Source organism: Micromonospora sp. NPDC023869 (genome assembly GCF_055559695.1).
In genome coordinates this window covers 115,344-173,014 of sequence record NZ_JBVHKD010000008.1, presented here as the reverse complement: position 1 = coordinate 173,014, position 57,671 = coordinate 115,344, and the positions used below count along the sequence as shown (strand labels likewise).

The following is a 57,671-nucleotide window of genomic DNA, read 5'->3' as shown; positions in this document are numbered from 1 at the left end:
TCGACACCCACGGGTAGCCCCGTACGACCGACCGGACTGTGGTGAGCTGAGCGCATGGACGGTATCCGCCTCGGGCTGGTGCTCCATCCCACCCGGGACACCTCACCCGTGGTGGACACCATCGCGGCCTGGGCCGTTCGGCACGACGCCACCCTGGCGGTACGCGTCGAGGACCGGCACCGGGTCCCCGAGTCGGTCCGGCCGATGCCGGCGGCGGAGCTCGTCGCCCGCTCCGACGTGCTGATCAGCATCGGCGGGGACGGCACCATGCTGGGCGCGCTCCGGATGGCCGTGGACGACCCCACGCCGGTGCTCGGCGTACACCTGGGCAAGGTCGGGTTCCTGGTCGAGGTGGAGCCGCCGGAGGTGCCAGCGGCGCTGGACCGGCTGCTGACCCGGGACTACACCGTGGCGGGGCACAGCTGCCTGGCCTGCGACGTGTGCGGCGACGACGTGGTCGCGTTCAACGACATCGCGCTGATCCGCGCGCCGGGCCAGGGTTTCGTCACCGCCACCCTGGCCGTCGACGGACGCCGCTACGGCTACTACCGCTGCGACGCGGTGGTGGTCAGCACGCCGGCCGGGTCGACGGCCTACAGCTACGCGGCGGGCGGGCCGTTGATCTCCCCGGCCACGCGGGCGGTGGTGGTGACCCCGAGCGCGCCGATGTCCGGCATCTCCCGGGCCGTGGTGCTCTCCCCCGACGAGAACGTCCGGCTGGAGCTGCGGCCCGGGTCCGGGCCGGTGGCGGTGGAGGTCGACGGGCTGCTGATCCGCGAGGGGTCGACCTCCGGCGCGGTCGACATCCGCTACCGGCACGACGCGGGCCTGGTGGTACGCCTCGACCCGGGCCGCTTCCAGGAGCGCAGCCAGCTCAAGCTGAGCCTGCTGGACCTGCCACTGCTGCCCGAGCAACTGCGCGAACTGCTCCCCGAGGAACTGCGTCACCGCCTCGACCGCCGGATACCACCGCCGGAGTGAACTCGACGTCTCTGCATTCGGAGAATGTCTCCCCTTTCCCTACACGCGACAGTTGTTCGCACTTCCGGAAATGAACGATCGGCTAGAGAAACGTGAAAGAGGGAATCGCACGACCTTAATTCCGCTAAGCAGTTAGGGGACGTACGTGGCCCCTGACCTGATGTGGGTCTCCACCGGCCACGGACAGGACAGGGGAGATCGTCATGCCACCCGAGATAACGCCGACGCCCCGGGACCGGACCAGAGTGAACCGACGCCGTACCGCAGTCTTCCTCGCCGCCGACGCCCTCGCCTGGGTCGGCGGCTTCACCGTGGCCGGCTGGGCCCGACACGAACAGGTGCTCACCGCCGACCAGGCCGTCGACGTGATGCTGCTCGGTGCCGCCACCGCCGTGCTGCACGTCGGCATCAGCGCGCTGCGGCGGATCTACTCCGGCCGGCAGCCGCTGGGCACCATCGAGGAGGTTCGTGGGCTCGCCGGTACGACCGCCACCACGGCCGCCCTGGTGCTGCTCGCCCTGCTCGCCTTCGGCGACCGCCCGGTTCCGGCCAGCACCCCGGTGGTCGGCGGCGCACTGGCCCTGCTGTTCATGCTCTGCTCCCGCCTGCTGCACCGGCACCGCCGGGACCGGGCCATGCGTCCGGACGCCCGGTCGGCCACTCCGGTGCTCCTCTTCGGTCTCGGCGAGGCCGGTCAGGGGCTGGTCCGGGCCATGCTCGGCGACCCGAAGGGGCGCTACCTGCCGGTCGGCGCGCTGGACGACGACCCGGAGCGGCGTGACCTGCGCATCGCCGGGGTCCCGGTGCTGGGCGGCCGGAAGCAGCTCGCCGAGGCGGTCCGCCGCACCGGCGCGACCACACTGATCTTCTCGGTGGCGAACGCCGACGCGACCCTGATCCGGGAGATCCGGGAGATCACCCTCCGGACCGGCGCCGCCTTCAAGATCATTCCGCCGGTCCGGGAGTTGGTGGACCACCGGATCCGGGTCAGCGACGTCCGCGACGTGCAGATCAGCGACCTGCTCGGCCGCCGCCAGGTGGTCGGCGACCTGACGCTCGACGACAACGGCCTCGCCGGTCGGCGGGTTCTGGTCACCGGCGCCGGGGGCTCGATCGGGTCGGAACTGTGCCGGCAGATCATGCGCGCCAACCCGGGCGAGCTGATGATGCTCGACCGGGACGAGTCTGCGCTGCACAGCCTCCAGATGTCCCTCACCGGGCGGGCGTTGCTCGACGGCCCCGAACTCATCCTCGCCGACCTGCGCGACGACGAAGGGATCCGGCGCATCATGCGGGACCGCCGCCCCGAGATCGTCTTCCACGCCGCCGCACTGAAGCACCTGACCCTGCTGGAACGGCACCCCGGTGAGGCGATCAAGACCAACGTCTGGGGCACGCTCACCGTCCTGGACGCCTGCCGGGACGTCGCCCGCTTCGTCAACATCTCCACCGACAAGGCGGCCAACCCGATCAGCGTGCTCGGCTACTCCAAGCGCCTCACCGAGATGCTCACCGCCCACGCCGCGGCCACCCACCCGGGCACCTTCCTCAGTGTCCGGTTCGGCAACGTGCTCAGCAGCCGAGGCTCCGTGGTGACCGCCTTCCAGCGGCAGATCGAGGCGGGACAGCCGCTGACCGTCACGCACCCCGACGTGACGCGGTACCTGATGACCGTGCAGGAGGCGGTGCACCTGGTCCTCCAGGCGGCCAGCATCGGACGCGACGGCGAGGCGCTGGTGCTCGACATGGGCGAGCCCGTCCGCATCGACGACCTGGCCCGCCGCATGGTCGCCCAGTCGGCCAGCCCGGTGCAGGTCGTCTACACCGGACTGCGTCCCGGCGAGAAACTGCACGAGGACCTGCTCGGCCACGGCGAGGCCGACCACCGGCCGCTGCATCCGCTGATCTCACACGTGAGCGTGCCGGCCCTGGACCCACTTGAGGTCAGCGCACTCGACCCGTTCGGCGACCCGGGCCTGATCGTCGACCAACTCGCCGCGCTCTGCGGCGTCCTGCCGGGTACGCCCCGGGAACGCCAGCCGGGCATCCCACTGGCCCGCTGACACACCACACCGTCGTGCCGTCACCCGCACCGGGTGACGGCACGCGGCATACCCGCTGGGCCCTCAGGCGCCGGACAGCACCTCGGTGACCAGCTCCTGCGCCTCCTGCTGGACCCGGGCCAGGTGCTCGGGCCCCTGGAACGACTCGGCGTAGATCTTGTAGACGTCCTCGGTGCCCGAGGGGCGGGCGGCGAACCAGCCCGAGGCGGTCGTCACCTTGAGCCCGCCGATCGGCGCGCCGTTGCCGGGCGCGGCGGTGAGCGTGGCGGTGATCGGCTCACCCGCCAACTCGGTGGCGCGGACCTGCTCCGGGGAGAGCTTGCCGAGCACGGCCTTCTGCTCCCGGGTGGCCGGCGCGTCGATCCGGGCGTACGCGGGCGCACCGAACCGGTCGGCCAACTCGGCCCAGTGCTCGCTGGGCGTCCGGCCGGTGGTCGCGATGATCTCGGCGGCGAGCAGGCAGAGCAGGAGACCGTCTTTGTCGGTGGTCCACGTCCCGCCGTCGCGGCGCAGGAACGAGGCGCCCGCGCTCTCCTCGCCGCCGAAGCCCACCGCGCCGTCGAGCAGCCCGGGCACGAACCACTTGAAGCCGACCGGCACCTCCAGCAGCGGACGCCCGAGGTCGGCGGCGACCCGGTCGATCATCGAGGAGGAGACCAGCGTCTTGCCGACGGCGGCGTCCGGACCCCACTGCTCCCGGGTACGGAACAGGTGGGCGATCGCCACCGCCAGGTAGTGGTTCGGGTTCATCAGTCCGGCGTCCGGCGTGACGATGCCGTGCCGGTCGGCGTCCGCGTCGTTGCCGGTGGCCACCTGGTAGTCGGCGCGCATCGCGATCAGCGAGGCCATCGCGTTCGGCGACGAGCAGTCCATCCGGATCTTGCCGTCGCCGTCCAGGGTCATGAACCGCCACGTCGGGTCCACGGTCGGGTTGACCACGGTCAACTCCAACCGGTGCCGCTGGGCGATCTCGCCCCAGTAGTCGACACTGGCCCCGCCGAGCGGATCGGCGCCGATCCGCACCCCGGCGTCGCGGATCGCGTCCAGGTCGATCACCGCCGGCAGGTCGTCCACGTACGCGCCGAGGAAGTCGTACGTGCCGGTGGTGTCGACGGCGCGGGCCCGCGCGTACGGGATGCGCCGCACCTCCTTGAGCCCGGCGGCGAGGATCGCGTTCGCGCGGTCCTGGATCCACCGGGTGACGTCGGAGTCCGCCGGACCGCCGTGGGTCGGGTTGTACTTGAACCCGCCGTCGTCCGGCGGGTTGTGCGACGGGGTGATCACGATGCCGTCGGCGAGCCCGCTGGTGCGACCCCGGTTGTGGGTGAGGATGGCGTGCGAGACCGCCGGGGTCGGGGTGTAGCCGTCCCGGCTGTCCAGCAGCACGGTGACCTCGTTGGCGGCGAGCACCTCCAGGGCGTCCACGGCCGCCGGGGTGGACAACGCATGGGTGTCCCGGCCCAGGAACAGCGGCCCGTCGACGCCCTGCTCCCGCCGGTAGTCACAGAGCGCCTGGGTGACCGCCAGGATGTGATCGGAGTTGAACGCGTTACGCAGGCTCGACCCGCGATGTCCCGAGGTGCCGAAGGAGACCTGCTGCGCCGGGTCGGCCGGGTCGGGATGCTCGGCGTAGTAGGCCGTCACCAGCCGCGGTACGTCGACCAGATCGGCGGGCTGTGCTGGCTTGCCCGCGCGCGGGTGACCGCTCATGGCTCCACCTTCTGTCCTTTGCCGATGACCACGATCCCGTTGTCCGAGACGGTGTAGCGCTGCCGGTCCCGTTCCAGGTCCACGCCGATCTCCGCGCCCTCGGGCACGTAGACGTTCTTGTCGAGGATGGCCCGGCGCACCACCGCGTGCCGGCCGACCTCGACGCCCTCCATCAGCACCGCGCCGTCCACGTGTGCCCAGGAGTGCACCTTGACCTTCGGCGAGACGATCGAGTTCTCCACCAGCGAGCCGGAGATCACCGCGCCGGGCGACACCATCGAGGCGACCGCGCGACCGACCCGCTCACCCCACTGGTGCACGAACTTGGCCGGCGGGTACGGCGGCTGGTCGGTGTAGATCGGCCAGTCGAAGTTGTAGAGGTTGAACACCGGGTGGACGTTGATCAGGTCCATGTGTGCGTCGTAGAAGGAGTCGAGCGTCCCCACGTCGCGCCAGTAGCCCCGGTCCCGGTCGGTGCTGCCCGGCACCTCGTTGTCGCGGAAGTCGTAGACGTTGGCCTCGCCGCGCTCCACCAGCATCGGGATGATGCTGCCGCCCATGTCGTGCTTGCTGGTCTTGTCCTCGGCGTCGCGCTCCACCGCCTCGATCAGCGTCTTGGTGGTGAAGACGTAGTTGCCCATCGAGGCGTAGATCTCGTCGGGCGCGTCCGGCAGCCCGGCCGCGTCGGTGGGCTTCTCCCGGAAGGCCCGGATCCGCCGACCGTCCTCACCCACCTCGATCACACCGAACTGATCGGCGGTGTGCAGCGGCTGCCGGATGCCGGCCACCGTCACCCCGGCACCGGAGGCGATGTGGTCCTCCACCATCTGCCGAGGGTCCATCCGGTAGATGTGGTCGGCACCGAAGACGATCACGTAGTCGGGCTGCTCGTCGTAGATCAGGTTGAAGCTCTGATAGATCGCGTCGGCGGAGCCGGCGAACCACCAGGGGCCCCGACGCTGCTGCGCGGGCACCGGCGTCACGTAGTTGCCGAGCAGCGTCGACATCCGCCAGGTCTTGGTGATGTGCCGGTCGAGGGAATGGGACTTGTACTGGGTCAGCACGACGATCTTCAGATAGCCGGCGTTGGCCAGGTTGGAGAGGACGAAGTCGACCATGCGGTACATCCCGCCGAACGGGACGGCCGGCTTGGCCCGGTCCGTGGTCAGCGGCATCAGGCGCTTGCCCTCTCCGCCGGCCAGGACGATCGCGAGCACCTTGGCAGCCATGACCAGACGCTATCCATCCCCGTGCCGCTTCACCACTCGTACGGGCACACTTCTGCACTAGGGTGCCGGGCATGACCGACTCCGCCCCCCTTCGCGTCGACCTGCTCACCCGGGAGTACCCGCCCGAGGTGTACGGCGGCGCCGGGGTCCACGTCGAGTACCTGGCCCGTGAGCTGCGCCGGATCACCGAGGTCCGGGTTCACTGCTTCGGCGCGCCGCGTACCGAGCCGGGAGTCCGGGCGTACGCGGACCCGCCGGCCCTGGCCGGGACGAACGCCGCGCTGCGGACCATGGGCGTGGACCTGGAGATGGCCGCCGGGTGTGCCGGCGCGGACGTGGTGCACAGCCACACCTGGTACGCCAACCTGGCCGGACACACCGCGAAGCTGCTGTACGGCGTGCCGCACGTGGTGACCGCGCACAGCCTGGAGCCGCTGCGACCGTGGAAGGCCGACCAGCTCGGTGGCGGCTACGCGCTCTCCTCCTGGTGCGAGCGCACCGCCTACGAGTCCGCCGACGCCGTGGTGGCGGTCAGCGCCGGCATGCGCCGGGACGTGCTGGCCGCGTACCCGTCGGTGGACCCGGAGCGGGTCAAGGTGATCTACAACGGGATCGACACCGCGCAGTACGCCCCCGACCCGGGCACCGACGTGCTGACCCGACTCGGCATCGACCCCGCCCTGCCCAGCGTGGTCTACGTCGGGCGGATCACCCACCAGAAGGGCCTGCCGCACCTGCTGCGGGCCGCCCGCGAACTGCCGCCGGAGACGCAGCTCGTGCTGCTGGCCGGCGCACCGGACACACCGGAGATCGCCGCCGAGGTGGAGGGCCTGGTCGCCGAGCTGCGGTCCGGCCGCTCCGGGGTGGTCTGGGTGGCCGAGATGCTGCCCAAGTCCGAGGTGATCCAGGTGCTCACCCACGCCACCATCTTCGTCTGCCCGTCCGTGTACGAGCCGATGGGCATCGTCAACCTGGAGGCGATGGCCTGTGAGACCGCCGTCGTCGCCACCGCCACCGGCGGCATCCCCGAGGTGGTCGCCGACGGCGAGACCGGCCTGCTGGTCCCGATCGAGCAGGCCACCGACGGCTCGGGCCGCCCGCTGGATCCGGCCCGCTTCGAGGCCGACCTGGCGGACCGACTGAACACGCTGCTCGCCGACCCGGAACGTGCGGCGACCCTCGGGCGGGCCGGGCGGCGGCGCGCGGTGGAGCACTTCTCGTGGGACGCGATCGCCCGCCAGACGCTCGACCTGTACCGCTCGCTGTCGGTGTAAGGCTTTTGGTGTAAGGAAGGGCACCTTATTAACGCCTCGTGCATAGCAGGGGTCCCCTGCTAACACCGCTCACCCCGCACCCCAACACAGCGCACCCCGCACCCCAACACAGCTCACCCCGCACCGTCCAACACAACTCACCCCGCACCGTCGCCACCGGCGTGCAGGGTGGTGGCGAGGCGGGTGAGCGGGGCGGGAGCGGTGGGGGCGCGGGCCACCACGGCGACCAGAGCGCGGGCGGACGGGCGGTCGCGTACCTCCCCGGGAGCGGTCCGCTCGGCGTCCAACAACGCCCGCCCCGCCTGGAGCATGTCGCCGCAGCGGGCGTGCGCGCGGGCCACGTCGAGCAGGTACGCCGCCCGGTGCTCGGTCGGCAGCCACCGCCACCCGCTGCCCGCCGTCAGCCGAACGTGTCGAGCCGCCGCCACCCCGACGTCCCCGAGGTCGGCCGCGATCACCACCCGCGCCGCCTCCACCGCCGCCGTACCGTAGCCGTCCGGCAGCTCGGGCACGATCGCCGCAGCCTGGTCGATCAGCTCGCGTGCGTTACGGCCGTCGCCCCGACCACCGGCGGCCAGACCCGCCTGGACCAGCAACGTCGTGCGCAGTGCCGCCGCGTCGCCGGTCTGCTGCGCGATCCGTTGCGCGGCCACGACCGTCGCATCCATCGCGGACCGCCGCCGCCCGACCGCCCGCAGCGCCTGACTCAGCGGTACGGTCGCGACGGCGACCAGCAGCGCGTCCCCGGCCCCCAGGGCGACGGCCATCCCCCGGTCCGCCGCCAACCACGCCGACTCCCGCTGGTCCACCTTGATCAAAGCCAGAGCAACCAGCCCGTACGCGCCGACCAGCAACTCGTCGCCGACCGGATCGGGACGGTCGACCCGCACCTGCCGGACCGCGTCGAGCAGGTCCGGTAGCAGCCTGAGCAGGGCTGGGTACCGGGCATGCCGGTAGCTCTGCTCGGCATGGTCCAGTCGGGCCCGCACCTGCTCCACGTCGACCGGACGAGACGACGCCGGAACGTGGTACCTGGCCAGGGCGGCCCGAACCCGTTCCACCCCGGCGACTGCGGGGGCGGACCGCCCGGCCCGGCCCGGCAGCAGGGCCGCCAGGTCGATCCGGAGCGCGTCGGCCACCTCCCGCAGGTTCGACACCCGCTCCACCCGGCGCTCCCCACGCTCGACCTTGTCCACCCAGCTCTTGGACTTGCCGATCCGGTCGGCGAACTGCTGCTGCGTCATGTTCCGCCGGACCCGCCACTGCGCGATCCGCCGCCCCACCGGCACCTCACTCACCGCCCCCACCCCACCCGCCGCCAACCTCCAGCGCCGATCATGGACCCGCCCCCACCTCCGGCGCCGATCATGGAGTCGTGGCGCTGACGAAAGCCGCGTATGGCAACGAATCTCCTGCCACAACTCCTTGATCGGCGGCGGAAGGGCTGGGGCATCATGCCTCCTTGGGGGGGCGGCGGGAGGTGTGCGGCGGAAGTCGGGAAGTCGAGGCGGAGCGAGCGCGTCGAGAAGGTGCACGGCAGGGCGGGGCGGCACCGGGGGGACCGCCCCGCCCTGGTCAAAGGCACTCCGTTGCTGACGAGAGGCCCAGCACAACTTAGCGCGCTCTGTATACACAGTCAACACTGCATACACAGGATGTAGCCTCGGCGTGGCATGCTCGACGCGCTGACGAGAGGCGTTGCCATGCCCAGACAACCCGTGTACGAGCAGGTCATTGCCGACGTGATCGCATCGGTGCGATCCGGCGCACTGCGGCCCGGCCAGAAGCTGCCCTCCATCGCTCAACTGTGCGAGCAGTACCAGGCGAGTCCCACGCCGATCAGGTTCGCGCTCCGCATCCTCGACGAGCGGGGCTGGATCGAGGTCCACCAGGGCAAGGGATCGTTCGTTTCGCCGGAACCGCCGGCCTGATCTCCGACGCGCGCCGACCGGCGCGCCCCGCGCGCGGGCAGATCGAGCCAGTGCGAGTGCGGCAGGCGCGGCGGGGCAAGTGGGGCACGGTACGGCGGTCGAACGAGCGCGAGCCGATCTCGCACAGTAGGTTGAGGCGGTGAGCGGACGGTTCCCGATCGAAGACGTCTCCCCCGTCGTCTCCTGCGGTCGCTACCCGGCCCGAGCGGTCGTCGGCGAGGTGGTGCCGGTGTCGGCATGCGCCTACCGCGAGGGGCACGACGCGCTCGGCTGCAACGTGGTCTGGCTGGGCCCGGACGGGCTGGCGCGACCGTTCACCCGGATGAGACCGGGCGAGCCGGGCCTGGACCGGTGGCACGCAACGATCGTGCCGGACGCCGTCGGTGACTGGATCTTCACCGTCGAGGCATTCAGCGACCCGTACCTGACCTGGCACAACGCGGTGACCAAGAAGATCGCCGCGGGCCAGGGGCCGGCTGAGCTGGCCAACGATCTGGCCGAGGGCGTACGCGTGCTGCGGGCCGCCGCCGACCTGGTCCCGGCCGCCGAGCGGGCGGGCCTGGACGAGGCGGTACGCGCGCTGGGCGACACGGCGCTGCCGCTGCCACAGCGGGTGGCTCCGGCGCTGGCCCTGGCCGACCTGCTCTGGGCGCACCCGGTGCGCGAGCTGGTCACCACCGGCGAGGAGTACCGCATCTGGGTGGACCGCGAGCGGGCCCTCTTCTCCGCCTGGTACGAATTCTTCCCCCGCTCCGAGGGCGCGATCCCGGCCACCGTCGACGCGCCGGCCCGCTCCGGCACCTTCGCCACCGCCACGCAGCGGCTGCCGGGGGTCGCCGCGATGGGCTTCGACGTGCTCTATCTGCCGCCGATCCACCCGATCGGCCGGGTCAACCGCAAGGGCCCCAACAACACGCTGGTCGCCGGGCCGGACGACGTGGGTTCGCCGTGGGCCATCGGCGCCGCCGAGGGCGGGCACGACACCATCCACCCCGATCTGGGTACGCCGGAGGACTTCCGCGACTTCGTCGCCGCCGCCGCCGAACACGGCCTGGAGGTGGCGATGGACCTGGCGTTGCAGTGCGCCCCCGACCACCCCTGGGTCACCGAGCACCCGGAGTGGTTCACCACCCGGGCCGACGGCAGCATCGCGTACGCGGAGAACCCGCCGAAGAAGTACCAGGACATCTATCCGGTCAACTTCGACAACGACCCGGAGGGCATCCGCGCCGAGGTACTGCGGGTGGTGCTGCACTGGGTCGGCGAGGGCGTCAAGATCTTCCGGGTGGACAACCCGCATACCAAGCCGGTCGACTTCTGGTACTGGCTGATCGGCGAGGTCAAGCAGGTCGACCCGGACGTGCTGTTCCTCGCCGAGGCGTTCACCCGACCGGCGATGATGCACGGGCTGGCGAAGGTCGGCTTCACCCAGTCGTACACGTACTTCACCTGGCGGACCTCGGCGGCGCAGATGCGCGAGTACTGCGAGGAGCTGGTGGCGGCGGCCGACTACATGCGGCCGAACTTCTGGCCGAACACGCCGGACATCCTGCACGCCTCGTTGCAGCACGGCGGACCGCCGATGTTCAAGATCCGGGCGGTACTGGCCGCGCTGCTCTCCCCCTCCTGGGGCATGTACGCCGGGTTCGAGCTGTTCGAGCACGTCGCGCGCCCCGGCGCGGAGGAGTACATCGACAACGAGAAGTACGAGCTGCGCCCCCGGGACTGGGCCGGCGCGCTGGCGCAGGGGCGGTCGCTGGCGCCGTTCATCGCCACCCTGAACCGGGTCCGCCGGGAGAACCCGGCCCTGCACCGGCTGCGGAACCTGGTCTTCCACGACATCGACAACCCGGCGCTGCTCTGCTGGTCCAAGCACGACCCGACGACCGGCAACACGGTGCTGGTGGTCTGCTCGTTCGACTCGCACACGGTGCAGTGGGGCAACACCACGCTGGACATGCCGGCGCTGGGCCTGGACTGGCACGACCGGTTCACCGTGCACGACGCGCTGACCGGCGCCACCTACGACTGGGGACAGCGCAACGCGGTCCGCCTCGACCCGTACCTGCAACCCGCGCACGTGCTGGTGCTACGCCGCCCCGACGCACCCGCACCCGAGACCGCCACCACCGTCCCCACCACTGCCGCCCGTCCCCGCAGCGGCACCGACTCCGCCACGAAGGACGACGCCCGATGGACCAGCTGATCTCCGGGGAGACCCACGACCCGCACGCCGTGCTCGGGGCCCACCCGGCGAACGGGCGTACGGTGGTCCGCACGATGCGCCGGGGCGCGGCCGATCCGTGTCTGCTGGTCGGGGACCGGCGGTACCCGATGACCCGGGTGCACGACGTCGGCGTCTTCGAGGCGACCGTCCCCGGTGAGGTCCTCGACTACCGCATCGAGTTGGACGGGCAGCCGCACGACGACCCGTACCGCCACCCGCCGACCCTGGGCGAGCTGGACCTGCACCTGATCGGCGAGGGTCGGCACGAGCGGCTCTGGGAGGCGCTCGGTGCCCGGGTACGCGACGACGGCGTGGCGTTCACCGTCTGGGCCCCCAACGCCCGGGGCGTCCGGGTGATCGGCGACTTCACCGGCTGGGCGCCGGACGACGGCTGGCCGATGCGGTCGCTGGGCTCCACCGGCGTGTGGGAGATCTTCGTGCCCGGCGTGGCGTCCGGCGCCCGGTACAAGTACCGCGTGCTCGGCGCGGACGGGTACTGGCGGGACAAGGCCGACCCGCTCGCCGCGTACGCGGAGGTGCCGCCGGCCACCGCGTCGGTGGTGCACCGCTCGACCTACGAGTGGACGGACGCGGACTGGCTGGCCCGGCGGGCGAGGCAGCAGCCGCACCAGGAGCCGATGAGCGTGTACGAGGTGCACCTCGGCTCGTGGCGGCCCGGCCTCGGCTACCGGGAACTGGCCGAGCAGTTGACCGCGTACGTGGTGGAGTTGGGCTTCACCCACGTGGAGTTCCTGCCGGTGATGGAGCACCCGTTCGGCGGCTCCTGGGGCTACCAGGTGACCGGCTACTTCGCCCCGACGTCCCGGTTCGGCGACCCGGACGACTTCCGCTACCTCGTGGACCGGCTGCACGCCGCCGGTGTCGGGGTGATCCTGGACTGGGTGCCCGCGCACTTCCCCAAGGACGAGTGGGCGCTGGCCCGCTTCGACGGTACCCCGCTCTACGAGCACCCGGACCCGCGTCGCGGCGAGCACCCGGACTGGGGCACGTACGTCTTCGACTTCGGCCGCCGCGAGGTGCGCAACTTCCTGGTCGCCAACGCGCTCTACTGGCTTGAGGAGTTCCACGTCGACGGGCTGCGGGTCGACGCGGTCGCCTCGATGCTCTACCTCGACTACTCCCGGGCCGACGGGCAGTGGGTGCCCAACCAGTACGGCGGCCGGGAGAACCTAGAGGCCATCGCGTTCATGCAGGAGACCAACGCGACGGTCTACAAGCACCACCCCGGGGTGGTGATGATCGCCGAGGAGTCCACCGCCTGGCCGGGGGTGACCCGCCCGACCAGCGACGGCGGGCTGGGTTTCGGCTTCAAGTGGAACATGGGCTGGATGCACGACACCCTGCTCTACACCTCGAAGGACCCGATCTACCGGCAGCACCACCACCATCAGCTCACCTTCTCCCTGGCGTACGCCTGGAGCGAGAACTACGTGCTGCCGATCAGCCACGACGAGGTGGTGCACGGCAAGGGCTCCCTGCTCGCCAAGATGCCCGGCGACCAGTGGCAGCGCCTGGCCAACGTGCGCGCGCTGCTGGCGTACATGTGGGCGCACCCGGGCAAGCAACTGCTCTTCATGGGCTGCGAGCTGGCCGACGAGCGGGAGTGGAGCGAGGAGCGCGGCCTCGACTGGTACCTCCTGCACGACCCGGCCCGGGCCGGCGTGCAACGCCTCGTCGGCGACCTCAACCGGGTCTACCGGGACACCCCCGCCCTGTGGGCGCAGGACACCTCCCCCGCCGGTTTCCGCTGGCTCGCCGGTGACGACGTCGCCAACAACACCGTCTCGTTCGTCCGGATCGCTCCCGACGGGGCGACCCTGGTCTGCGTCGCCAACTTCTCCGCCCGGCCCGTGGACGACTACCGGGTCGGTCTGCCGGCGGCGGGCGCCTGGGCCGAGGTGCTCAACACCGACGCCCACCACTACGGCGGTTCCGGCGTCGGCAACCTCGGCACCGTCCACGCCCAGGACATCCCCTGGCACGGGCTGCCCGCCTCGGTGGCCCTGCGCGTCCCCCCGCTCGGCGCCCTCTGGCTCCGCCCGGCCTGACCCCTGGACCGCGCCGCCGTGACGGTCGCGGCTGTGGCCGTCACGGCTGTGACCGTCACGGGGCATGGCCGTTTGGGGGCATGGCCGCTGTCACGGCCGTGGCCGCCGTTGTGAGGCGTGGCCGTCACGGGCGTGGCCGTCACGGCCTGCATGCCCTTCGGCCCTGGATACCTCCTCGGCTCCTGTCGAGCTGAACCGTTCGCGCTATCGCGTCGCCAGGCACGACACGCCGCAGCCTGGTGGCCACCTTCCGCGATCCGTTCCCGCTCTCAGCTCGAAAGGGCCCGAACCTTGTACAGGACCGGCCCTGACCCTGCTGCACAGAGTCAGACCCCGACCCTGCTGCACACAGCCGGGCCTCGACCCTGCCAGGTGCAGCCATGCCCCGCGCGGGGCAGGCCGTCGGGCGGACGGCGGGCAGCGGGCAGCGGGCAGCGGGCGGCGGGCAGCGGGCAGCGGGCGGCGGGCAGCGGGCGGCGGGCGTCGCGGACGGTGCGGGACCCGCACCGCCTCACGTCTGCGTGACAGCTCGCTCACCAGGTCGGTAACAATCCGCCGGGCTCGCACGTGGATCACCGAGCGGTGAACCCTCGGCACCCGCGCGCCCGTACCTCCGAGGTAGCTGACGACGAGGGGAAGAGAATTGATGGCGAGCAGCAGGCGTACCACCCGGAGCAGTCGGCGCGGGACCTCACCGCGACAGCGGAAGATCGCGGGGATCGTGGCGATCGGGGTGACCCTCGGCGTGGCCTTCGCGACGGCGACCGGGACCAGTTCGGCGAGCGAGAACTGCGATGGTCTCGACACGGCCGTGGGCAACAACCTCGCCTTCATCGCCGACCAACTGGTGTTCCCGGACCCGCTGTCGGAGGCCCGGATCGCCAACCGGCAGGCCGTCATCGACCAGCTCGAACAGCGGCGCGCGGCGGCCGGCTGCACCGGCGAGGTCGAGGTGCCGGACGCGGACCCGAACGCGGCGCTCAACGGCGGCGCGGCGGAGAACTGCGACGGCCTGGACACCGCCGTCCGCAACAACCTGACCTTCATCGCCGGTCAGCGGCAGAACCCGGACGCGCTGTCGGAGGCCCGCATCGCCAATCGGGAGGCGGTCATCGACCTGCTCGAAGACCGTCGGCACCTGGCCGGCTGCACGGGCGAGGTGACGCTCACGCCCGGCGGCTGACGCTCGGCGGGTGAGGTACCCGACCACACTCCACTGCGGCCCCTTTGCTCTGCATCAACCTACGCAACGCTTTTGCCGGAACCAATGCGTGGGTTGAAGCAGAGCAAAGGCGGCTCGGCAGACTCAGGCAGGGCCGCCCGGCGCGCCCGGGAGAAGCAGCGCAGCAGCCTCAGACCAGGCCGGCGCCGCGCAGCAGGGTCCAGAGGCCCGCGCCGTCGGGGGCGGAGAGCCACTTCTGCCCGATCGGCCCCTCGGCAGGGCTGTCGTGCGGGACGGGGAGGCTACCGGCCAGCACCGCCTGGGTGGGCGAGAGCCGCCGGATCGCCACGCCCGCCACGTTGTCCGGGTGGGCGGCGGCGAACTCGCGGTAGATCTCCGGGTCGTGCTGTCCGTCGTCGCCGACGAGCAGCCAGCGGACGTCGGGGAACTCCTTGGCCAGCCGGGCCAGGGTGGCGCGCTTGTGCTCCCGGCCGCTGCGGAACCAGCGGTCGTGGGTGGGTCCCCAGTCGGTCAGCAGCAGCGGCCCGGCCGGATAGAGGTGCCGGGACAGGAAGCGGGTGAGCGTCGGGGCGACGTTCCACGCGCCGGTGGACAGATAGAACACCGGGGCGCCGGGGTGCGCGGTGACCAGGCGCTCGTAGAGCACGGCCATGCCGGGTACCGCCATCCGGGCGTGCTCGTCGAGCACGAAGGTGTTCCAGGCGGCGAGCAGCGGCCGGGGCAGCGCGGTGACCATGACCGTGTCGTCGATGTCGGAGAGGACGCCGAAGCGGACCTCCGGGTCGAGGATGCGGACCGGGGCCTCGACCGGCTCGGCGTCCGGGACGCTGAGCCGCACCGAACCCCAGCCGGGCGGCAGGTCCGTCTCGACCACGACGTCGACGAAGCCGCTGCGGTCGGCCTGTGTCTCGTGGGTCACCCCACCGGTCTCGATCGTCACCGTGACGTGCTTGGCGGGCAGCGTGGTGAAGCTGCGCCAGCCCCGGACCTTCTCCAGCCGGCCCCGCTGACGGGTGTCCGGTCGCCCGAGCAGCACCCGGCACATCACCCGCGCCCAACCGGGCGCGCCGTAACCGGTGTACGCGATGATGTTGATCCGCCAGCCCGTCCGGCGTAGCCGACGCTCGACCACGGCGTGCACCGCGTCCTCGATCCGTGCGGCCCGGTGCAGGGTCGGTATGGCCAGTTGGCCGGCGGGAGTGGGTGGCACGGGTGCAACCCTGCCACACGTCGGCGACCGCGGCCACGCGAGAGCCGCCCCGGCACCCCGTCGGCGGCCCCGGACAACCCGCACCGCCACCCGGTGGGCCACCGCGCGGACGAGGGCCGTGCCGCCGGGCGCGCGAGCCCGCCCGAACTGCGGCAAAGCGGCCCATAGCGGCGTCCGGCCGTGCGAAACTCCGGTCGGGACGACGACGGAGGCGATGGTCGTGCCACGTGCAGGGTCGCAATCAGGGCGACTGCGCGGACGGGGGTGGCTCCGGCTCGACCGTCCGGCGCTCGTCGCGCTGCTCCTCGGGCTGGCCGGGGTCGGCTACCGCCTGTACCTCGTGCTGCACACCGTGCCGGTGTCCAACAGCGACGAGGCGACGTTCGGACTGGCCGCGCTGCACATCGCCGAGGGCCGGGAGCACCCGGTCTTCCTGTACGGCCAGCGCTACATGGGCATGTTGCAGTCGTACCTGGCCGCTCCCCTGCTCGCGGTCGGCGGACCGAGCTGGCCGCTGCTGCGGCTGCCGGTGCTCGCGCTCTACGCGGTGTTCCTCTGGCTGATCCACCGGCTGACGCGGCGGATCGGTTCGCCGTGGTTCGCCACCCTGGTCGTCGGGCTGCTGGCACTCGGCTCCGAGCGGGTGATCCGAGACCAGGTGACGACCGTCGGCGGGCGACCGGAGGTCAAGGTCGCGGTGCTGGCGATGCTGCTGCTGGTCGCCGGGCTGGCCCAGGGCACGGTCCGCCACCGCCGGCTGGCCGTCGGCCTCTTCGGGCTGCTCGCCGGGGTGGCCGTCTGGTCGGACTGGCTGATCGTGCCGTATCTGGCGGTGGCCGGGCTGGCGCTGGTGTGGGCGGTGCGTCGGGAGTTGCTCGGTGGGGCCGGGCTGCTGCTGCTCGTCGGGTTCGCCGTCGGGATCGCCCCGATGATCCGCGACAACCTGGTCGCCCCGCCCGGACAGGACTCCCTGTCGGTGCTGCGCACCATCAGCGGCGGCACCGGTGCGCCGCCACCGTGGACGCAGCGGCTGGACGGTGGCCTGTTGGAGGGGGTGTCGCTGGCGGGTGGGCTCTGCCCGCTCTCCGGCTGCGCCCGGTGGCAGGAGTGGTTCGGGCTGCTCTACCCGGTGCTGCTGGTCGTCGCGGCGGTGCTCGCCGGGCGCGCGTACCGCCGGGGGGCCGGGCGCGCCGACCGGGTCGGACCGGTGCTGCACCTCGCGCTGCTCGGCGGCGCGGCGTTGACGCTGCTGGCGTACGTGCGCAGTTCGCTCGCCGCGAGCGACCCGCTGGGCAACGCGCGGTACCTGTCGGTGCTGCAACTGTCGCTGCCGGCGGTGCTGTGGCCGCTCTGGTCGGCGGCGGTGGCCGGAGTTCGGGGCACCGTCGGCGCGCTGGGACGGCTGGCCGGCGCGTTCGCCGCCGCCGTCCTGGCCGCCCTGGCGGCGACGTCGCTGGTGGTCACGGTCCTGTTCGCCACCGCCGGCGCGGACCCCGGCCGCCGGGAGGAACGGTACGCGCGGCAACTCGCCGCCACGCTCCACGCGGCCGGTCTGCACGAGGTGTACGGCGAGTACTGGACCTGCAACCGGCTGATCTTCAACACCGCCGAGAAGGTGGTCTGCGGGGTACTCGACGGCGACCTGCACCCGGGCCAGAACCGCTATCCGGCGTACTGGTGGCGGCTGGCCCGCGCCGCCCGGCCGGGGTACGTGTTGGCGGCCGGGGCACCGGCGGACCGGCGGCTGCGGGAACTGCTCGGCGACCGTGCGGACGGCAGCCTGCTCGCCGAGATCGGCGGCTTCCGGGTCTACCACCCGCCGGAGCCGCTGCGCCCCTGGCGTTAGAGTCACCCATGCTCATCCTGCTGCCGCCCTCCGAGGGCAAGGCCGACGCCGGCACCGGCCGCAAGCTGGACCTGGACCGGCTCTCGCTGCCGGCGCTCAACCCCGCCCGCCGGGAGGTGCTGGACGCGCTGGTGGCGCTCTCGGCCGGGCCACCGGAGGCGGCACTGGACGCGCTCGGGCTCAGCGCCGGCCAGCACGTCGAGCTGCGGCGTAACGCCCGGCTGACGGCGGCGGCCACCGCCCCCGCCGAGAGGATCTACACCGGCGTGCTCTACGAGGCCCTCGACCTGGCCACGCTTCCGCCCAGCGCCCTGCGGGCGGCGCACCGGCAGGTGCTGGTCAGTTCCGGCCTCTGGGGGGCGGTCCGGCTCACCGACCGGATCCCGCCGTACCGCTGCGCGATCGGTGCCCGCCTGCCCGGTCTCGGTGCGCTGTCGGCGTACTGGCGGCGGGTGCTGGGGCCGGTGTTGACCGAGGCGGCCGGCACTGCCGTGGTGCTCGACCTGCGGTCCGGCGCGTACGCCGCAACCTGGACGCCGCGCGGCGCGTCGGCCGAGCGCGTCGTGACGGTACGCGTGCTGCACGAACGTGAGGTGGACGGGCAGCCGGTGCGGTCGGTGGTCAGTCATTTCAACAAGGCCACCAAGGGTCGCCTGGTGCGGGACCTGCTCCTCGCCGGGGCCCGGCCACGCAGCGCGAACGCGCTGGTCACGGCGCTGCGGGACCTCAAGTACACGGTGTGCGAGCAGGCCGGAACGCCGGGCCGTCCACGTCAGATCGACGTTGTGGTTTCCGAACTGTAACCAGGCGCAAGATTTCCTCAAGGCTGAGCCGGATCGGTACCACCCGCGGGTGTCACAGGTCACCGTAAGGAGGACCCGACACCACAAGGAGGCACTCCGGTGGTTGCCGCACCCATTCTGCTCGACCGGCATCGCCAGGCGACGACCCTGCCGCCGTTGGACTGGACCACGCTGGCCGACGCGTTCGAAACAGCCTGCCTGCTGCGCTGCATGCCGCCTCCGGCGGCTCCCGGCAACCGGTACGCGGGCCAGCAACCCGCCATCCCAGCGACGATCGAGTTCAACCGGGAGGAGGCGGCGCGGCGTACCCGACAGCTACTCGACCGCCTGCACATCCCGGTCCGGCACGAGACGGCGGTGGGCGGGCTGCGCCGCCGCTACGAACTGCACCAGATCCATGTCGCCCGCGAGCACCGGATGGCGTACGCGGCGATGGTGGAGAACGGGTGGCGGCGTGGCCGCCGGGAGCTGCTCGGGGGGCCGGTGCCCGGCGCCTCGACGGCCCGACGGCTGTGGCGTACCCGGTTGGCCGCCGCCGCCTGGCGGTCCGCGCTGCTGGCCGGTGGTCGACACGTACGCCGGCACATCCTCGGCGTCCGGATCACCGACCGGGAGTTGGCCGCTGTGCTGGTGCGCGGCGCGGCCCTGCTGGACGTGCCGGCGCTGCTGCGCCCGGGCACCGGCTGCTTCCTGGTCAGTGTCGCGCACGGCCGGGATCGCGAGCAGATCCTGCGCCACGCCGGAGAGGAGGCGGCACACCGCCCAGTCGCCTGATCCGTGGCCATCCGGACGGCTGGATCGGCTCGCCGGCCGCCGGTCAGGGCCACCCGGACGGCCCCGGCAGACCCGCCGGGGCCGTTCGGAGAGCGCTTCCGCCGCCTCTGGGCTTGCGCCACAGGGGTTCGGCGGCGCACAGTGCTGCCCGTGAGCCGTACCCGGTACACCGCCCGAGCCCGGCGACGCGGCGCCCGCGCGACGCTGGCGCTGACCGTGTTGCTGGCCCTGCCCGGTCTCAGCGCCTGCCGGGAATCTCCGGACAAGACAGTGCATATCCGGATCGCCACCGGCAGCCCGACCGCCGTGTACCACGCCTTCGGCGAGTCCCTGGCCGCCATCCTCAACCGGGAACTGCCCGACGTCCGCGCCGAGGTGATGGTCACCGCCGCCTCGGCGGAGAACGTCCGGCTCCTCGGCGCCCGCGAGGCCGAACTCGGTTTCACCCAGGCCGACGTGCTGCCCGCCGATCCCGGCCCGCACCCACAGGTGGTGGCGGTCGCCCGGGTCTACGACGACCTGCTGCACCTGGTCACCACCGCGAACAGCCCGGTGCAGACCCTCACCGACCTGCGGGGGCGGCGGGTGTCGGTCGGCGCGCCCGGCTCCGGCACCGAGATCACGGTGCAGCGACTGCTCACCGCCGCCGACCTCGACGACGGCCAGGTACGCCAGGAACGGCTCGGCCTCGACGACTCGGTGGCCGCACTGCGGGAGGGGCGGATCGACGCGTTCTTCTTCTCCGGCGGGCTCCCGGTGCGGGCCGTGGCCCAGTTCGCCCAGGACACCCCGACCCGCATCGTCGACCTGGGCGAGTGGACCGCCCCGCTGCGGGTGGGCAACCCGGAGGTGTACGTGCCGCGGGACATCCCCCGCTCGGTGTACGGCATCGACGCGGTCACCACCGTGGCCAACCCCAACTATCTGCTGGTCCGCGCCGACCTGCCGGAACCGCTGGTGCGCGAGGTGACCCGGCTGCTGATGGAACGGCGCTCCGAACTGGCCAGCGCGCACCCGGCGGCCGGTCGGATGAGCCCCCGCTCGGCGATCGCCACCTCACCGCTGCCGCTGCACCCGGGCGCCGCCGACTACTACCGCGCCAGCAAGCCCTGACCCTCGCCGGCCACCGAGGCGGGCGGCACCGGCTCGGTGGGGGCCGGACCGGGCGGCGCGTCCGGTGCGGCGAGGTCGGCCGGCTCGGTGGCCGCCGGGAACCACAGGGCGGCCACCAGGCCCCGGGGTGAGTTCGGGTGCATGGTCAACCGGCCGTCGGAGGCGTCGACGAGCACCGCGGCGATGGTCAGGCCCAGCCCGGCACCGTCGACGTTCTGCACCTCCGGTGCCCGCCAGAACCGTTCGGTGGCCTGGCCGAGCTGGTCGGGGGTCATGCCCGGGCCGGTGTCGCGTACCTCCAGGGCGATCCCGCCCTCGCGGGTCGCGACGGACACGGTCACCTCGCCGCCCACCCCGCTGAACTTCACCGCGTTGTCGATCAGCGCGTCCAGCGCCTGGTCGATGGCGGTCGGCACGGTCCGGGCGTACGTCGGCGCCGGGTCGGCCGCCAGGCGCAGGGCGACCTTGCGGTGCCGGGCCAACGGCTCCCAGGCGGCGACCCGGGACGCGGCCACCGCCACCGCGTCGACGGTCACCCGCTGGTTCTCCCGCCGCTCGGCGCGAGCCAGGGTGAGCAGCGCGTCGAGCAGCAGCGCCAGCCGATCGGTCTCCTCCAGGGCCAGCCGGTGCTCGGCGCGGCCGTCCTCGTCGGTCAGGCTCGGTCCCAGCTCCTCGACCCGCAACCGCAACGCGGTCAACGGGTTGCGGAGCTGGTGGCTGGCGTGCGCGACGAACGCGCGTTGCCGGTCCATCACGTCGGAGACGGCGTCGGCCATGTGGTTGAAGCTCGCCGCCAGGCGGCGCAGCTCCGGCGGGCCCACCTGATGCTGCACCCGGGCACCCCGGTCCCCCTCGGCGATCTCGTGGGTGACCGCGTCCAGCTCGGTGACCGGGCGCAGCACCCAACCGGCCAGCCCGAACGCGGTGAGCACGCAGGCCAGCACCGCCAGCGTGCCCAGCGCGGCGAGCAGCAGCCACCAGGTGGCCACGGTCCGGCGTACCCCGTCGGACGGGGTCGCGGTCACCACCGCGCCGAGCACCTCGCCGCCGTCGTTGATCGGCACCGCCACCACGATCGGCCCGGACAGCCAGGGCCAGACCGACTCCGGTCCACTGGTCTGCTGGCCGGAGAGGGCGACGTCCAGCGCCTCGCGGGTGCCCGTGCCCGGCCGGTAGCTGCCCGACGCGACCACCACCCGCCGGTCCCGGTCGACCACCGCCGCGCCGATGCCGAACAGCTCGTCGTAGCTGCTCAACTCGGCGTCCAACGGACCGGAGACACCGCTGCGCAGGGCCGGACCGGCCAGCGAGGCGAACCGGGTGGCGTCGGCGGTCCGGTCCGCCCGGACCCGTTCGGTCTCCCGCGTGGTCAGCGTCATCCCCAGCGGCAGGCCCAACGCCGCCAGCACCAACACCATCAGCAGGAGGTAGCTGATCACCAACCGGCGGCGCACTCACTCGCTCCGCAGTCGGTAGCCGACGCCACGGACGGTCTCCACCAGCCGCGCGTCGCCGAGCTTGCTCCGCAACGACCCGACGTGCACCTCGACGGTGTGCCGGTCGGCGAAGGTGGTCCCCCAGGCGTCCAGCAGGATCCGGTCGCGGGGCACCGCGACGCCGGGCTGCCGGGCCAGCGAGACCAGCACGTCGAACTCCTTGCGGGTCAACGCGACCGGGCGTTCGGCCACGGTGACCGTACGGGCCGCCACGTCGATGCGCAGCCGCCCGGCCTCGATCAGGTTGCGCTCCGGCACCGCGTGCGAGGCCCGCCGCAGCACCGCCTCGATGCGCGCCTGCAACTCGACCATCGAGAAGGGCTTGACCACGTAGTCGTCGGCGCCGAGCCGCAGACCGAGCACCCGGTCCCGCTCCTCGCCCCGGGCCGTCACCGCGATGATGCCGAGCTGGTTGCTGCGGCGGCGCAGCTCCCGGCAGAGGTCGGTGCCGTCGCCGTCGGGCAGCGTGAGGTCGAGAAGCACCAGATCGCACGGCGCGGCGGAGAGGGCGGCGGTGACGGTCGCCGCGTGCTCCACCTCGTAGCCGCGACGCGTCAGCGCGGACGACAACGCGGCGGCCACCCGACGGTCGTCCTCGACCAGCAGGATGCGCACCCGGCCTCCCCGTTCGGTCTGCTCCGCTGACCCCGCATGGTCCCGGTCGACTGCGCCGACCGTGGGGACACGGTCGGCGGAACTGACCTTAGATGGTCGCAGACAACCGCCCCGGGTGACAGGCCCAGGGCCGGGTGACGGTGGTTCAGAGGCCGAAGACCTCGTCGGCGGTGGCGTCGCGTACGCCGTCCACGAAGCCCCGGAAGGCGGGATCGTCGTGGCTGGCCGGCACGGTGGTGACCAGCTCACCCGTGGCCTCGGTGACCGCGTCGACCAGGGGCGGGAAGTCGATCTCGGCATCGGCGAGCGTGTCGTCGTCGGCCTGGCCGAGGTTGATCACCTGCTGGACGTCCTCCGCAGCGGTGTCGGGGTCGCCGGCCCAGTCCGCACCGGCCCGGTAGCACTCGTCGTAGAGCGCCCGCTGGCTGTCGGTCCAGTCCTCGTGGTAGCTCTCCACGCCCGTCCCCTCTCCCGCGACCTGCCTCCGAGCATGCCCGTCCGCGCGCCCGGCCGGGCCCGTACCGGACAAAACCGGTCCCGGCGCGCCGCCTGCCGGCTCGTTTCCGGCCGGGACGACGCCGCGCCGCATGCCGGACGACGGCCCCACGCACGACCCGGAGGTGCTCAGCCCGATGCCGGACGACGACGCGCCCGGGACGACAGGTCGTCCCGGGCGCGTGGCGGTCGTGATGTCGGTCAGCGGCAGAGCCGCCCGATCTCCTCGGCGAACCGGTCCATCGGGTTCGCCTCGGCCGGGCCGAGCAGATAGGTCTTCAGCTCCCGACGGGCCTCGGTCATCGGGTCGTCACCGGCTCTGGTCACCGCGACGATCTTCTCCAGCTCACCACAGTCCGCGGCGAGCAGGTACGCCGCCCGCGAGGTGGGGAAGGTCCGCCGGAACTCATCCTCGGGCAGCCCGGCCGGGTTGGCCACCACGTACGGCCGCTGGCTCTGCACGAAGTCCGACACCACGCTGGAGACGTCGCTGATCAGCAGGTCGGTCTGGTTGAAGCAGTCGAACAGCGCGGGCACCCGACCGGTGACCACCCGGTGCGCCGGCCCGTCCAGGCCGGACGCGTCGACGTCGCCGCCGGCCGCCCGGATCCGCTCGACGATCCGCTGGTGCACCGCCTTGGCCTGCTTGGACCGGGTCCCGGTCAGCGGGTGCGGCTTGTAGATCAGCCGGACGGCGGGACGGGTGGCCAGCAGCGCGGCCACGATCCGCTCCCCCATCAGCATCAGCGAGGTGTGGTAGGGGTCGTCGTCGAGCCACCCCTCCCAGGTGGGCGCGTACAGCACGGTGAACGGGCGGTCCACGGCCTCCGAGCCGAAGGTGTGCACGCCGGCCAACTGCGGGCGGCCGATCTCCACGATGTCGGCGTCCAGCACGCCCACCCCGGCCCGCGCGTACCGTTCCCGACCGGCCAGGCCGGCGACCCACACCTCGTCGTAGACCTTGCTGTACGGGTTGACGCTGGCCGCCTTGTCACTGTCACCGTGCCCGACGAAGACGTGCTTCATGCCGGGCTCCCGCAACATGTGGATGTTCGGCCCGACGTTGGCGGCGTACAGCGTCACCTGGATGCTGCTCTTGTCCAGGTTCATGAAGTCCGGCGCGGCCGGCACGAAGACCACCGGCAGCCGGGTGTCGGCCAGCTCCAGGAAGGCGTCCCGGTTGCGCATCAGCACCACCGCGTGACGCCCCACGGCCTCGATCGGCGCCAGCCACATGTTCGCCTGGTAGACGTCCTTGGCCGGGCCGGCGAAGTACAGCGCCACCTCCGGGCGGTAGCTGTTCAACCACTGCTGCACGGCCGGCAGCGGCGAACTCTGCCCGGCACCCCGCCCACGCAGCCAGGTGAGCGCGACGATGCCGCCGATCACCCCGGCCAGCCCGACGGCCACCGCACCAGCCACGAAGACCGGCATCACGTCGCTCGCGACGACGGCCACCACCGCAGCCGGGACGAGCAGGACGTTCGTCCACGGCAACCGGTCGCCGGCCGCCTCGGCGACCCATCCCGGCGGGCGGGGCGCGGACCGCTTGCGGCCCAGATCGATGTTGCGCACCAGCGCCGAGTCGGCGGTACGGCGGTCGATCATCCGGTTGAAGGCCCCGGCGAAGACCGCGATCAGCCACACCACGGCGGGCAGCAGGAGCAGCAGGGTCAGCTCGACACCGGTCACCGGCACGTGGGCGGCGACCAGCAGCACCACCGACAGGTCGCGAGCCAACTGCCGGTAGACCAGGCTGACGCCGACCTTCTCCAACAACGTCACGCTGGCCGGCGACCACCGCACGGCGGCGAACTCACCGAGCACCGCCGCCAGACCGGCGACCGCGAAGAGACCGACCCAGCCGAAGGCACCGGCGACGAGCAGCACCAGATAGGACGCCAGCAGCAGGGCGCCACGCGGGGCGACTCCCACGCGCGAAGTCAACATGCCGAACAACGAGAGTGCTCCCTTACGAGATCGATGACCGGCTGGATGCGCGTCGACGGCCGCCAGCGTAGCTGCGACCTTAACGCGAAGTGCCGTCGGGACGAAGGTCGGGTATCAGGCATCTTTCTCCCAAACCACCGTTGCCCGCACCGCTGACCGCCCGCCGTGGACAGTCGGCGTGACCAGGCCGAACGCGCGCACCCTCAGACACGACGCAGACAGACCACGATGCCGGACCGGCCCGGCACCCGACGGCTGGCGAACTCGACGTAACCCAGTTCGCCGGCGGTCTGACGGGCGTGGCGGTTTCCGCCATAGACACAGATCGTGCCGACGTCCACCCGCTCCAACGCCCCGGCGACCTCCTCCGGGGTGGGACGCTCGTCGGCCGGTGCCCCGTTGGCGAACCGGGTCAGCAACAGCCGATCCTTGGCGAACTGCGACGTCAGGTCGTACTCGACCAGATAGAAGTCGCGCGGCAGGACGACCCGCATCTCGCTGGTCACGATCGGCGTGGTCCGCATGATGGTGTCGGGCGCGAGCAGGAAGCCGTCCGGCCGGTCCAGACCGTCGATCCAGAACACGATGCTCTGCCGGTGCTGCGGCAACTTCCAGGTCGGCCGGTCGTGCACCTCCACCCAGCTACGCTCCGACCACATCGGAGTGGCGTACCCGGCGAACGAGGCCACCATCACCCCGGCCAGCGCCACCCCCACCAGGGCGCGCACGGCCCGCAGCCCGGTGGGCAGCCAGACCGTGCAGAGCAGCCCGACCAACGCGGGCAGGGCGAGCAACCACGGCACCCGCCAGAGGACCACCGAGATGCCGGTGAGCGCGGCGAGCCACTCCAGCACGCCCGGCACCAGCAGGACGCTCAGCGTCAGGGTGCCACCGGCCGCCAGCAGGGCGGGGGTGCGGCGGCGGACCAGCAGCGGCCCGCACCACAGCGCCAGCCCGCCGATCACGCCGACGATGCCGACCTCGAAGGTACGCCGGTAGGTGTACTCGGCGTCGTAGACGATCGCGTCCGCCCCGGTCGCGGTGCCCTGCCCGAGGACCAACTGCGTCACGATCACCGCGCCGACCGGGTACGCCACGGCGGCCACACCGGCGACCAGCGCCGCCTTCCAGCGGCCGACCAACGTCATCATCAGTGCGGCGCCACCGACCAGCATCGGCAGGATGATCGCCGCGGTGGTGCTGAGCCCGATCGCGGTGACCGACAGCGCGACGATCAGCACCAGGATGCGCGGGGACCGGTCGTCGAACCAGCGGGTCAGGTAGTACCACATCAGCGGCACGACGGCGGAGACGAACATTCCCTTGCCCTCGTAGAGCCGGGGCAGGTGGAAGGTGCCCAGGGCGGCGTCCGGGCCGGCGACCAGACCGAGGAAGGCGATCGCCACGGTGAACGCGAGCACCGGACGTCGGGGGGCCCACTGCTGCACCACCCGCCAGAGGGCCAGCACGGCCAGCACGGCCAGCACCGGCAGCAGCACGTACCAGGTCGCCGAGGCGGCGTGGATGTCGAGGAACCGACCGAGCGCACCGGCGAAGACCTCGATGCTGGCGGTCGGCGGCAGCGAGGCCATCGCCGGGAGCACGTTCTCGCTGAACAGGAAGTCGTTGAGCGGGACGACGTCCCGTTGCGCCACCCACACCGACCGGCCCACGTAGTAGACGTCGTCGGGGGTGTTCCGGGCGATGAGCAGCGAGGCCACCGCGACCAGACCAGAGACCAGCAGCGCGTACGCCGACTGCGCGGCGGTCGGTGCCGGCGTGGGTGGCCGGGTTGCCGGGGTGACCCGCCAGGTCCGCCGGGTCAGCAGCACCGCGCCGACGGCGGCCACCGCCCCCGCCGAGGCCGGCACCCACCAGGACAGACCGTCGCCGGCCGGCGTTCCGGCCAGGCCGGCGGTGATCGCCGCGACAACGCCGAAGAACAGGACCGGCACGGTCCACCGACGCGGGGCCCCCGGCGTCCGGCCGGGCGGTTCGCCCCCCGGCTCCGTGCCGGTTCCCCGATCCGTGTCGGCCGCCTGCGGCGTCCCGCTGTCCGGGGCGGCCCGGCCGGCGCGCCGACGCCACCACCATCGCAGCGGTGGCGTGAGCAGGACCACCACCACACAGGAGACCAACCAGATCCGGAACGTCGACGACGGGGCGAGACCGAGCGGAAGGGCCGCGTGGTACAGCAGCGTCCAGAGCGCGAAGGCCAGTACGGCACCGTCGGTGAGAACGGCGGGCAGCACGGCGGTCACGGCACCGACCCGGCGGCCGACCGACCGCAGGCGGCCCGGTGCGGTCGGTCCGTCGACCGCTGTCGGGACGGTGGCGGCGACGGTCTGGTCGGTCATCGACAGGGGTCCTTCGTGGTAGGCGCAGGGCTGCCCGGCCCGGCGTCGACGGCCGGCGTGAGTGGGCATCGTGCTGGATGAACGGCACCGAGGGTATGCCGAGTCGGACCGACGTGAGGACCTGGCTCGCCGGGGCCGGACGTGGACGACCGTGGCTTTCGAAGGGTCCGACCGGAGGTGGGTATGCTACGCCACGTTCGATGCCCCCGTGACCCGATGGGATCCAAGGTTGACTGACGAGAGCGCCTCCACCGTCTTCGTGCACCCGACCGCTGACGTCGAACAGGGCGCCCAGGTCGGCGACGGGACCAAGGTGTGGCACCTGGCCCACGTCCGGTCGTCCGCGCAGGTCGGCGCTGGCTGCGTGATCGGACGCAACGTGTACGTCGACGCGGGTGTCACGGTCGGCGACCTCGTGAAGATCCAGAACAACGTCTCCGTCTACCAGGGGGTGACCCTGGAGGACGAGGTGTTCGTGGGCCCGTGCGCGGTCTTCACCAACGACTTCCGCCCCCGCGCGCAGAACCCGGACTGGAAGATCACCCCCACCGTGGTACGCCGGGGCGCCTCGATCGGTGCGAACGCCACGCTGGTCTGCGGCATCGAGGTCGGCGAGTACGCGATGATCGCCGCCGGTTCGGTGGTCACCCGGGACGTCGCGCCGTACCAACTCGTGGCGGGCAACCCGGCGCGGCCGAAGGGTTGGGTCGACGAGCGCGGCGAGGTCGTCTCGCGCGACGTGGACCACCCGCCGCAGCGCGGCTGACCCGGACAACGGCACGGGCCCGGCGACGCGGTCGCCGGGCCCGTCACCGTTTCGTTCAGCCGCCGATGACCACTCGGCGCACACCCGCCCAACGGTCCGGGTCGGTGACCCGCCGGCCGTCCACCAGCACCGTCACGCCGGGCAGGTCGGCGGGAGCGAGCGTCCGGTACTCGGCGTGGTCGGCCTGGACGACGGCGGCGCCGACCGGCTCTCCGGCGTAACCCGGCAGGCCGTGCGCCACAAGTTCCTCGTTGGTGTACATCGGGTCGGTGACGTACGGCGTCGCGCCCCGGCGGCGCAGCGCCTCCACGGTCGGGAAGACACCGGAGAAGGCCGTCTCCTTGACCCCGCCCCGGTAGGCGGCGCCGAGCACCAGCACACCGACGCCGGTCAGGTCACCGTAGGCGGCGGCCAGGAGGTCGACGGCGTACTCCGGCATGGCCACGTTGGCCTCCCGGGCCGACCGCACCACGGTGGCCGCCGGGTCGTTCCACAGGTACATCCGGGGATAGACCGGGATGCAGTGCCCACCGACGGCGATACCCGGCGAGTGGATGTGGCTGTACGGCTGCGTGTTGCAGGCCTCGATCACCTTGGTGACGTCGACACCCACCGTGTCGGCGAAGCGGGCGAACTGGTTCGCCAGGCCGATGTTCACGTCCCGGTAGGTCGTCTCGGCGAGCTTGGCCAGCTCGGAGGCCTCGGCCGAGCCCAGGTCCCAGACGCCGTTCGGACGGTCCAGGTCGGGCCGCTCGTCGAAGTCCAGCACCGCCTCGTAGAAGCGCACGCCGTGCTCGCCCGACGCCTCGTCGACGCCGCCGACCAGCTTCGGGTAGCGGCGCAGGTCGGCGAAGACCCGGCCGGTGAGCACCCGCTCCGGGCTGAAGACCAGGTGGAAGTCCTTGCCGGCGGTGAGCCCGGAGCCCTCCTGGAGCATCGGGGCCCACCGGTCGCGGGTGGTGCCGACCGGCAGGGTGGTCTCGTAGCTGACCAGGGTGCCCGGCTTGAGGCCGGCGGCGATCGCCCGGGTCGCGTCGTCCATCCAGCCGAAGTCCGGCACGCCCTCGGCGTCCACGAACAGGGGCACGACCACCACGACCGCCTCGGACTCGGCCACCGCCGCAGTGGTGTCGGTGGTCGCCGACAGCAGCCCGGCGGCCACCGCCTCCTTCAGCTTGACGTCCAGGTCCGTCTCGCCGGGGAACGGCACGGCCCCGTCGTTGACCAGCTGGACGACCCGCTCGGAGACGTCGGCACCGATCACCCGGTGTCCCTTCGAGGCGAACTGTACGGCCAACGGCAGGCCGATCTTCCCGAGGGCGACGACGCAGATGTTCATGGAACTACTTTCCTCTCGACGACCACTTGGTGGTCAAACGGGCGACTATCCGGCGCGACGTGACAGACGTGATCATCAGGATCACACGGTGCTTGCGATCCGTGTGCGGCGTGACCAGGTACAGACGGAACCCGCGCCGGGCCGCCCGACGTGGCGCGGCAGGGCGTCCCTCTGCCCGCAGCGCGGTCGTGGCCGCCCCACCCAGCACGCTGAGCTTGGCCTCGACCTTGCGCGGCTCCGCGCCCGCCACCCCGATGCCGAGCAACTGGTGCAGCGGCCATTGCGCCCGTACGACGGTACCCGGCCCACCCGGACGCAGCGTGACGGCGGCCGCCAGCCCGCCGAGGCTCACCTGGACCGCCTGCGGCGGGAACCCCGCCAACTGCGCCCAGGGGCTGTGCGCCGTGAGCACGAGCGTCTGCGCGCCGGTCTCGTCGCGTTCCCATGCCAACTGGGTCGCGGTGACCTTGATCGCCTGCTTGGCGGCCCGCTCGGTCACGTCGTACCACTCGTCCGGAAAGCCCAGCCCCGCGTCGCGGAAACCGAAGTAGTGGGCGTAGCCGCGGTCGCCGACGACGGTCACCTCGGGCAGCGCGCCGTCCTTCTGCTGGCGGATCAACTGGAGCAGCCGCTCCAGGTCCCCGTACCCGGCGGCCAGCAGGCGCAACCGGACGGCGGGAGCGAGCCGCTCGCGGATGCCGTCGGTGAGGTGATTCTCGACGAGCCGGCGGATCCGCTGGTGGGCCTGCTCCTGCCGAGCCGGTTCGAGGTCGAGGAAGTCGGCCTGGAGCAGCTTGGCCACCTCCCAGCTGAAGTTCCGCAGCAGGATCGCGTCACGCCGGGGCCCGGGCTCGATCAGCCCGGCGACGAACTCGACCAACTCCTCGGCGCAGCGCAGTCGCTCCTCGAACCGACTGGCATAGGTGATGTTCTGCGCGTTGTCCCGTTTGACCGCGTAGTAGTAGACGTAGTCGGCGAGGACCGAGATCCGCCCGGCGCGTACGCAGGCCTCCAGCGTGAAGGGCTGGTCGCTGCCCATCCGCATGTCCTCGCGGAACCGCAGGCCGTGCCGCTCGATCAGGTCCCGCCGGAACAGCTTGGTGTTCGACAGCGACCAGGGCAGCTCGCTGTCGAAGAGGTCGACCTGCTCCGAGGTGCTGGCATAGATGGCCTGGTGGACGTAGCGGTTGTTGGTGCCGACCATCCGGCCGAGCACCACGTCCGAGCCCCACCGGTCGGCGGCGTCCACCAGCCGCTCCAACGCCTCCGGCCCCAGGTGGTCGTCGGAGCCGATGAAGAAGACGTACCGCCCCTGGGCGACCTCCAGCGCGCGGTTGCTCGGTGCCGCCGGACCGCCCGAGTTCGGCTGGTGCAGCACCGTGACCGTGCCCGGGTACCGCTTGGCGTAGCGGTCGAGCTCCTCACCGCTGCCGTCGGTCGAGCCGTCGTCGACCGCGACCACCTCGAGCCGGTCCAGGCCGATGCTCTGTCCGACGAGCGAGTCCAGGCACTCGGTGAGGTACGGCATGGTGTTGTAGACCGCGACGACGACGGTCACGTCGGGCGCGGTCATCCGGCCAACTCCGCCGAGGTCAGAGCCGTGTCCGTGAGCAGCCCAGCCGGCCCTGGCTGTAGCCGGGAACCACTGTCGACGCGTCTCCGGAAGTCCACCGCTGCGGTCGTGCCGTCAGATCCCATCCCCGCCCGTTTCCGTCGTAACCGGTGCCGCCGTCCGCGGGACCCGAGCGAGTCTACGACAAGGATTCAGGTCGGAAAGGCCGCCGCCGTCGGCCGTCCGCGACGCGCGAGTGTCGATTGCTAACCTCCATGCTGTTCGACGGCCGGTGGGCGTCCCGGGTCGGTGGCGCGCCAGTCTGGCCGCACCGCGGGCTGCTGCCGCATGATGCCGAGTCGGCACGCACGGGACAGCCGGGGTGAATGTGGTGGACGACCAGGAAGTACCGCCGGGAGATGGCGGGCCGAGCCGGCCCGGGAGGCTTCGGCGACTGCGGGCCGCCGCCCGCTACGCCATGCCGGGTCTCGCCGCCTATGCGGTGATCCGGATGGTCGGCGTGGTGGTCGTCCACTTCTGGGGCGGCAACGTCGGCGTCCCCCTTGACGAGTCCCTGATGAAATCGGACGGGCACTGGTACCTCGCACTCGCTCAGCACGGGTATGACGGGTACGAGAAGACGCAGAGCAACATGGCCTTCTTCCCCCTCTACCCCGGGCTCACCGCCGCCCTGGACCGGATGTCCCCGCTCAGTACCGAAGTCGCGGCGCTGATCGTGGCCTGGTTGGCCGGCCTGGCCGCCGCCTGGGGGCTGTTCGCGATCGGCGCGCACCTGCACGACCGGCGCACCGGCGTGCTGCTCGCCGCACTCTGGGCCGCCCTGCCGCACGCCATCGTCCAGTCGATGGCGTACAGCGAGACCCTGTTCACCGCCCTCGCCGCCTGGACGCTCTATGCGCTGCTACGCGGCCACTGGCTCACCGCCGGCGTGGTCTGCCTCTTCGCCGGCCTGACCCGGCCGACCGCCTCCTCGTTGATCCCGGTGGTGGGGCTGGCCGCGCTGGTGGCGATCGTCCGACGCCGGGACGGCTGGCGTCCCTGGGCCGCCGCACTGCTCGCCCCTGCCGGCTGGCTGGGCTACCTGGCCTGGGTGGGCAGTGAGGTCGGACGACCGGACGGCTGGTTCCACATCCAGTCCGCCGGCTGGGGCAGCACCTTCGACCTCGGTGCCGACACGGTGCGCCGCAGCCGAGAGGTGCTGGCGAACCCGACCGCGGCGCAACTGTTCGTGGTGAGCGTGGTGCTCCTGCTGGCGCTGATGTTCTTCGTGCTGAGCGTGATCGACCGGCAGCCCTGGCAGTTGCTGCTCTACAGCGGGCTCCTGCTGGTCACCACGTTGGGCGCGGCCGGCTACTACCACTCCAAAGCCCGCTTTCTGCTGCCGGCCTTCCCGCTGCTGCTGCCCGCCGCCGTGGCGTTGGCCCGCGCCGGGTGGGCGCGGGCCGTCACCGTGCTGCTGACGATGACCGCGTTCGCCACCTATTTCGGCGGCTACCTCCTGCTGATCTGGAAGCGGTCACCCTGACCGGATGCCCGGGGCGGACGGTCACCCGGTCAACGGGCGGACGTCCCACAGCCAGACGTCATCCACTCGCTGTCCCGGACCGTAGAGGCTGTCGAGCACGGTCTTCAGCGCGTCGTGCCGTCGGGCGCCCCGGTCGGGCAGCACCACCGCGTCGGCCTTCCAGTGGCGGACGTCGGCCCGCGCCTGGTCGATGTCGGCCGGGCCGACCGTGGTGTCCCGCTTTCCTTCGGACACCGCAGTGATCAGTTTCGCCGTCGGCTGCGGCTCGACCCCCCATCGACCGGTGGCGTCGGTCGCCGAGACCGGTCCGAGGAAGTAGCCCTCCGGCACCGCGAATCCGGCCAGTGCGGCGGAACCCCAGTAGACCGACGTCATCCGGGTGACCGGCACGGGCACCAGGGTGCGGCCGGGCGCCACGTGATCACGCCAGGCGCCGCTGGTCACGAAGTCCGGCACCGGGGCACGACCCCGTGCCGGCAGCGGCGTCGGCATGATGGGCACGAGCGCGACGGCCACGGCCACGGCACCCGCACCGAGGGCCAGTCGGTTGACCGGTCGGCCCTGGCGGGACACGAAACGGTCGACGGCGACCGCCAGGAGCACCCCGAGCGCCACGGTCGTGATCAGGGCGAACCGGGCCACCACCACGGAGTCGAAGACCGGCAGGTGCTGCACGAGCGCGAATGGGGCTGGGACATCGGTACGGCGGGTACCGACCGTCCAGGTGGTGCCGATCGAGAACAGAGCCGTCACCAGGCCGACGATGCCGAGTACCTGTACGACGGCCTCGCGGCGCAGCCAGCAGAGCACACCGAGGACGAGCAGCAGCAGGGGCCAGCCGTAGAAACTCGCCTGCTCGGTGGTGTTCGGCGCCCAGCCCACCGCGCTCGTCGGGCCGCCGGCGACCGACTGAGTGGCGTACCGGACGAACGAGCCGAGCTTCAGGGCGTACATGTCCGGTGTGCCGGGATGACCGGTCCGGTGCTGTGGGCCGGCGAAGTACATCCACAGCGGGTAGGCGGCCGCGACCGCCACCAGTCCGGCGGTGATCGCCAGGCCCAGCAGCAGTGCCCGCCAGCGCCGCACCGCGTCCTGCGGCCGGACGGCGAGGTAGGCCAGGGCCAGCATCAGACAGCCCAGGGCGGTGAGGAAGAGGATCTCCAGGCTGACGAAGAACTGCGCGATCACCAGCGCGCCCAACACCAGGCCGTCGCGGACCACCTGCCCGCCCCGGGACAGTGCGACCACCCGCCAGACGATGAACGGCACCAGCCACTGGGCCGTCATGTGCGGGTGGCCGTTGCTGTGCGAGACCAGCGCCGGGGCGAACGCGCAGAACAGACCACCCAGGAAGGCCGCCGCCCGGGAGTCCACCATGTGCCGGGAGAGCACGTGGTACCAGGCGTAACCGGTGCCGGCCAGGTTCAGGGTGATGAACAGCAGGTAGGCGACCGGCGCGCCGAACAACAGGGTTACCGGACTGAGTAGCAGTCCGGGCAGTTGCAACCCGACATTGGCCACCAGGTTGACGCCGTTCGGCGCGTTCTGCAGCGTGGTGAAGAACGGATTCTCCAGGTTGCTGACCGCGTGGGCCGCGTACGCCAACATCCACTCGTTGAAACCCTGGTCGTCGGGGCGGCTGCCGAGCAGACGACCGTACGGGTCGAGCCACCCGCGGGCGGTGACCCAGCCGGCACCGGCCAGGAAGACCAGGGCGACACACACGTCGACCGGCCAGCGTCGGGCGACCCCGCGAGCGGTGCCGGACGCCGGGTCGGCGTCCGGCATCGGGAGGGGCGCGTCCTCCGTCACCTCGGCACTCCCGGTACGGGCGGGCGCGCGGTGGCGAGTGTCGGGAGTGGTCATGGTGGGCGATACCTCTCACGGATACCGGGGCGGCCTTCGGGGGATCGGCCGGCGGCCAGGACGGCTGACGCTCGGGCCGGCGTTATTGTAGGGTCAGCACCTGACCGCGGGCCGTGCACGGCCGTCGCGGAGCAGGCACCGCGTCAGGCCGACCGACGAGGTACGGCGTACCGCTGATGAAAGGTCCCGCCCGGCATGGTCCCGCTCCGCAGATGTCCTGCGGCTGCCGCCCCTCGACCGGGTAGCGAAGAGGGGCCGTTCCGGTGCCAGCGCCGGATCTTCACACACCCCCAGGATCGGAATCGATGAACAAGTGGCGAACCCTCTGGGACTCGTGGAAAACCCCCCGGACACGCCAGCCCGGTTCCCGGCCACACATGATCTACCTCGCGATCGGTTTTCCTCCGGCGGCCAAGAGTTCCACCTACCGGATGCGGGCGACCGCCAACCAGTTCGCCGCCGAGGGCTGGGACGTGACCGTGGTCACCATCATGGACGAGGCGTGGGAGCTCGACTACGGGCTCGACCACTCCCTCACCGAGGGCGTCGATCCCCGTATCCGGGTGGTGAAGCTGCCGCTGTTCCGGGAGGACCTGGAAACGGACGTCCGGTCGTACACCGAGCAGCGTGCCCTGGCCCACCGCGACTACCTGGCTGAGTTGCGCGAACAGCACCTCAAGGTCTTCCCCGAGCCGGTGTTCGGTGGCTGGCGTCCCGCGCTGGAGAAGGCGCTGCTCCAGATCCACCGGGAGCGGCCGGCGGAGTTGCTGGTGACCACCTGCGTGCCGTACGTCAACCTGGCCGCCACGTGGAAGCTCTGGAAGGCCCACCGGGTCCCCTACGTGGTGGACTTCCGGGACGGCTGGTCCGTCGACGTGATCAACGGCGGGGAGGCGTTCACCAAGGAGTCGGTCTCCGGTCGGTGGGAGACCAAGCTACTCACCGACGCCGTGGCCATCTGGAACGTCAACGAGCCGATCTCCCGGTGGTACCGGGAGCGGTATCCGGATCTGGCCCACAAGATGCGGATCGTGCGCAACGGCTACGACGCGGTGAGCATCCCGGTCGAGTCGCTTCCCGCCCCGGCCGACCGGCCGCTGACCTTCGGCTACCTCGGTGCGCTGAATCTGCCGGTGCCACTGCTGGAGGCCGTACTCGAGGGGTGGCGGACGGCACGCGCGACAGACCCGGCGCTGGCCGACGCCCGTTTCGAGGTACGCGGGCACATCGGCTCCGGGTGGGCCCGGGGCGACAACTACCATGCCGAGCTACTCAAGGCGGCCGCCGCTGACGGAGTGCTGGTCGGCGGCTCGGTACCCAAGGCCGAAGTGATCGACCTGTACTCCCGGTGGGACGCCGTGGTGCTGATGGTGACCGGCGGCCGGTACATGACGTCCGGCAAGGTCTACGAATACATGGCCACCGGGCTTCCGGTGGTCTCCGCCCACGAGCCGGTGCACGACGCCTCCACGCTGCTCTCCACGTACCCCCTCTGGACCGGGGCGGTCGGCCTCGATCCGGTCGAGCTGACCGAGGCGTTCCGGCGGGCCGCCGCGATGGCGCGCAACGCCGACGCGGCCGAGCGCGAGAAGGCTCGGGCCGAGGCGCGGCAGTACGCCCGTGAGGAGCAGCTCATCCCTGCCGTCCGGGAGGTCACCGAGTTGGTGTTGGGCACCGCCGGGCCGGCCGGCACCGCGCCCGGTCTCCCCGCCGGAGCGCACGTTCTCGCCAAAGAAGGTGAGTCATGATCGAGGTACTGGTCGTGCTGGGAGCCGTACCCGGCCGGGTGGCGGTGCTGACCGACGCGGTGGAGCAGCTCCAGTCCCTGGGCGCCACCGTACGATTCGCCACCACCTTCGATCCGGTGGAGAAGATCCCGGCGGTCGCCGAGCTGGCCGAGGTGCACCAGCTACCCACGGTCGAGGAACTGGGGCGACGTTTCGGTCGGGCCTACAAGCGGACCGCGCCGGCCCGTCGCCCGTGGCTGCGGGCCCAGCGTGACCCGTGGGTCCGTCGGCACGCGAAACGTGCCGACGTGCTGGTCGCCCTGGACGCGAAGGCCCTGCACACGGTCTGGCAACTGGCCCAGCGGCACCGACGGGCCGATGCGGTCCACGGCATCACCCCGACGCTACAGGCGGTGCGGAAGCGGTTGGCCGACCCCGCGAAGTACCGCCGGCCGCGCCTGAGCACCGTCGGTCCCTCCCCGGTGCTCCTGACCAGTGCCACCCGCAATCAGACCGTCGAGCTCGCCAAGCGGGTGTTCCAGGTGAGCACCGGTAAGCGGGCCATGAAGCTCGCCCCGGTGCGCTGGCTCTGGCACCAGGCGGTCACCGCTCCCGGCATACCGGAGCGCCTACGCGGAGTGGCCGCGCAGCGGGTCAACCGGAGCATGCGCCGGGCCGGTCACCGGAGCAGCGCCAACCGGTTGGCGCTGGCCGCCCAGCGTCGGTTGCGCAGCGCCGCGACGAGGAGCCAGCTACTCGCTCCGATGGTCGAGGCGGAACTCGACCGGGGCGGGTTGCCCGAACACCTGATGACGGTGGTCGAGGGGCAGTTCCAAGCGGCGGACGCCCTCCTCAAGAAGCGGAAGCCGAGCCAGGCCGCAGAGCACGTGGTGCGCGCCTTCAGCCTGATGTTCCACCGGAACGTGCACTTCGACGGGCTCACCTCGCCGTTGGCTGCGGACCCGGACGGCTTCCTCGCCCCGCTGCACGACAGCGAGGCCGGTAAGGCGCTGGCGACACCGCGCGGCCGCCGGACGCCGGCCGAGTTCCCGCCGGCCGACCGCCCGCACCGGATGCTCTTCTTCACCGGGATCAACGACAATTTCGTCGGTCCGATCCTCTCCCGCTACGAGGCGACGCCCGGGGTGGAGGTCCGCCGACTGAACCTGGTGGAGGAATCGATCCGTCCGGTCCTCAGCAACGGGCGGATGCATCTGCTGCAGCACCGGCTCGCCGGCACACGGACGCACGTCGAGCAGGTCCAGCAGGCGTGGGGCGCCCAGGTCGAGTGGGCGGACACCGTCTTCGTCGACTGGTGCAATCTGCCCGCCGCCATGCTCACGATGATCGACCCGGGTTCGGCCCGGGTGATCGTCCGGTTGCACAGCTTCGAAGCGTTCACCTGGTGGCCGCACCTGACCGACTGGTCCCGGGTGGACGACCTCATCTTCGTCTCCGAGCACCTGCGTGACCTGGCCCTGGCGGCCGTGCCCCAGCTGCGCGCGCCGCAGGGGCCACGGACCCACGTCATCGCCAATGCGATGGATCTGCACCGGTACGTGCTGCCGAAGCAGTCGGCGGAGAGCCGCTTCACGCTCGGCCTGGTCGGGCTCAGCGCAGTCGCCAAGGATCCGCTCTGGGCGTTGGAGGTGCTGCGCGAGCTGCGTCGCCGCGACGAACGGTACCGCCTGAAGCTCGTCGGTGACGAGCTGCGGACCGCGCTCGGCCCGGCGGTGCGGACCTATGCGGCGACGCTCGCGGCCGAACTGGCCGAACTGGAGCCGTCCGGTGCCGTCGTGCGGACCGGACGGACCGAGGACGTGCCGGGTGCCCTGACCGATGTCGGGGTCATTCTCAGCACGTCGGTGCGGGAGAGCTTCCACTGTGGCCTGGTCGAGGGCGCGGCCAGCGGTGCCGTCCCGGTGGTGCGGGACTGGCCGTTCTTCGCCGGTCGAGCGCACAGCGCCCGCACCCTGTTCCCCAACGACTGGGTGGTGTCCACTCCGCAGGAGGCCGCGGAGCGGATCCTGGACGTCACCGCGTCGGAAGAGACCTGGCGCGAGGCGGGCCGGGCGGCGGCCTCACACGTGTTGAACACCTGGGACTGGTCGGTCACCCACAAGGACTTCGACCGGTTGATGCTGGAGCCGCCGACGGGTACCGGCTGAACCGACCGGCGCACCACGCGAGGGCCGTCCCGACCATGCGGGACGGTCCTCGCGTCGTTCTTCCGGCCGCGGTCGAGGCGTCGACGCGGTAGCGAGAACCGGCACGGCCGGCCCGCCTGAGGCGGGCCGGCCGTGCCGTCGACGGTGCTGCTTCAGTGTCCCGCGGGGGTCAGCTCCCGGTCGTCCGCCACCTGTGACGCCCTGGCCGGCACGCCCAGCACCGAGCTGTAGACCTCGTCGAGCAACTGTGCCTGGGACTCCCAGGTCCAGCCCTCCAGCAGGCCCGGCTCGTCGTACGCGGCCCGGTAGCGGCCCGGGTCCGCGAGCACGGCGCGGACCGCCCGAACGTAGTCGGCCAGGTTCTCGGCCTCGAACACCTCGCCCTGGCCGGTGGCGCGGGCGGTCTGTGCCATCGTCCGGACGTCGCTGACCACGATCGGCAGCCGGGCGTGTGAGTACTCCAGGAACTTGGTGATCAACGCCAGCTCATGGTTGACCTTGTGGTGAATCGGGATGACCCCGATGTCCGCAGCCGAGAGGAACGGCACCACCTGCCAGTGCTGGACGTACGGCAGCAGGTGCACGCGGTCGGCGACGCCGAGCTCGACAGCCCGCTCGTGCAGCTCCTCGGAGAACCGGTTGCTCCCGTTCGGATTGACGGTCACGAACGCGACGTGGACCTCGGGCAGATGTGGCAGCGCCTCCACCATGATCTGGCAGCCCCGGCTCGGGTTCACCGCGCCGGAGTAGACCAGCAGTGGCGTCCGCTCGTCCACCCCGCACCGGGCCCGCAGGTCCGGCACCTCACCGTCGGCGTCGACCGCTGGCGCCATCGGCGCGTTCAACACCACGGCCGGCCGCGCCGGCAGGTCGTGGGTCTTCTGCAACAACTCGGCGAGGGTGTCGGAGACGGTCACCACCGCGTCTGGATAGGCGGCGTACTCGGCGGTGTAGGCGATCTGCGCCGGCAGCCAGCGCGGGTTCTCCGCCCGGCCGGTGATGCCACTGACGAACTCGTGCGCGTCCCAGACCAGCTTGGTCCTGCGACCCGCCGCCCGGGCCCGCAGCATGGCCCGCGACCCGACCCCGAGCATGCGGAAGTCATTGGCATGGATGATGTCGGGCTTGAGGGCGTCGATCTCCTTGCGGAACGCCAGTTCGAAGTCCCACAGTCCCGGATCCAGACGACGCCAACTGCGGCTGCCCCGGAGCATCTGCCAACCACGGATGGGCAGGCGGTTGAAGAGCGCCTGCGGATCCGCCTGCGCTTGGCGCATCCGGCGGGTCTCCGCGCTGCGCAACCGCACCCAGCGGCTCATCAGCGAGGCCATCGCACGGGACGGCAACTGCACCGCGCTACCCACGGTGGCAGGAACCACGCCGCCGAGTGCCTTCGCCCGGACCCGACGCTCATAGAGGTCGGCCTGCCAGGCCTGCACCTTCTGGGTCCGGTACGCCGCCTTGGTCGGCGACGCGTACGACAGCGGCCGCCACAGCGACCGGGTGTTCTCCCGGGGCTGGCGGTTCAGCGGCTTCGGCACCCGCAGCAGCCGCACCTCGGCGTCGCCGATCCGCCAGTTGTCCGATGCGGAGTGGGTGTTGCGAATGCCGAGGAGAAAGACCTCCCAGCCCGCGTCGGCCGCCGAGCGGGCGGCCTTCTGCACCCGGGAGTCGCCGTGCACACCGTTGTCGACGAGCATGACCACCCGACCCCGGTAACGCTTCGTGCTCTTGGAACCCATCGTGCCGATTCTCCCCTGGATCCGGTCTCAGCTAGCGGGTGGTGGCAAGCTCGGTGTCGTGGTTCGGTGCCACCGTGACGACCTTGCCCGCGTCGGCCGCCTCCAACAGCCCTGCGGCGACCTGCACCGTCCGCAGGCCCTGCCGAAGGGTGACGATGTCGCTCTGCTTGCCCTCCACGGCGTCCCGGAAGCGCTCGTGTTCGACCAGCAGGGGTTCCCGCTTCGGAGCGGCGTAACGGATCATGTCGCCCTCCGCGACGCCGCGGAAGGCCCGCAACGCCTCCCACTCGGTGCCGATGGCGCCGTTGGCATAGAATGTGAGGTCGGCCGTGAGGGTGTCGGCGACGAAGCAGCCCCGTTCGCCGGTGATCACAGTGGACCGTTCCTTGAGCGGGCTGAGCCAGTTCACCAGGTGATTGACCATCGTGCCGTCGGTGAGCGTACCGATGACCGCCACCATGTCCTCGTGCAGCCGGCCGCTGCGGGAGACCGTCCGGGCCGACACCGAGACGTACTCCTGGCCGGTCACCCAGCTGGTCAGGTCGATGTCGTGGGTGGCCAGGTCCATCACCACACCGACGTCGGCGATCCGGTGCGGGAAGGGGCCCTGCCGCCGGGTCACCACCTGATAGACCTCGCCCAGCTCGCCCGCTTCCAGGCGGGTCCGCAGGTTCTGCAGGGCGGGGTTGTACCGCTCGATGTGGCCGACGCCGGCCACCAGTCCGCGGCTCTCGAACGCCTCCACGATCCGGGTCGCCGCCTCGACGGACTGCGCGAGCGGCTTCTCGATCAACGCGGACACACCGTGCGCGGCGAGTTCGAGCCCGATCTGCTCGTGCAGCGCGGTCGGGCAGGCGACCACGGCGTAGTCGATGTCGCGCGCCAGCAGCTCGCCCAGGTCGGGCAGCACCGGCGCCCGGAGCTGCCCGCTCGGGTCACCGACGGGGTCGACGATGCCGACCAGATCGACGCCGTCCAGACCGGAGAGCACCCGGGCGTGGTTGCGCCCCATCGCGCCCAGGCCGATCAGACCGGCGCGCAGCTTGTCGCTCTGCCGCTTGCTCACTGGGCACCGCCGGCGAGGTTGGCGGCGTCCGCGATCCGCTCGAGGTCGCTCTGTTCCAGCGTGGGGTGCACCGGCAGCGAGATGACCTCGGCCGCGGCCCGGTCGGTCTCCGGCAGTTCCCACGGGCCGGGCCGGCCGTCCGCACCCAGGTACGGCTTGAGCCGGTGGATCGGGGTCGGGTAGTAGACGGCGTTGCCGATGCCCTGCTCGGTCAGGCGCTCCTGGGCGGCGTCCCGGTCGCCCCGGACGCGGACGGTGTACTGGTGGTACACGTGCCGGGCGGCGTCCGCCACCGGCGGGGTGATCATGTTGGTGATCTTCGAGTCGAGGTACTTCGCGTTCGCCTGGCGCTGTGCGGTCCACTCGGCCAACTGCGTCAACTGCACCCGGCCGATCGCCGCGGCCACGTCGGTCATCCGCATGTTGGCGCCGACGATCTCGTTGGCGTACCGCTGCTCCATGCCCTGGTTGCGCAGCAGCCGCAGGGTGCGGGCGAACCCGGCGTCCGCGGTGCTGATCATGCCTCCCTCCAGGGAGTGCATGTTCTTCGTGGGATAGAAGCTGAAGCAACCGGCGATGCCGAACGCACCGACCGGCGTGCCGTGCAGGCCGGCCCCGTGGGCCTGGGCCGCGTCCTCGACGACGGCCAGACCGTGTCGCTCGGCCACCGCCATGATCTTGTCCATCGCGGCCGGGTGGCCGTACAGGTGCACCGGCATGACGGCGACGGTCCGCGGGGTGACCGCGGCGGCGACCGCGTCCGGGTCGAGGCAGAAGCTGTCCCGCTCGATGTCGGCGAAGACCACCTCGGCACCGACCAGCCGGACCGCGTTGGCGCTGGCGGCGAAGGAGAAGGACGGCACGATCACCTCGTCGCCCGGGCCGACGCCGAGCGCCAGCAGGGTCAACTGGAGGGCCGAGGTGCCGGAGTTGACGGCGACACAGTGCCGACCGGCGACCACCTCGCCGAACTCCTGCTCGAAGGCCGCTACCTCGGGCCCCTGCACCACCATGCCGCTGCGCAGCACCCTGACCGCCGCCTCGATCTCGGCCTCGCCGATGATCGGCCGGGCTGGCGGTATGAAGTCCGGACGCTGGCCAGTCATGAAGGTCCTCCCGTGTCACAAGACTTGTTCGCGAGTTCGGGGTGCGATACTAGTCCGTTTGGAGCGGGAGTCGGGAATGGCACTCACGTGGCGTCCGGTCCGCGTTCACGCTTCATTCAGCGGACGGATGTCCGCGCAGCTCACGGCACCTCCTCCCGCGGGCTCGCGCAGACGACCCGCAGTGCGGCCACGGCCGCCTCCGCCATCCGGGCCAGCTCGGAGGGCTCCAGCGGCACCCGGGCGATGGCCAGCCGCCAGTAGACCGGCCCGACGATCAGGTCGGCCGCCGCGCGCGGATCCGCACCGGGGGGCAACTCCCCCCGCTCGATCGCCCGTCCGATGACGATCTCGCCGATGCGGTCCTGGTAGTCGTTCAGGGTGCTCTGCAACGTGCCGGCGATCTGCGGGTTGCGCGCCGCCTCGGCGAGCAGATCGGGGATGATCTGTGTCGCCATCGGGTGACCCAACGCACCGGTCACGACCAGCAGCAGCAGTCGCACGTCCCCGTCGAGGGTGCCGGTGTCCAGCATCGGCAGCTTCCGGCTGGCGACGGCCGAGACCACGTCCAGCACGAGGTCGAGCTTCGAGTTCCACCGGCGATAGATCGCGGTCTTGCTGACCCCCGCCCGCCGGGCCACCGCCTCGATCGAGAGCCGGCCGTAGCCGACCGCCGCCAGTTCGTGCATCAGGGCCCGCCGGATGGCCGCGGTGATCTCTCCACGGAGCACCGCGGCACCGGCCGGCGCGCGCCTCTTCTCGGTCGTCACCTGGGACTCTTCTCCACTGTCACGAACAACAATGTAGCGCAACGACGGTACGGTTGCGTCCCGACGTGTTTCGGACTACTGTCCACGCAGCGGCGAGGCGGCGCTCCACGCTAGATTCCATCGTCGCGAACGTATCCGCCGCACGACAGATCGGAGCGCCCATCCCCATGGCCAACACCACGCTGGCCGACCCCGACTCCGGCCTCACTCCCGCGCAGGTGGCCGCCCGCCACGGCCTGCGCGTGGCCGGAGAGCGGCCCTCACTCCGCCGCTACAGCGGTGAGCTGTGGCGTTACCGGCACTTCGTCGCCGCGTACGCCAACGCCAAGTTGACCGCCTCGTTCAGCAACGCCCGACTCGGGCAGCTCTGGCAGGTGCTCACCCCGCTGAGCAACGCGGCGGTCTACTACCTGATCTTCGGCGTGGTGCTGGAGCAGAACCGGGACATCCCGAACTTCATCGCCTACCTCACCACCGGTCTGTTCATCTTCAACTTCACCCAGACCACGGTGCAGCAGGGCACCCAGGCGATCAGCGGCAACCTCGGCCTGATCCGGGCCCTGCACTTCCCCCGGGCCTGCCTGCCGCTGGCGATCACCGCCACCCAGTTCCAGCAGCTCCTGGGCTCGCTGCTGGTGCTGGTCGGCATCGTGGTGGTCACCGGCGAGCCGATCACCCTGATGTGGCTGATGCTGGTGCCGGCGGTGCTGCTCCAGACGGTCTTCAACGCCGGGCTGACCATGGCGATGGCCCGGCTGGGCGCCAAGGCCAGCGACCTCAAGCAGGTCATGCCGTTCGTGCTGCGGGCCTGGATGTACGGCTCCGGGGTGCTCTACAGCGTCGAGCTCTTCTCCAACAACCTGCCCGGCTGGGCCGTCGGGATCGTGCAGTTCAACCCGATGCTGGTCTATATCGAGCTGGCCCGGACCGCCCTGCTGGAGCAGGCCCCGTTGCTCAACGACTCCCTGCTGCTGACCTGGCTGATCGCGGCCGGCTGGGCGGTCGTGATGGGCATCGGCGGCTACTTGTTCTTCTGGCGCGGCGAACAGGAGTACGGTCGTGGTTGATCACCTGGCGATGTCCAACGACGTGACGGTCACCCTGCCCCGGATCCAGGAACGCATCCCGACCGTGGTGGTGGACGACGCGCACATCGTCTACCGGGTGCACAAGGGCGCCGCCGGCAACACCAGCCCGGTGGCCGCGTTCAAGCGGATGGTGAGCCGCACCTCGGCGCCGAACGTGCGCGAGGTGCACGCGGTGCGCGGGGTCACCTTCACCGCGTACCGGGGTGAGGCGGTCGGGCTGATCGGCACCAACGGCTCCGGCAAGTCCACCCTGCTGCGGGCCATCGCCGGCCTGCTGCCGGTGGAGCGCGGCGCGATCTACACCCAGGGGCAGCCGTCGCTGCTCGGGGTGAACGCGGCGCTGCTCAACGACCTGCCCGGCGAGCGCAACGTCACGCTCGGCTGCCTGGCCATGGGCATGCACCCGGCCGAGGTGCAGCGCAAGGTCCCCGAGATCATCGAGTTCTCCGGGATCAACCAGCGAGGCGACTTCGCCTCCCTGCCGATGCGGACGTACTCCTCCGGCATGTCGGCCCGGCTGCGCTTCTCCATCGCGGCGGCCAAGCAGCACGACGTGCTGCTGATCGACGAGGCGCTGGCCACCGGCGACAAGGCGTTCCGCAAGCGCAGCGAGAAGCGGGTGCGCGAGCTGCGGGAGAGCGCCGGCACGGTGTTCCTGGTCAGCCACCAGCTCTCCTCGGTCCGGGACACCTGCGAACGGACAATCTGGCTGGAATCGGGCCTGATCCGGATGGACGGGCCGACCGCCGAGGTGTTGAAGGCGTACGAGGCGTTCACCAACGGCAAGTAGAGTCCAGGCGAACGTCCGGCGTCTCGACGACGTCGCGCGGACCGCGTCGGCCCGTTGGGGTGACGCGGTCCGCGCGTTAAGGTTCATCCCGTCGCCAGCGGCGGCGACACCCCCCACGTTGACACTCCCCCCGAGCCATGTACCCCGAGAGCGAGGACCCGCGATGACGCAGGACCTGACCACCGACCCGGGCAGCCAGCCGGACGACCCGGCGCCGTGGCGACCCTCGCGGACGGTGGCCGTGGTGCTGGCCGGCGGTACCGGCACGCGACTGGGCCTCGGCATCCCCAAGCAGCTCCTCAAGATCGCCGGTAAGCCGATCATCGAGCACACCCTGGCCGTCTTCGAGGCCGCGCCGGAGATCGACGAGATCATCGTGCTGATGGCCACCGGACACGTCGACGAGGCGCAGCGGATCGTCGACAAGGCCGGCTTCCGCAAGGTCACCAAGGTGATCGAGGGCGGCGACACCCGCAACGCCACCACCCGGATCGCGCTGGACGCCGTCGGCGAGGCGGACTGCAACATCCTCTTCCACGACGCGGTACGGCCCCTGCTCAGCGGCCGGATCGTCCGGGAGTGCGTGAACGCCCTCTGGACGTACGCGGCGGTCGACGTGGCGATCCCGTCGGCCGACACGATCATCCAGGTCGACGAGGACGAGTGCATCACCGACATCCCGGTCCGCGCCACGCTGCGCCGGGGTCAGACGCCGCAGGCGTTCCGGTCGAGCACCATCCGGGAGGCGTACCGGCAGGCCGAGGGTGACCCGAACTTCGCCGCCACCGACGACTGCGGCGTGGTCCTGCGTTACCTGCCCCAGGTGCCGATCAAGGTGATCGACGGCTCGGACGAGAACATCAAGGTCACCCACCCGGTCGACGTGCACCTGGCCGACAAGCTGTTCCAGCTCGCCGCCGCCAAGGTGCCCCGGCTGACCGACCACCGGGCGTACAGCGAAGAGGTCACCGGCCGCACGATCGTCATCTTCGGCGGCAGCTATGGCATCGGCCACGACCTGACCGAGCTGGCCCGCCGCCACGGCGCCCAGGTCTTCCCGTTCAGCCGGTCCAGCACCGGCACGCACGTGGAACGGCCGGAGGACGTCGAGGCCGCGCTGCGGACCGCCTTCGAGGCCACCGGACGGATCGACCACGTCGTGGTCACCGCCGGGATCCTGGAGAAGGGCGCGCTGGCCGAGATGGACCAGGAGACCATCGACCGGGTACTCCAGGTCAACTTCGTCGGCCCGGTGACCATCGCCCGGCAGTCCCTGCCCTACCTCCAGCAGACCAAGGGCCAGCTCCTGCTCTACACCTCCAGCTCCTACACCCGGGGACGGGCCGACTACGCGCTCTACTCGGCCACCAAGGCGGCGCTGGTCAACCTGACCCAGGCGCTCTCCGACGAGTGGGCCGAGTTCGGCGTACGGGTCAACATCATCAACCCGGAGCGGACGGCCACCCCGATGCGGACCAAGGCGTTCGGCGCGGAGCCCGAGCACACCCTGCTCGCCGCCGAGACCGTCGCCCAGGCCTCGCTGGACGTGCTGATCTCGGAACTCACCGGCCAGGTGATCGACGTACGCCGGCCGCCCGGCGAGACGCCGGCTCCCGCCCCGGTACCCACCCAGGCCGACGCCAGCAGCGGCACCCGCGTCGGCTGACCCGCCGACGACGAGCACGAAGGCAGCGCCGAGATGCGTGGTGACCTGGTCACGAAGTTGGCCGCCCGGGGCCTGAGCACCGGCGGGGCGGTCCTGGCGTTCCTGGTGCTCGCGCTCACCGGCGCGACCACCTGGGGACTCGGGCTGGCGGTGGCCGCGCTCGCCGCCACGGTCTGGGAGCGCCGGGTGCGACCCGGCGCCGACAGCGTCGCGGAGACCGCCCTGCTCGCCGCCGGGATCCTGGTCGGCTACGCCCGGCAGCTCGACGGCGGCTTCGACCCGGTCCTGGTGGTCACCGCCCTGGTGCTGCTCGGGCTGGTGCTGGTCACCGGGCCGCTGCGGGCCGCCGGCAACCTGGAGATCCGCGCCGCCAACCTGCCGGTACGCACCTGGGTGCCGCAGGTCGCCGCCCGGGTAGACGACGCGGTGGCGGGGCTGCTCGCCGCGCTGGCCGTGGCCGCCCTGGCCGGGCTGCCCGCCGTGGTCGCCCTGCTGCTCTGCCTGCCCGTCGGCGCCGCCGCCGGGGCGGTCGCCCTCGACCTGGCCCGCCGCCGGTTCCGGCCGGCGGCCGGCGGGTCGGCGGTCACCCGGGCACTGCGCCGGCACCAGCCGGAGTTCGTGCTCCACTTCTCCGCCCCGCCCGGGTCGGAGTACCAGGTCACCATGTGGCTGCCGTACCTGGAACGGATCGGTCGGCCGTTCGTGGTGATGCTGCGGGAGCCGGAGTTCCTGCCCGCCATCGCGGCGGCCACCACCGCCCCGGTGGTCTACTGCCCCACCCTGCGCACCATGGACGAGGTGCTGGTGCCGAGCCTGCGGGTGGCGTTCTACGTCAACCACGGCGCGAAGAACAGCCACTGCATCCGGTTCACCCAGCTCACCCACGTCCAACTGCACCACGGCGACAGCGACAAGGCGCCCAGCGCCAACCCGGTGTCGGCGATCTTCGACCGGATCTTCGTGGCCGGCGAGGCGGCCATCGACCGGTACGCCCGCGCCGGGGTGGAGATCCCGGCCGAAAAGTTCGTGGTGGTGGGCCGCCCGCAGGTCGAGGCGATCGAGGTACGCCACCAGCCGACGCGGGGGCTGGCGAACCCCACCGTCCTCTACACCCCCACCTGGACCGGCCACCACGCCGACGCCGACTACTGCTCCTTGCCGACGGCAGAGACGCTGCTGCGGCGGCTGCTCGACCGGGGCGCCACGGTGATCCTGCGCGCCCACCCGTACACCAACCAGCATCCGGCCTCGGCCCGACGCCTGGCCCGGCTGCACGAACTGCTCGCCGCCGACCGCTCCCGCACCGGCCGTCAGCACGTGTTCGGCGCCGCCGCCGGCCGGCTCACCCTGGCCGAGTCGGTGAACCGGGCGGACGCCCTGGTCTCCGACGTCTCCGGGGTGGTCTCCGACTGGCTGTACTCGGGCAAGCCCTACGTGGTCACCGACACCGGTGTCGACGGTGACCGGTTCGTCGAGCGGTTCCCCCTCGCCGCCACCGGCTACGTGCTGCGCCGGGACATGTCCGACCTGGACGACGTGCTGACCCGGCTGCTCGACACCGATCCGCTCGCCGAGGCGCGCTGGGCGACCCGTCGGCGCTACCTGGGCGACTTCCCGGCCGAGTCGTACGCCGAGGCTTTCTTGGCCGCCGCTCGGCGGGAGCTGGATCCGACCTGGACCGCCCCGGCACCCCGGACCACGACCGACGCCGCGCTGCCCAGCGCCACCTGAGCTACGTCGCGACGTGACGGGGCCCCGGCCACTCCTCCTCGCGAGAAGTCCGGGGCCCTGCTGGTGTCGCTATGTGGTGTACTCCAGTTCGGTGCGGGCGAGGCTGCGCAGGGCTCCGGCGAGCTTGTGGGTGTCGAGGCTCTGAAGGTGGGCCACCAGGGCGTCGCGTGTTTCCGCGACGATGCCGGGAAGGGCGTCTCCGTGGATGTCTCCGGGTAGGAGGAGCCGCCGGAAGTCGGCATCCTCGATCACGCCGCCGACCAGCTTCTCACTGATCCAGTAGGGCGTGCGCTCGCGGATGGCGAAGGTCAGATGAAGGCTCGGCTGGTCGGCAGCGTTGAAGGGGTTGTGCACCCAGCCCCTCGGCAGAAGCATCGACTGCCCCGGTTCCAGATCGATGACCATTGCCGGGCCAGCATCGCGCCACTCCTCCAGGTAGCTGTCCTTCCACACGCGGAACGACTCCAGGTGTTCCCGCATGGGGGCTTCCACGACAGGTGGCCAGAGCTCCCAGCGCTTGACCCCGGCGATCTGGACGATGACTGCCATCTGCTGGTCCCAGTGGTGACGGAGCCCCTGCTCGCGCCCCGGGGTGAGAAAGGCGTGGACGTAGTTCGAGTAGCAGGTCTCCTGCTGGATGCTGCGGGACAGGCCGGCCAGGTAGGGCATCACCCGTTGGAGGTTGCCGAGGCGGATGGTGTGACCCCGGTCGTAGAGCCGACGCAGGCGTACGGCGTCGGTGCGGCCGTTCGTGATCCAGGAACGGGCGTTGAGTGCCGGGGCCGGAGCCCGGATGGCGGCAATCTCGTCGGCCGGTACACAGCCGGTGTCGATCCATTCGTAGAGCCATTCGGGGGTGACGGTGCGATCCAGTTCGGTCGGCGGGCGCTGGTAGACGCGTGGCTCGTCGGGCCAGCGGTCCATCAGCTCCGCGACGCCGTCTGGGGGTAGTAGGAGACCGAGCGACATGGCTACTCCTGTCAGGTATGTGGCGGCGACGGGCAGACGATGCCGGGGAGGAAGCGATTGGGGCAGCAGACGGCCGCGAACGAGACATAGCTGAACGCCGGGGTGTAGTAGCCCCACGCCACGTCGCTACCCAGAACCAGGCTGGTGCGCTGTCGCTCGATCCGCTCCTGCACGGTCAGCAGCGGTCCGCCGAGCCCGGCAGCCGGGTTCGCCTCGCGGACCCGCCTCATCCAGGCCGCCGCGTCCGCCACCTCGGTCCAGGTCCGCTCGGCGGCGGCCTGGTTCCGGCGAAGTAGCCAGTGGCCGGTCAGTACGGGCGTCATGGTGTTGGCGAGAAAGATCTGTGTCTCCGCGTCGCCGAGGTCCACGCCAGGTCTGCGCGGCCCCTCCTTGGCGAAGTCGGCACGCGAACCGACCCATGGACCGAAGCCGTGCCAATGCCCTTCCCAGCGCATCTGTGTCCTTCTCTGTGCTGTTCGGACCGGCCGCCCTCGTTGCCGGTCGAGGGCGGCCGGAGCTGTTGCCAGGTGCGGTGGTCAGGCGGTCAGGCCCCGGTCCCGGGCCCAGCCGAGTGCGAGGTTGTCCATCTCGCCGCCGGTCAGGCGCAGCTCGCTGCCCGCGCCGGCCTGCTTGTTGTCGCGCACCACGAAGGCGTCGGCGACGCCGGGGATCGGGGCGACCTCGGCGCAGGTCTCGTTGTCACCGCCGAGGTTCCCGCCGCAGTAGGTCGTGAACTGCGCGCCGTCGATCGGCAGCGCATACAGATTCTGCTGGGACATGAGAGTGAACCTTCCGTGCTTTCGCGTGTGCGAAGGTACGGCCTCCGCGTCCGTTATGTACTACCTTGATGCGATCACGACCAGTGGGCGACTCGCGGGACGGCGGGAAACCGGAGGCCCTCTCGCCCTCGGCCGACAGCGCTGCTTCAGCTCGGCACCTCCACAGCCGGCCGGCGCGCTGCGCCCCAGGCGACAAACCTTTCGAACAGCTCCTCGGACTCCGGGCCGTCGTGCGGGTTGAGCTGGTAGAGGTCGCGCATGGCCTCGTACATCAGGCCGGCGAGATAGATCGTCAGCCCGGGGACGTTCCCCCGGAACTCCACCGGCAGCAGCAGTCTGGCCTCGCCACACGGCCACGGCTGGCCGTCGACCCGGCAGAACCAGGTCGGTCGCGCCGGAGTGTGCGGCGTGTTCCCGCCGGAGCCGACCGGGCGGTCGGCGTGCGGGCCACGGCCAGGCTTCGCGAGCTGGGTGGTCAGCACGGCCGCCCATCCGACCGCCACGCCTGAGCCGGCGTCAGGAAGCCGGTCGGTCCGGGGCCGTGGAGTGGAAGCGCCTGGGTCGGACGACGCATCCACCCGGGCAGCGGAGCGCCCCGCCGACGCTGCGGCAGAACCGGAAGGACCATTGTCGGACACTGGTACGGGTGCGTACGCACGTCGACCTCCGTCGGTAAGGGATCGGGAGGGCCGCCCGCGCACGGGGGGATGTCACGGGCGGCCCCGGAGCAGAACCCGCCCCAGCCCTGCACGGCGTGAAGCAGATCCGCATGAGTGACAGTCTGGTGAGGACATGACTACTGTCGGAAGGCATCGACGCTGGCCACGGCGGCGTCCTGGTGCGCCGATCCGGCCCCTGACGGGAGCTTGGCGATCTTGATGAATCCCCTGGAGGTGACGTGGAACGCGAGCAGCCTTCCGACCTGCACGAGCTGATCCGCACTCAGCTTCGCCGGCTGCGGACGGCAGCGGGCATGAACCAGGAGGAGTTCGGCCGACGGTCGAACTACTCGGCGTCCCTGGTGTCGGCGGTGGAGACCGGCACCCGCCCGGTCGACAGGCCGTTCGCCAAACGGGCGGACGAGGTCCTGGAGACCGGCGGCATGTTCGAGGAACTGCTGCGGACGGCCGAGGTGCTGCGCCAGCCCGCGTGGTTCCTGCCCTACCTGGAGGCCGAGCGCACCGCGAGGCAACTCCGGTGCTACCAGTCGACGCTGGTCCCGGGCCTGCTACAGACCGAGCGCTACGCCCGCGCGGTGATCCGATGTGACGACACCCTGACCGACGCCGGGGTGGAGCGACGACTCGCGAACCGGATGGCCCGGCAGGCGGTGCTGGACCAGGAGGAGCCGCCGCAGTTCGTCGCGGTGCTCGACGAGGTGGTGCTCCGGCGGGTCGACGAACGCCTCCGCGACGTGCTGGTCGAGCAGGTGCACCACCTGATCGACCTCGCCGAACGGCCCAACATCAGCGTGCACCTCGTGCCTGCCGGCATCGGCATGCACGCCGGGTTGGCCGGCCCCTTCATCCTGGCAAGGAGCACGGACGGTGGTTGGGTCGGTAATCTGGACACCCAACTCGGCGGGGTCCTCGCCGACAAGGACGAAGACGTCAATACCCTGCTGTCCAAATGGGAGACCGTGCGCAACGAGGCGCTGTCTGGCCGGCAGTCGATCGAGCTGATGAAGGATGTTGTGAAGCCATGGATCTGAACGGCGCGACCTGGCGCAAGTCCACCCGTAGCGGCTCCAGCGGTAACGACTGCGTGGAGGTCGCAGACAACCTGTCCGACGTCGTGCTGGTGCGCGACACCAAGGACCGGGACGGCGGCACGCTGGCCTTCACCCCGGTGTCGTGGGCGAGCTTCGTCGGCCTGGCGAAGAAGCTCGACCGGCACGCCTGATCCCGGTACGACGCGGAAGCCCTCGGCCATCCGGCCGAGGGCTTCTCCGTGCTCGACAGCACGCACCGCATCAGAGCCGTCTACCTGCCGCCGCACCCCCGGATGTAAGGAAGGGTCCCCTGCTATACACCAGGCGATAGCAGGGGACCCTTCCTTACCTCTCAGGAGGAGTAGCCGCGGGTGGCGGCCCAGTGGGCGAGGTCGATGGTGGTCATCCAGTACGAGTAGTACGAGGCGTCGGCCGAGTCGGCGATCTTGACCAGTCGACCGTCGTCCTCGTAGCCCACCACGGCGACGTAGTGGCCACCGGGGAAGGAGTGCCAGCCGCCGTCGGTGTCGGTGGCGCTGCCGGCCACGTTCACCACGACGCCGCGCCCGTCGGTGATCGCCTCCACCACGTCGGCCTGGAGCTGGTCCATCTGCGCCGGGCTGGCCGAGCCGCCCGGCAACATCGTGGTCGAGTACGGCTCGCCCTTGACCGTGGCGTTGAGCACCCGGGTGGTGTCCTGGGCCGAGTTGGTGCCGGCGTACGTGGTGCCGAGCTGGGAGGCCAGGGTGTCCTGGTCACGGTCGACACCGGCGGCGCTGAGCGCGTTGCGTACCGCGGCCGGACCGCAGTAGTAGCCGGTGGTCTGCGCCTGGAAGTCGTAGTCCAGGACCTTCCGTGCGGGTACCTTCGGCGCGGCCTTCGCACTGGTGGCCACCGGCGAGGGAGCCGCCGAGGTGGCCTTCGGCGAGGGCGACGGCGACGGCGCGGCGCTGCTCGGGGCCGCGCTGCTGGGCGGGGTCGACGGGGTCGGCTCCACCCGGGCCTCGGCGCGGGAGACCGCGGTGTCGCCGCGCAACTCGGCGACGGCGGTCGTGGTGTGCGCGGTGGCCGGGGTGTCCTCGGTGCCGACGAGTACGGCACCGGCACCGGTGGCCAGCGCCAGCGCGGCGGCCGAGGCGGCGACGACCTGGTAGGGGCGTTCGGTGGCCAGCCGGCGTAGCTGGCGCGTGACGGTCTGCTTCACGGAGTCCTCCACGGGGGCTCAGGGAGGCACGGCGAACCGCTCCGGCGGTCAGCTCGACAGGACCTGTCGAGGACCACCCGAGTACGGGGACGGCCGTGCGAGGGGCGACGCCCGGTCGACCGGGCGGGGGCGGTGGTCGCAGTCAGCTCGTGGCCGACGGCCCGACGAGCGCGGGCACCGCGGTGCCGTGGAGGTGCGGGAACTCAAGGGGTACGACGAGGGGATGCACGAGAGGAAAAGCTCCTTCCGACACCGCCGACCGGGTTAGCTGACGGGTTCGGGCGGGAAGACGGCCCTACCGTGAGCCGAGGCTCGCGGATTCACCCCAGTGGTGCGGTGGGTCCCCGGTTCGTGAGACCACGATTAGGCGGGTCGATGCGGCGTCGCCTCCTGCGATCGGGTACCGCATCGGACGGGCCGACACTACTGGCCGACCATTGCCCTGCCAACCCGTCCTGACCTGCGCAAACATGATCCAGGTCGATGATTTTCGGGCGTTCGGTCAGCGACGTCGCGCAACGGGACCGACGGCGATCGACGCAACAGGCGGTGACAGGGGGACCACCCGCAGACAATGTCTCCGGGCATCGCGTCACGTCTCGGGCGGTTCCCGCCTCGGCGTCCGTTCCGGCGAGGGATGTGACCGGGCTCACCCAATCCGGCCGGACTATCCGGTCGCCGAGCCGGGTCACCCCACGCGCGCCGGGCGCCACCGCGGGACTGCTGCGGCCGGACGTGCGACGGCGGTGGCGGTGGGCGCCGGGAGCAGGTTCGGCCGCAGGCGCTGCGCGGCGGCGTACGCCTCGGCGGAGAGCACCCGGGCCGCGTCGGTGGCCAGCTCGGCCTCCCGCCAGGCGGCCCGTTCCCGCTCGGCGGCGACCCGGTACGCGGCCCGGTGGTTGTCGCGGACGACCCGGGCCAGGACGACCTCCTGTTCGGCCGGGTGCAGTCGGGGATCCCAGCCGGCCCGGCGCGCCAGCACGTCGGTGAGCTGCCGCGCCGACAGGTCACCGCGCCAGTGCGCCTGCATCGCCGCGTGGTGCAGCCAGCGCTCCCGGGCGGCGTACTCGCTGGCGGTGCGCGGGGTGCGGGGGGCGGGCAGCGCGGTGGCCCCGGCGAGCCGCCGGGCCCGGCTCTCCGCTTCGTCGAATCCGGCCCAGGCCCGGTCGAGAGCGGTCTGAGCGGTACGCCACGCCTCCTGCCGCCGTACGGCGTTCTGCGCGGCCCCGGCGGCGGCCACGGCCACCTCACCGGCGTAGCGGCGCAGGTCGGCCGCCTCGGCCTCGGCGGGGTCGGCGGCCGGGCCGGTGGTCTCGTCGGCGCCGGACGAGGCCGGTTCGGGCCGGGCGACCAGGGCGGTGAGCACGCCCAGCGCGAGCACGAGCAGCACCGACCAGATGGCGGCGGCCCGGGGCACCTCGATCAGGAACTGGTAGAGGACGGTCTTCTCCATGGCGGTACCTCATGGGCAGTGGTGCGCTGACAGCGGACCGCGCCGGCATCCGGTCGTCCGGTGGCGGTGCCACGGGGCCGGGCGGGGCGGTGACGGGATACGTCGCGGGCAGAGATCCCGGGCGTTGCGGGACGGGGGCTGCGGCGGAGTCCGGTTGGCGGGCCGCAGCGGGGCGCGAGGTCAGACGCCGGGTGGGGCGCGGGCACCGTGGGCGGCCGGTGCGACCGTCGTCGGGGCGGATGTCGCCGGACCTGCGACCGCCGTCGCGGCAGTCCGCTGCGGCTCCGGGCGCGCCTCCGGCAGCAGTCCGGGTACGTCGACCCGGTCGACGACCCCGGTGCCGGCCACCGCGACCAGCGTGCCGGCCGACGTGGGCTGCCAGCCCGCGTGGGGCGACTGCGCGAGCAGGGCGGACGACGCGACCCGGTCGACGGCGGGGTGCCCGGCGGGGGCGCCCTGGGCGGGCATCGCCCAGGCGCCGAGGGTGAACGCGGCGGCGACCGCGAACCCGGTCAGCAGCCGCGTCGCCCAGCGCGCCAGCCACCACAGGGGACGGGCGGACGCGACGGGAAGCACATCGTCACGCTACCGCCACCACCGTCGAATCGCATCGGCGACGGGCGTGTCGCGTCGGCGACGCGCCGGCGATGACACACGAAACAGCAGGTCGGACGGCCGACGAGGACCATCCACCATGGACTCAGTGGTGCGGCTCGCGCCGACCGGCGGTGCTCGGCTCGTCACCCGCCACCCGCTGCCTCGGCAGCCCGGCGGGCGGCTCGGCAGGCGGCTCCACCGGCGACCCCGCAGGCGGCTCCGCGCACGCTTCTGCGGGTGGCTGAGTGGGCGGCCCTGCGAACTCGGCGGTGCGCGGCGCGGCAGCGGGGGCGCGGCTCGGGGCGAGTCGCCGCATCATCGGTTGCTCCACGTAGCGGTGCAGCAACGCGGCCAGTGCCAGGGTGATCAGCAGGAACCCGATCACCGCCGGCACTCCCCACCAGCCGGGCAGGCCGGTGCCCCAGTCGCCGGTGAGCCGCAGGATCGTCATGATCGCGAAGACGTGCACCAGATAGAAGGCGAACGAGACCTCGCCCAGCCAGACCATCAGCCGGGAGCGCAGCGGCGACCGGCGGCCGTGCACGTCGGCGTCCGCCGCCGCCGCGATCACCAGCACGTACGCCACCGACAGCAGGGCCGCCCAGAGCTCGGCCCGGATCCACTGCGAGGCCGCCACCCAGGTCGCGACGAAGATCACGGTGGCCAGCGGCAGCCGGGGCCCGCGCCAGCGACCGCGCAGCATCAGCTCGGCGGCGGCCACGCCCATCCAGAACTCCAGCGACCGCACCAGCGGGAAGATCTGGGCGAACCACCACCGGCTCTGCTCCGGCACCAGCAACTGACCGGGCCAGAGCGCCAGGATCAGCAGCGGCATGGCGATCACCACGGCCCACAGCATCCACGGCCTGGCCCGGCGGACCAGCGGCAGCGCCAGCGGCAGGCAGAGATAGAAGAACAGCTCGCAGGAGAGCGACCAGCTCACGTTGTTGACGCTGTAGAAGTAGCCCGGTCGCGGGTCCCACGCCTGGAGCAGGAACAGGTTCTCCAGCGCGGCCACCGGGTTGATCGGGTCGGCGAACCAGAGCGCCGCGAGCATTGCCAGCGCCCACATCACCACGTGGTTCGGATAGATCTTGGCGATCCGGCGACGCCAGAACCGGCGGCGGGAGTCACCGACCCGGGCCGACCAGACCAGCACGAATCCGCTGAGGATGAAGAAGAACTGCACCCCGGACAGGCCCAGGGTGAAGATCTCGCCGACCACCGCCTGGTGACCGGGCTCGGCGATGATGCGCATGGTGCCGGCGTGGAAACCGAAGACCAGCAGCGCGGCGATCCAGCGCAGTCCGGTCAACGAGGGCAATCGGCTGGCGTCACCGCGTCGGGTGGTGGAGGGCGGCCTATCGACGACGGTGGTGCTGGTCATTCCGGGCACCATACCGGTGCGGGCACTCCCCCTCGAACCGGGCGGGGAGGCCGGCGCAATGGGGCGGATGTGGCTCAGGTGTCAACCGGTCCCCCGGTGGCCTACTATTCCCGGGACTTGGATGAGCACCCACCCCGCCATCCGGCCCGGTGGTGCGCTGGGCATGCCGAGGCGGGGGGCGGCACCGACGAGAGGCAGAGTCAGCGATGCACCAGCGGATCCTGATGCGGGCCCGGAAGGGTCCCTTCGACGTCAACTCGCCCGAGGAGACGTTCGAGCGGAACCTGATCGGTGAGAACGCCGGCAACCTGGTCTTCAGTCACGCCGCGAACAAGCTGCTGGCCACCCGTGCGGCCACCATCACGCCCAACGGCTTCACGGTCAACATGCGCGACAGCGACCGGATCAACGAGGAGTACGACGTCTTCGTGGTCCCGCTGGCGAACGCGTTCCGGCGCAGCTACGCCCACCGGCTCGACGCGATGAGCCGACTGATCGAGCGACTCAAGATCCCGGTCGTGGTGCTCGGTGTGGGTGTGCAGACGAACGTCGACGGTGACCGGGAGTACCTGCGGCCGATCGACGATCAGGTCAGCCGCTTCTGCCGTGCCGTCCTCGACCGCTCACCGAGCATCGGCGTCCGGGGTGAGATCACCGCCGACTACCTGCGGACGATCGGCTTCTCCAACGTCGACGTGATCGGCTGCCCGTCGATGTTCCTGCACGGCGACACCCTGCCGGTGGACAAGCGCAAGACGTTCATCGGGCCGTACGACCGGATCGCGTTGACCGTCTCGCCGTACGTCAAGTCGATGGCGCAGATCATCAAGACGCACCACCAGCGCTACGAGAACCTGCGCTACATCCCGCAGGACCTCAAGACGCTGGGCACCCTGCTCTTCGGCGACTCCCCCGAGGACCGTGGCAAGAGCAGCGAGATCCCGATCCACACCACGCACCCGCTGTTCACCGAGGACAAGGTGCGGATGTTCGTGGACCCGTGGACCTGGATCGACTACCTCTCCGGGTTCGACTTCAACTTCGGCACCCGCATCCACGGCACCATCGTCTCGCTGCTCGCCGGTACGCCGGGCTTCCTCTTCGCCCACGACTCGCGCACCCTGGAGCTGGCCCGCTACTTCGAGATCCCGCACCGCGTGATGCGTGACGTGCCGGCCGACGTGGACGCCGCCCAGCTCTACGACGAGGCCGACTACTCGGGCATGGTCAACGGCCACAAGCAGCGGTACGAGACGATGATCCAGTTCCTGAACAAGCACGACCTGGGCAACTCCTTCAACGACGCCGACAGCGCGGCGGTGTTC

General features: G+C 71.6%; 46 protein-coding genes and 1 riboswitch (1 of these 47 only partly in view). Of the genes, 22 read left to right on the top strand and 24 right to left on the bottom strand.

Features of this window, described 5'->3' with window-relative positions; genetic code table 11:
• The first annotated feature begins 54 nt into the window (after positions 1 to 54).
• Together ACZ31C_RS22205 and ACZ31C_RS22200 are read left to right on the top strand one after the other, a co-directional pair.
• Positions 55 to 981: an NAD(+)/NADH kinase gene (locus tag ACZ31C_RS22205; protein WP_465796896.1), complete on the top strand. Its 927-nt coding sequence runs from the start codon at positions 55 to 57 to the stop codon at positions 979 to 981.
• 203 nt (positions 982 to 1,184) lie between these two features.
• A complete protein-coding gene (locus tag ACZ31C_RS22200) occupies positions 1,185 to 3,044 on the top strand; it encodes a polysaccharide biosynthesis protein (protein ID WP_465796895.1) in 1,860 nt (619 codons plus the stop codon).
• A 63-nt stretch (positions 3,045 to 3,107) separates the two neighbouring features.
• On the opposite strand, the gene pgm is transcribed toward ACZ31C_RS22200, so the two are convergent.
• Both pgm and glgC read right to left on the bottom strand, forming a co-directional pair.
• A complete protein-coding gene (gene pgm, locus ACZ31C_RS22195) occupies positions 3,108 to 4,754 on the bottom strand; it encodes a phosphoglucomutase (alpha-D-glucose-1,6-bisphosphate-dependent) (protein WP_465796894.1) in 1,647 nt (548 codons plus the stop codon).
• A complete protein-coding gene (gene glgC / locus ACZ31C_RS22190; RefSeq protein WP_465796893.1) occupies positions 4,751 to 5,983 on the bottom strand; it encodes a glucose-1-phosphate adenylyltransferase in 1,233 nt (410 codons plus the stop codon). The genes pgm and glgC overlap by 4 nt, the downstream gene beginning before the upstream one ends.
• Before the next feature lie 71 nt (positions 5,984 to 6,054).
• Here glgC and glgA point away from each other — a divergent pair, with 71 nt between their 5' ends.
• The gene (gene glgA / locus ACZ31C_RS22185) at positions 6,055 to 7,257 is read left to right on the top strand and encodes a glycogen synthase (protein ID WP_465796892.1); all 1,203 of its coding nucleotides are present in this window, start codon (positions 6,055 to 6,057) and stop codon (positions 7,255 to 7,257) included.
• A gap of 137 nt (positions 7,258 to 7,394) precedes the next feature.
• On the opposite strand, the gene ACZ31C_RS22180 is transcribed toward glgA, so the two are convergent.
• Complete coding sequence (locus ACZ31C_RS22180) at positions 7,395 to 8,555, bottom strand: helix-turn-helix domain-containing protein (protein WP_465796891.1); 1,161 nt, start codon at positions 8,553 to 8,555, stop codon at positions 7,395 to 7,397.
• A 375-nt stretch (positions 8,556 to 8,930) separates the two neighbouring features.
• Here ACZ31C_RS22180 and ACZ31C_RS22175 point away from each other — a divergent pair, with 375 nt between their 5' ends.
• The 4 genes from ACZ31C_RS22175 to ACZ31C_RS22160 all read left to right on the top strand — a co-directional run bounded on the left by ACZ31C_RS22175 (position 8,931) and on the right by ACZ31C_RS22160 (position 14,667).
• Positions 8,931 to 9,188 (top strand): winged helix-turn-helix domain-containing protein, encoded by a 258-nt coding sequence (locus tag ACZ31C_RS22175; protein WP_223884418.1) that lies wholly within the window; start codon positions 8,931 to 8,933, stop codon positions 9,186 to 9,188.
• Between the two features lie 139 nt (positions 9,189 to 9,327).
• Positions 9,328 to 11,394: an alpha-1,4-glucan--maltose-1-phosphate maltosyltransferase gene (locus ACZ31C_RS22170; RefSeq protein ID WP_465796890.1), complete on the top strand. Its 2,067-nt coding sequence runs from the start codon at positions 9,328 to 9,330 to the stop codon at positions 11,392 to 11,394.
• The gene (glgB, locus tag ACZ31C_RS22165) at positions 11,382 to 13,484 is read left to right on the top strand and encodes a 1,4-alpha-glucan branching protein GlgB (RefSeq protein WP_465796889.1); all 2,103 of its coding nucleotides are present in this window, start codon (positions 11,382 to 11,384) and stop codon (positions 13,482 to 13,484) included. The genes ACZ31C_RS22170 and glgB overlap by 13 nt, the downstream gene beginning before the upstream one ends.
• 646 nt (positions 13,485 to 14,130) lie before the next feature.
• Positions 14,131 to 14,667, top strand: a complete 537-nt coding sequence (locus tag ACZ31C_RS22160; RefSeq protein WP_465796888.1) for a hypothetical protein — start codon at positions 14,131 to 14,133, stop codon at positions 14,665 to 14,667.
• A 169-nt stretch (positions 14,668 to 14,836) separates the two neighbouring features.
• On the opposite strand, the gene ACZ31C_RS22155 is transcribed toward ACZ31C_RS22160, so the two are convergent.
• Complete coding sequence (locus ACZ31C_RS22155; RefSeq protein WP_396746379.1) at positions 14,837 to 15,877, bottom strand: App1 family protein; 1,041 nt, start codon at positions 15,875 to 15,877, stop codon at positions 14,837 to 14,839.
• Positions 15,878 to 16,097: 220 nt separating this feature from the next.
• On the opposite strand from ACZ31C_RS22155, the gene ACZ31C_RS22150 reads away from it, so the two are divergent.
• From ACZ31C_RS22150 to ACZ31C_RS22135, 4 genes are all read left to right on the top strand, one after another.
• Positions 16,098 to 17,723, top strand: coding sequence for an ArnT family glycosyltransferase (locus ACZ31C_RS22150; RefSeq protein WP_465796887.1), 1,626 nt, complete (start codon positions 16,098 to 16,100; stop codon positions 17,721 to 17,723).
• 8 nt (positions 17,724 to 17,731) lie between these two features.
• Positions 17,732 to 18,526, top strand: a complete 795-nt coding sequence (gene yaaA / locus ACZ31C_RS22145) for a peroxide stress protein YaaA (RefSeq protein WP_465796886.1) — start codon at positions 17,732 to 17,734, stop codon at positions 18,524 to 18,526.
• A 99-nt stretch (positions 18,527 to 18,625) separates the two neighbouring features.
• Positions 18,626 to 19,300: a hypothetical protein gene (locus tag ACZ31C_RS22140; RefSeq protein WP_350695273.1), complete on the top strand. Its 675-nt coding sequence runs from the start codon at positions 18,626 to 18,628 to the stop codon at positions 19,298 to 19,300.
• Between the two features lie 150 nt (positions 19,301 to 19,450).
• Complete coding sequence (locus tag ACZ31C_RS22135) at positions 19,451 to 20,413, top strand: TAXI family TRAP transporter solute-binding subunit (protein ID WP_396746370.1); 963 nt, start codon at positions 19,451 to 19,453, stop codon at positions 20,411 to 20,413.
• Here the strand turns inward: ACZ31C_RS22135 and ACZ31C_RS22130 are convergent.
• From ACZ31C_RS22130 to ACZ31C_RS22110, 5 genes are all read right to left on the bottom strand, one after another.
• Positions 20,392 to 21,867: a sensor histidine kinase gene (locus tag ACZ31C_RS22130; RefSeq protein ID WP_396746367.1), complete on the bottom strand. Its 1,476-nt coding sequence runs from the start codon at positions 21,865 to 21,867 to the stop codon at positions 20,392 to 20,394. The two genes, ACZ31C_RS22135 and ACZ31C_RS22130, sit on opposite strands and share 22 nt — an antisense overlap.
• A complete protein-coding gene (locus tag ACZ31C_RS22125) occupies positions 21,868 to 22,524 on the bottom strand; it encodes a response regulator transcription factor (protein ID WP_396746364.1) in 657 nt (218 codons plus the stop codon). It lies immediately after the preceding gene.
• A 145-nt stretch (positions 22,525 to 22,669) separates the two neighbouring features.
• The gene (locus ACZ31C_RS22120; protein ID WP_350695278.1) at positions 22,670 to 22,981 is read right to left on the bottom strand and encodes a hypothetical protein; all 312 of its coding nucleotides are present in this window, start codon (positions 22,979 to 22,981) and stop codon (positions 22,670 to 22,672) included.
• Positions 22,982 to 23,220: 239 nt separating this feature from the next.
• Positions 23,221 to 24,978, bottom strand: a complete 1,758-nt coding sequence (locus ACZ31C_RS22115) for a CDP-glycerol glycerophosphotransferase family protein (RefSeq protein ID WP_465796885.1) — start codon at positions 24,976 to 24,978, stop codon at positions 23,221 to 23,223.
• Between the two features lie 194 nt (positions 24,979 to 25,172).
• Complete coding sequence (locus ACZ31C_RS22110) at positions 25,173 to 27,326, bottom strand: DUF6077 domain-containing protein (RefSeq protein WP_465796884.1); 2,154 nt, start codon at positions 27,324 to 27,326, stop codon at positions 25,173 to 25,175.
• A 229-nt stretch (positions 27,327 to 27,555) separates the two neighbouring features.
• Between ACZ31C_RS22110 and ACZ31C_RS22105 the strand changes: the two genes are divergently transcribed.
• Positions 27,556 to 28,092, top strand: coding sequence for an acyltransferase (locus tag ACZ31C_RS22105; RefSeq protein ID WP_465796883.1), 537 nt, complete (start codon positions 27,556 to 27,558; stop codon positions 28,090 to 28,092).
• 55 nt (positions 28,093 to 28,147) lie between these two features.
• On the opposite strand, the gene ACZ31C_RS22100 is transcribed toward ACZ31C_RS22105, so the two are convergent.
• Both ACZ31C_RS22100 and ACZ31C_RS22095 read right to left on the bottom strand, forming a co-directional pair.
• A complete protein-coding gene (locus ACZ31C_RS22100) occupies positions 28,148 to 29,431 on the bottom strand; it encodes a nucleotide sugar dehydrogenase (RefSeq protein WP_449947938.1) in 1,284 nt (427 codons plus the stop codon).
• 4 nt (positions 29,432 to 29,435) lie between these two features.
• A complete protein-coding gene (locus ACZ31C_RS22095) occupies positions 29,436 to 31,004 on the bottom strand; it encodes a glycosyltransferase family 2 protein (RefSeq protein ID WP_465796882.1) in 1,569 nt (522 codons plus the stop codon).
• Between the two features lie 370 nt (positions 31,005 to 31,374).
• Here ACZ31C_RS22095 and ACZ31C_RS22090 point away from each other — a divergent pair, with 370 nt between their 5' ends.
• Complete coding sequence (locus ACZ31C_RS22090) at positions 31,375 to 32,529, top strand: hypothetical protein (protein WP_465796881.1); 1,155 nt, start codon at positions 31,375 to 31,377, stop codon at positions 32,527 to 32,529.
• A gap of 21 nt (positions 32,530 to 32,550) precedes the next feature.
• Here the strand turns inward: ACZ31C_RS22090 and ACZ31C_RS22085 are convergent, their stop codons facing one another.
• Complete coding sequence (locus ACZ31C_RS22085) at positions 32,551 to 34,341, bottom strand: DUF6311 domain-containing protein (protein ID WP_465796880.1); 1,791 nt, start codon at positions 34,339 to 34,341, stop codon at positions 32,551 to 32,553.
• 431 nt (positions 34,342 to 34,772) lie between these two features.
• Here ACZ31C_RS22085 and ACZ31C_RS22080 point away from each other — a divergent pair, with 431 nt between their 5' ends.
• Both ACZ31C_RS22080 and ACZ31C_RS22075 read left to right on the top strand, forming a co-directional pair.
• Positions 34,773 to 36,143 (top strand): glycosyltransferase, encoded by a 1,371-nt coding sequence (locus ACZ31C_RS22080; RefSeq protein ID WP_465796879.1) that lies wholly within the window; start codon positions 34,773 to 34,775, stop codon positions 36,141 to 36,143.
• Positions 36,140 to 38,290, top strand: a complete 2,151-nt coding sequence (locus ACZ31C_RS22075) for a glycosyltransferase family 1 protein (protein WP_465796878.1) — start codon at positions 36,140 to 36,142, stop codon at positions 38,288 to 38,290. Before ACZ31C_RS22080 ends, ACZ31C_RS22075 begins: the two co-directional genes overlap by 4 nt.
• 152 nt (positions 38,291 to 38,442) lie before the next feature.
• Here the strand turns inward: ACZ31C_RS22075 and ACZ31C_RS22070 are convergent, their stop codons facing one another.
• From ACZ31C_RS22070 to ACZ31C_RS22055, 4 genes are all read right to left on the bottom strand, one after another.
• A complete protein-coding gene (locus tag ACZ31C_RS22070; RefSeq protein ID WP_465796877.1) occupies positions 38,443 to 40,032 on the bottom strand; it encodes a glycosyltransferase family 4 protein in 1,590 nt (529 codons plus the stop codon).
• 31 nt (positions 40,033 to 40,063) lie between these two features.
• On the bottom strand, positions 40,064 to 41,098 hold the full coding sequence (locus tag ACZ31C_RS22065; RefSeq protein WP_396746333.1) for a Gfo/Idh/MocA family protein: 1,035 nt from the start codon (positions 41,096 to 41,098) through the stop codon (positions 40,064 to 40,066).
• On the bottom strand, positions 41,095 to 42,204 hold the full coding sequence (locus ACZ31C_RS22060; protein ID WP_117227538.1) for a DegT/DnrJ/EryC1/StrS family aminotransferase: 1,110 nt from the start codon (positions 42,202 to 42,204) through the stop codon (positions 41,095 to 41,097). Before ACZ31C_RS22060 ends, ACZ31C_RS22065 begins: the two co-directional genes overlap by 4 nt.
• Positions 42,205 to 42,344: 140 nt before the next feature.
• Positions 42,345 to 42,971: a TetR/AcrR family transcriptional regulator gene (locus tag ACZ31C_RS22055; RefSeq protein ID WP_396746330.1), complete on the bottom strand. Its 627-nt coding sequence runs from the start codon at positions 42,969 to 42,971 to the stop codon at positions 42,345 to 42,347.
• A 167-nt stretch (positions 42,972 to 43,138) separates the two neighbouring features.
• Between ACZ31C_RS22055 and ACZ31C_RS22050 the strand changes: the two genes are divergently transcribed.
• From ACZ31C_RS22050 to ACZ31C_RS22035, 4 genes are all read left to right on the top strand, one after another.
• Complete coding sequence (locus tag ACZ31C_RS22050; RefSeq protein ID WP_396746327.1) at positions 43,139 to 44,038, top strand: ABC transporter permease; 900 nt, start codon at positions 43,139 to 43,141, stop codon at positions 44,036 to 44,038.
• A gap of 10 nt (positions 44,039 to 44,048) precedes the next feature.
• Positions 44,049 to 44,849: an ABC transporter ATP-binding protein gene (locus tag ACZ31C_RS22045; protein ID WP_117227541.1), complete on the top strand. Its 801-nt coding sequence runs from the start codon at positions 44,049 to 44,051 to the stop codon at positions 44,847 to 44,849.
• Positions 44,850 to 45,012: 163 nt separating this feature from the next.
• Entirely contained in the window at positions 45,013 to 46,515 is a 1,503-nt protein-coding gene (locus ACZ31C_RS22040) for a D-ribitol-5-phosphate cytidylyltransferase (protein WP_465796876.1), read from the top strand.
• 33 nt (positions 46,516 to 46,548) lie between these two features.
• Positions 46,549 to 48,246, top strand: coding sequence for a CDP-glycerol glycerophosphotransferase family protein (locus tag ACZ31C_RS22035; RefSeq protein WP_465796875.1), 1,698 nt, complete (start codon positions 46,549 to 46,551; stop codon positions 48,244 to 48,246).
• Positions 48,247 to 48,315: 69 nt separating this feature from the next.
• Here the strand turns inward: ACZ31C_RS22035 and ACZ31C_RS22030 are convergent, their stop codons facing one another.
• The 4 genes from ACZ31C_RS22030 to ACZ31C_RS22015 all read right to left on the bottom strand — a co-directional run bounded on the left by ACZ31C_RS22030 (position 48,316) and on the right by ACZ31C_RS22015 (position 50,497).
• Positions 48,316 to 49,170, bottom strand: coding sequence for a JmjC domain-containing protein (locus ACZ31C_RS22030; protein WP_465796874.1), 855 nt, complete (start codon positions 49,168 to 49,170; stop codon positions 48,316 to 48,318).
• 56 nt (positions 49,171 to 49,226) lie between these two features.
• On the bottom strand, positions 49,227 to 49,583 hold the full coding sequence (locus ACZ31C_RS22025) for a hypothetical protein (RefSeq protein ID WP_465796873.1): 357 nt from the start codon (positions 49,581 to 49,583) through the stop codon (positions 49,227 to 49,229).
• A 168-nt stretch (positions 49,584 to 49,751) separates the two neighbouring features.
• Positions 49,752 to 49,994 (bottom strand): hypothetical protein, encoded by a 243-nt coding sequence (locus tag ACZ31C_RS22020; protein ID WP_465796872.1) that lies wholly within the window; start codon positions 49,992 to 49,994, stop codon positions 49,752 to 49,754.
• Between the two features lie 146 nt (positions 49,995 to 50,140).
• Positions 50,141 to 50,497 carry a hypothetical protein gene (locus ACZ31C_RS22015; RefSeq protein ID WP_465796871.1) on the bottom strand — a complete coding sequence of 119 codons (357 nt, stop codon included), beginning with the start codon at positions 50,495 to 50,497 and terminating at the stop codon, positions 50,141 to 50,143.
• A gap of 395 nt (positions 50,498 to 50,892) precedes the next feature.
• Here ACZ31C_RS22015 and ACZ31C_RS22010 point away from each other — a divergent pair, with 395 nt between their 5' ends.
• Both ACZ31C_RS22010 and ACZ31C_RS22005 read left to right on the top strand, forming a co-directional pair.
• The gene (locus ACZ31C_RS22010) at positions 50,893 to 51,705 is read left to right on the top strand and encodes a helix-turn-helix domain-containing protein (RefSeq protein WP_465796870.1); all 813 of its coding nucleotides are present in this window, start codon (positions 50,893 to 50,895) and stop codon (positions 51,703 to 51,705) included.
• Positions 51,696 to 51,896, top strand: coding sequence for a DUF397 domain-containing protein (locus ACZ31C_RS22005; RefSeq protein WP_465796869.1), 201 nt, complete (start codon positions 51,696 to 51,698; stop codon positions 51,894 to 51,896). Before ACZ31C_RS22010 ends, ACZ31C_RS22005 begins: the two co-directional genes overlap by 10 nt.
• A gap of 161 nt (positions 51,897 to 52,057) precedes the next feature.
• Here ACZ31C_RS22005 and ACZ31C_RS22000 read toward each other — a convergent pair whose 3' ends face one another.
• The 4 genes from ACZ31C_RS22000 to ACZ31C_RS21985 all read right to left on the bottom strand — a co-directional run bounded on the left by ACZ31C_RS22000 (position 52,058) and on the right by ACZ31C_RS21985 (position 56,346).
• Positions 52,058 to 52,921: a C39 family peptidase gene (locus ACZ31C_RS22000; protein WP_465796868.1), complete on the bottom strand. Its 864-nt coding sequence runs from the start codon at positions 52,919 to 52,921 to the stop codon at positions 52,058 to 52,060.
• A 226-nt stretch (positions 52,922 to 53,147) separates the two neighbouring features.
• A riboswitch (cyclic di-AMP (ydaO/yuaA leader) is annotated at positions 53,148 to 53,289 on the bottom strand.
• A gap of 308 nt (positions 53,290 to 53,597) precedes the next feature.
• Complete coding sequence (locus ACZ31C_RS21995) at positions 53,598 to 54,362, bottom strand: hypothetical protein (protein ID WP_465796867.1); 765 nt, start codon at positions 54,360 to 54,362, stop codon at positions 53,598 to 53,600.
• A 180-nt stretch (positions 54,363 to 54,542) separates the two neighbouring features.
• Entirely contained in the window at positions 54,543 to 54,938 is a 396-nt protein-coding gene (locus tag ACZ31C_RS21990; RefSeq protein WP_465796866.1) for a hypothetical protein, read from the bottom strand.
• A gap of 124 nt (positions 54,939 to 55,062) precedes the next feature.
• Positions 55,063 to 56,346, bottom strand: a complete 1,284-nt coding sequence (locus ACZ31C_RS21985) for an acyltransferase family protein (protein ID WP_465796865.1) — start codon at positions 56,344 to 56,346, stop codon at positions 55,063 to 55,065.
• Between the two features lie 206 nt (positions 56,347 to 56,552).
• Between ACZ31C_RS21985 and ACZ31C_RS21980 the strand changes: the two genes are divergently transcribed.
• Positions 56,553 to 57,671 carry the 5' portion of a polysaccharide pyruvyl transferase family protein gene (locus ACZ31C_RS21980; protein WP_465796864.1) on the top strand. Its footprint extends 213 nt past the window's final position, so the window shows 1,119 of its 1,332 coding nt (coding positions 1-1,119); it begins with the start codon at positions 56,553 to 56,555; its stop codon lies beyond the right edge, outside the window.

Coding starts and splice junctions, on each gene's coding strand:
- ACZ31C_RS22205 (WP_465796896.1), top strand. CDS start 55: ATGGACGGTATCCGCCTCGGGCTGGTGCTCCATCCCACCCGGGACACC.
- ACZ31C_RS22110 (WP_465796884.1), bottom strand. CDS start 27,326: ATGACCGACCAGACCGTCGCCGCCACCGTCCCGACAGCGGTCGACGGA.
- ACZ31C_RS22035 (WP_465796875.1), top strand. CDS start 46,549: ATGCGTGGTGACCTGGTCACGAAGTTGGCCGCCCGGGGCCTGAGCACC.
- ACZ31C_RS22095 (WP_465796882.1), bottom strand. CDS start 31,004: ATGACCGCGCCCGACGTGACCGTCGTCGTCGCGGTCTACAACACCATG.
- ACZ31C_RS22070 (WP_465796877.1), bottom strand. CDS start 40,032: ATGGGTTCCAAGAGCACGAAGCGTTACCGGGGTCGGGTGGTCATGCTC.
- glgA (WP_465796892.1), top strand. CDS start 6,055: ATGACCGACTCCGCCCCCCTTCGCGTCGACCTGCTCACCCGGGAGTAC.
- ACZ31C_RS22175 (WP_223884418.1), top strand. CDS start 8,931: ATGCTCGACGCGCTGACGAGAGGCGTTGCCATGCCCAGACAACCCGTG.
- ACZ31C_RS21995 (WP_465796867.1), bottom strand. CDS start 54,362: ATGGAGAAGACCGTCCTCTACCAGTTCCTGATCGAGGTGCCCCGGGCC.
- yaaA (WP_465796886.1), top strand. CDS start 17,732: ATGCTCATCCTGCTGCCGCCCTCCGAGGGCAAGGCCGACGCCGGCACC.
- ACZ31C_RS22030 (WP_465796874.1), bottom strand. CDS start 49,170: ATGGACCGCTGGCCCGACGAGCCACGCGTCTACCAGCGCCCGCCGACC.
- ACZ31C_RS22075 (WP_465796878.1), top strand. CDS start 36,140: ATGATCGAGGTACTGGTCGTGCTGGGAGCCGTACCCGGCCGGGTGGCG.
- ACZ31C_RS22005 (WP_465796869.1), top strand. CDS start 51,696: ATGGATCTGAACGGCGCGACCTGGCGCAAGTCCACCCGTAGCGGCTCC.
- ACZ31C_RS21985 (WP_465796865.1), bottom strand. CDS start 56,346: ATGACCAGCACCACCGTCGTCGATAGGCCGCCCTCCACCACCCGACGC.
- ACZ31C_RS22160 (WP_465796888.1), top strand. CDS start 14,131: ATGGCGAGCAGCAGGCGTACCACCCGGAGCAGTCGGCGCGGGACCTCA.
- ACZ31C_RS22040 (WP_465796876.1), top strand. CDS start 45,013: ATGACGCAGGACCTGACCACCGACCCGGGCAGCCAGCCGGACGACCCG.
- ACZ31C_RS22060 (WP_117227538.1), bottom strand. CDS start 42,204: ATGACTGGCCAGCGTCCGGACTTCATACCGCCAGCCCGGCCGATCATC.
- ACZ31C_RS22045 (WP_117227541.1), top strand. CDS start 44,049: ATGTCCAACGACGTGACGGTCACCCTGCCCCGGATCCAGGAACGCATC.
- ACZ31C_RS22050 (WP_396746327.1), top strand. CDS start 43,139: ATGGCCAACACCACGCTGGCCGACCCCGACTCCGGCCTCACTCCCGCG.
- ACZ31C_RS22020 (WP_465796872.1), bottom strand. CDS start 49,994: ATGTCCCAGCAGAATCTGTATGCGCTGCCGATCGACGGCGCGCAGTTC.
- ACZ31C_RS22200 (WP_465796895.1), top strand. CDS start 1,185: ATGCCACCCGAGATAACGCCGACGCCCCGGGACCGGACCAGAGTGAAC.
- glgB (WP_465796889.1), top strand. CDS start 11,382: ATGGACCAGCTGATCTCCGGGGAGACCCACGACCCGCACGCCGTGCTC.
- ACZ31C_RS22080 (WP_465796879.1), top strand. CDS start 34,773: ATGATCTACCTCGCGATCGGTTTTCCTCCGGCGGCCAAGAGTTCCACC.
- glgC (WP_465796893.1), bottom strand. CDS start 5,983: ATGGCTGCCAAGGTGCTCGCGATCGTCCTGGCCGGCGGAGAGGGCAAG.
- ACZ31C_RS22100 (WP_449947938.1), bottom strand. CDS start 29,431: ATGAACATCTGCGTCGTCGCCCTCGGGAAGATCGGCCTGCCGTTGGCC.
- pgm (WP_465796894.1), bottom strand. CDS start 4,754: ATGAGCGGTCACCCGCGCGCGGGCAAGCCAGCACAGCCCGCCGATCTG.